The organism is Ignatzschineria sp. PL_is040 (genome assembly GCF_055813795.1).
On the sequence record NZ_JBVPGU010000001.1, the window covers coordinates 1 to 57,671 of the forward strand.

At 39.3% G+C, this 57,671-nt stretch carries 49 protein-coding genes, 4 tRNA genes, 2 rRNA genes and 1 pseudogene (1 of these 56 running past the window's edge); 45 read left to right on the top strand and 11 right to left on the bottom strand.

The features are described from left to right. Both AC0SAP_RS00005 and rrf read left to right on the top strand, forming a co-directional pair. A 23S ribosomal RNA gene (locus tag AC0SAP_RS00005) occupies nt 1–82 on the top strand; the annotation flags it as partial. A gap of 181 nt (nt 83–263) precedes the next feature. Next, nucleotides 264–378, top strand: a 5S ribosomal RNA gene (rrf, locus tag AC0SAP_RS00010). A 191-nt stretch (nt 379–569) separates the two neighbouring features. Here rrf and AC0SAP_RS00015 read toward each other — a convergent pair. Continuing rightward, complete coding sequence (locus AC0SAP_RS00015) at nt 570–836, bottom strand: hypothetical protein (protein ID WP_473382265.1); 267 nt, start codon at nt 834–836, stop codon at nt 570–572. Between the two features lie 30 nt (nt 837–866). Between AC0SAP_RS00015 and AC0SAP_RS00020 the strand changes: the two genes are divergently transcribed. From AC0SAP_RS00020 to AC0SAP_RS00030, 3 genes are all read left to right on the top strand, one after another. Next, nucleotides 867–1,013, top strand: a complete 147-nt coding sequence (locus tag AC0SAP_RS00020) for a hypothetical protein (protein ID WP_473382266.1) — start codon at nt 867–869, stop codon at nt 1,011–1,013. Nucleotides 1,014–1,253: 240 nt separating this feature from the next. Beyond that, the gene (locus tag AC0SAP_RS00025; protein WP_473382267.1) at nt 1,254–1,481 is read left to right on the top strand and encodes a hypothetical protein; all 228 of its coding nucleotides are present in this window, start codon (nt 1,254–1,256) and stop codon (nt 1,479–1,481) included. A 69-nt stretch (nt 1,482–1,550) separates the two neighbouring features. Further along, nucleotides 1,551–2,942 (top strand): sodium:solute symporter family transporter, encoded by a 1,392-nt coding sequence (locus AC0SAP_RS00030; protein WP_473382268.1) that lies wholly within the window; start codon nt 1,551–1,553, stop codon nt 2,940–2,942. Here the strand turns inward: AC0SAP_RS00030 and AC0SAP_RS00035 are convergent. Continuing rightward, on the bottom strand, nt 2,898–4,244 hold the full coding sequence (locus tag AC0SAP_RS00035) for an aminotransferase-like domain-containing protein (protein WP_473382270.1): 1,347 nt from the start codon (nt 4,242–4,244) through the stop codon (nt 2,898–2,900). The genes AC0SAP_RS00030 and AC0SAP_RS00035 overlap by 45 nt on opposite strands. Before the next feature lie 505 nt (nt 4,245–4,749). Here AC0SAP_RS00035 and pdxS point away from each other — a divergent pair. The 5 genes from pdxS (at nt 4,750) to AC0SAP_RS00060 (ending at nt 11,818) form a co-directional block, all read left to right on the top strand. After that, nucleotides 4,750–5,601, top strand: coding sequence for a pyridoxal 5'-phosphate synthase lyase subunit PdxS (gene pdxS / locus AC0SAP_RS00040; protein WP_473382271.1), 852 nt, complete (start codon nt 4,750–4,752; stop codon nt 5,599–5,601). Nucleotides 5,602–5,879: 278 nt separating this feature from the next. Then, complete coding sequence (locus AC0SAP_RS00045; RefSeq protein WP_473382272.1) at nt 5,880–7,334, top strand: TolC family protein; 1,455 nt, start codon at nt 5,880–5,882, stop codon at nt 7,332–7,334. Between the two features lie 371 nt (nt 7,335–7,705). Then, complete coding sequence (locus tag AC0SAP_RS00050; protein ID WP_286478808.1) at nt 7,706–9,889, top strand: type I secretion system permease/ATPase; 2,184 nt, start codon at nt 7,706–7,708, stop codon at nt 9,887–9,889. A gap of 126 nt (nt 9,890–10,015) precedes the next feature. Further along, on the top strand, nt 10,016–11,239 hold the full coding sequence (locus AC0SAP_RS00055) for a beta-barrel domain-containing protein (protein WP_473382273.1): 1,224 nt from the start codon (nt 10,016–10,018) through the stop codon (nt 11,237–11,239). Nucleotides 11,240–11,344: 105 nt separating this feature from the next. After that, nucleotides 11,345–11,818, top strand: coding sequence for a DIP1984 family protein (locus AC0SAP_RS00060; protein ID WP_473382274.1), 474 nt, complete (start codon nt 11,345–11,347; stop codon nt 11,816–11,818). Nucleotides 11,819–12,076: 258 nt separating this feature from the next. On the opposite strand, the gene AC0SAP_RS00065 is transcribed toward AC0SAP_RS00060, so the two are convergent. Continuing rightward, the gene (locus AC0SAP_RS00065; RefSeq protein WP_473382275.1) at nt 12,077–12,277 is read right to left on the bottom strand and encodes a hypothetical protein; all 201 of its coding nucleotides are present in this window, start codon (nt 12,275–12,277) and stop codon (nt 12,077–12,079) included. A gap of 751 nt (nt 12,278–13,028) precedes the next feature. Here AC0SAP_RS00065 and AC0SAP_RS00070 point away from each other — a divergent pair. From AC0SAP_RS00070 to AC0SAP_RS00125, 12 genes and pseudogenes are all read left to right on the top strand, one after another. Continuing rightward, entirely contained in the window at nt 13,029–14,657 is a 1,629-nt protein-coding gene (locus tag AC0SAP_RS00070) for an ABC transporter substrate-binding protein (RefSeq protein WP_473382276.1), read from the top strand. Between the two features lie 372 nt (nt 14,658–15,029). Continuing rightward, a pseudogene (locus tag AC0SAP_RS00075) lies at nt 15,030–16,679 on the top strand (ABC transporter substrate-binding protein); the annotation flags it as partial. Between the two features lie 382 nt (nt 16,680–17,061). Beyond that, complete coding sequence (locus AC0SAP_RS00080) at nt 17,062–17,709, top strand: hypothetical protein (RefSeq protein WP_473382277.1); 648 nt, start codon at nt 17,062–17,064, stop codon at nt 17,707–17,709. A gap of 8 nt (nt 17,710–17,717) precedes the next feature. After that, the gene (locus tag AC0SAP_RS00085) at nt 17,718–18,854 is read left to right on the top strand and encodes a hypothetical protein (protein WP_473382278.1); all 1,137 of its coding nucleotides are present in this window, start codon (nt 17,718–17,720) and stop codon (nt 18,852–18,854) included. 72 nt (nt 18,855–18,926) lie between these two features. After that, nucleotides 18,927–20,396 carry a type IV pilus secretin PilQ gene (pilQ, locus tag AC0SAP_RS00090; protein WP_473382279.1) on the top strand — a complete coding sequence of 490 codons (1,470 nt, stop codon included), beginning with the start codon at nt 18,927–18,929 and terminating at the stop codon, nt 20,394–20,396. Nucleotides 20,397–20,531: 135 nt separating this feature from the next. Then, nucleotides 20,532–21,122 carry a shikimate kinase AroK gene (aroK, locus tag AC0SAP_RS00095; protein WP_268245755.1) on the top strand — a complete coding sequence of 197 codons (591 nt, stop codon included), beginning with the start codon at nt 20,532–20,534 and terminating at the stop codon, nt 21,120–21,122. After that, nucleotides 21,119–22,195, top strand: a complete 1,077-nt coding sequence (aroB, locus tag AC0SAP_RS00100) for a 3-dehydroquinate synthase (protein WP_473382281.1) — start codon at nt 21,119–21,121, stop codon at nt 22,193–22,195. Before aroK ends, aroB begins: the two co-directional genes overlap by 4 nt. Before the next feature lie 18 nt (nt 22,196–22,213). Further along, a complete protein-coding gene (locus AC0SAP_RS00105) occupies nt 22,214–23,170 on the top strand; it encodes a P-loop NTPase family protein (RefSeq protein WP_473382282.1) in 957 nt (318 codons plus the stop codon). Nucleotides 23,171–23,254: 84 nt separating this feature from the next. Next, a complete protein-coding gene (locus AC0SAP_RS00110) occupies nt 23,255–25,189 on the top strand; it encodes an ATP-binding cassette domain-containing protein (RefSeq protein ID WP_473382283.1) in 1,935 nt (644 codons plus the stop codon). Nucleotides 25,190–25,245: 56 nt separating this feature from the next. Next, entirely contained in the window at nt 25,246–25,584 is a 339-nt protein-coding gene (locus AC0SAP_RS00115) for an outer membrane protein assembly factor BamE (RefSeq protein WP_286478835.1), read from the top strand. Nucleotides 25,585–25,714: 130 nt separating this feature from the next. Further along, nucleotides 25,715–26,347, top strand: coding sequence for a Maf family protein (locus AC0SAP_RS00120; protein ID WP_286478838.1), 633 nt, complete (start codon nt 25,715–25,717; stop codon nt 26,345–26,347). Nucleotides 26,348–26,536: 189 nt separating this feature from the next. Next, nucleotides 26,537–27,898 carry a tetratricopeptide repeat protein gene (locus AC0SAP_RS00125; protein ID WP_473382285.1) on the top strand — a complete coding sequence of 454 codons (1,362 nt, stop codon included), beginning with the start codon at nt 26,537–26,539 and terminating at the stop codon, nt 27,896–27,898. Nucleotides 27,899–28,098: 200 nt separating this feature from the next. Here AC0SAP_RS00125 and ftsY read toward each other — a convergent pair whose 3' ends face one another. Beyond that, nucleotides 28,099–29,667 carry a signal recognition particle-docking protein FtsY gene (ftsY, locus tag AC0SAP_RS00130; RefSeq protein ID WP_473382286.1) on the bottom strand — a complete coding sequence of 523 codons (1,569 nt, stop codon included), beginning with the start codon at nt 29,665–29,667 and terminating at the stop codon, nt 28,099–28,101. A 242-nt stretch (nt 29,668–29,909) separates the two neighbouring features. On the opposite strand from ftsY, the gene AC0SAP_RS00135 reads away from it, so the two are divergent. Together AC0SAP_RS00135 and AC0SAP_RS00140 are read left to right on the top strand one after the other, a co-directional pair. Beyond that, nucleotides 29,910–29,986 (top strand) — tRNA-Val (locus AC0SAP_RS00135). Between the two features lie 9 nt (nt 29,987–29,995). Continuing rightward, a tRNA-Ile gene (locus tag AC0SAP_RS00140) sits at nt 29,996–30,072 on the top strand. A 130-nt stretch (nt 30,073–30,202) separates the two neighbouring features. Here the strand turns inward: AC0SAP_RS00140 and AC0SAP_RS00145 are convergent. Together AC0SAP_RS00145 and AC0SAP_RS00150 are read right to left on the bottom strand one after the other, a co-directional pair. After that, nucleotides 30,203–30,694 (bottom strand): hypothetical protein, encoded by a 492-nt coding sequence (locus AC0SAP_RS00145; RefSeq protein WP_473382287.1) that lies wholly within the window; start codon nt 30,692–30,694, stop codon nt 30,203–30,205. Nucleotides 30,695–30,801: 107 nt separating this feature from the next. Next, nucleotides 30,802–32,781: an FUSC family protein gene (locus AC0SAP_RS00150; RefSeq protein WP_473382288.1), complete on the bottom strand. Its 1,980-nt coding sequence runs from the start codon at nt 32,779–32,781 to the stop codon at nt 30,802–30,804. Nucleotides 32,782–33,289: 508 nt separating this feature from the next. Between AC0SAP_RS00150 and xpt the strand changes: the two genes are divergently transcribed. After that, nucleotides 33,290–33,862 carry a xanthine phosphoribosyltransferase gene (gene xpt, locus AC0SAP_RS00155; RefSeq protein WP_109235282.1) on the top strand — a complete coding sequence of 191 codons (573 nt, stop codon included), beginning with the start codon at nt 33,290–33,292 and terminating at the stop codon, nt 33,860–33,862. Nucleotides 33,863–33,916: 54 nt separating this feature from the next. Continuing rightward, entirely contained in the window at nt 33,917–35,494 is a 1,578-nt protein-coding gene (locus AC0SAP_RS00160) for a B12-binding domain-containing radical SAM protein (RefSeq protein ID WP_473382290.1), read from the top strand. 236 nt (nt 35,495–35,730) lie between these two features. Here the strand turns inward: AC0SAP_RS00160 and ispE are convergent, their stop codons facing one another. Continuing rightward, a complete protein-coding gene (gene ispE, locus AC0SAP_RS00165; protein ID WP_473382291.1) occupies nt 35,731–36,612 on the bottom strand; it encodes a 4-(cytidine 5'-diphospho)-2-C-methyl-D-erythritol kinase in 882 nt (293 codons plus the stop codon). 8 nt (nt 36,613–36,620) lie between these two features. Then, nucleotides 36,621–37,178 carry a lipoprotein insertase outer membrane protein LolB gene (gene lolB, locus AC0SAP_RS00170; protein WP_473382292.1) on the bottom strand — a complete coding sequence of 186 codons (558 nt, stop codon included), beginning with the start codon at nt 37,176–37,178 and terminating at the stop codon, nt 36,621–36,623. Nucleotides 37,179–37,363: 185 nt separating this feature from the next. On the opposite strand from lolB, the gene AC0SAP_RS00175 reads away from it, so the two are divergent. The 13 genes from AC0SAP_RS00175 to AC0SAP_RS00235 all read left to right on the top strand — a co-directional run bounded on the left by AC0SAP_RS00175 (nt 37,364) and on the right by AC0SAP_RS00235 (nt 47,814). Beyond that, nucleotides 37,364–37,438: transfer RNA gene (locus tag AC0SAP_RS00175), tRNA-Gln, on the top strand. A 124-nt stretch (nt 37,439–37,562) separates the two neighbouring features. After that, on the top strand, nt 37,563–38,522 hold the full coding sequence (locus AC0SAP_RS00180) for a ribose-phosphate pyrophosphokinase (RefSeq protein ID WP_109235285.1): 960 nt from the start codon (nt 37,563–37,565) through the stop codon (nt 38,520–38,522). Between the two features lie 7 nt (nt 38,523–38,529). Further along, a tRNA-Gln gene (locus tag AC0SAP_RS00185) sits at nt 38,530–38,604 on the top strand. Nucleotides 38,605–38,789: 185 nt separating this feature from the next. Continuing rightward, nucleotides 38,790–39,056 (top strand): oxidative damage protection protein, encoded by a 267-nt coding sequence (locus tag AC0SAP_RS00190; RefSeq protein WP_094568254.1) that lies wholly within the window; start codon nt 38,790–38,792, stop codon nt 39,054–39,056. A 432-nt stretch (nt 39,057–39,488) separates the two neighbouring features. After that, entirely contained in the window at nt 39,489–39,623 is a 135-nt protein-coding gene (locus AC0SAP_RS00195; protein ID WP_473382294.1) for a hypothetical protein, read from the top strand. A 175-nt stretch (nt 39,624–39,798) separates the two neighbouring features. Beyond that, nucleotides 39,799–41,481: a 2-isopropylmalate synthase gene (leuA, locus tag AC0SAP_RS00200; protein ID WP_473382295.1), complete on the top strand. Its 1,683-nt coding sequence runs from the start codon at nt 39,799–39,801 to the stop codon at nt 41,479–41,481. 580 nt (nt 41,482–42,061) lie between these two features. Next, nucleotides 42,062–43,273, top strand: a complete 1,212-nt coding sequence (gene metK / locus AC0SAP_RS00205) for a methionine adenosyltransferase (RefSeq protein WP_473382296.1) — start codon at nt 42,062–42,064, stop codon at nt 43,271–43,273. A gap of 166 nt (nt 43,274–43,439) precedes the next feature. Then, nucleotides 43,440–43,574: a 50S ribosomal protein L34 gene (gene rpmH / locus AC0SAP_RS00210; RefSeq protein WP_026878661.1), complete on the top strand. Its 135-nt coding sequence runs from the start codon at nt 43,440–43,442 to the stop codon at nt 43,572–43,574. Between the two features lie 117 nt (nt 43,575–43,691). Beyond that, a complete protein-coding gene (gene rnpA, locus AC0SAP_RS00215) occupies nt 43,692–44,087 on the top strand; it encodes a ribonuclease P protein component (protein WP_109236145.1) in 396 nt (131 codons plus the stop codon). Then, a complete protein-coding gene (yidD, locus tag AC0SAP_RS00220; protein ID WP_094568251.1) occupies nt 44,072–44,281 on the top strand; it encodes a membrane protein insertion efficiency factor YidD in 210 nt (69 codons plus the stop codon). Before rnpA ends, yidD begins: the two co-directional genes overlap by 16 nt. A gap of 42 nt (nt 44,282–44,323) precedes the next feature. Beyond that, nucleotides 44,324–46,069, top strand: coding sequence for a membrane protein insertase YidC (gene yidC, locus AC0SAP_RS00225; protein WP_473382298.1), 1,746 nt, complete (start codon nt 44,324–44,326; stop codon nt 46,067–46,069). 68 nt (nt 46,070–46,137) lie between these two features. Further along, a complete protein-coding gene (gene mnmE, locus AC0SAP_RS00230; protein ID WP_473382300.1) occupies nt 46,138–47,466 on the top strand; it encodes a tRNA uridine-5-carboxymethylaminomethyl(34) synthesis GTPase MnmE in 1,329 nt (442 codons plus the stop codon). A 120-nt stretch (nt 47,467–47,586) separates the two neighbouring features. Beyond that, nucleotides 47,587–47,814, top strand: coding sequence for a DUF3820 family protein (locus tag AC0SAP_RS00235; RefSeq protein ID WP_473382301.1), 228 nt, complete (start codon nt 47,587–47,589; stop codon nt 47,812–47,814). A 385-nt stretch (nt 47,815–48,199) separates the two neighbouring features. On the opposite strand, the gene AC0SAP_RS00240 is transcribed toward AC0SAP_RS00235, so the two are convergent. Continuing rightward, the gene (locus AC0SAP_RS00240) at nt 48,200–48,961 is read right to left on the bottom strand and encodes a hypothetical protein (protein WP_473382302.1); all 762 of its coding nucleotides are present in this window, start codon (nt 48,959–48,961) and stop codon (nt 48,200–48,202) included. A gap of 402 nt (nt 48,962–49,363) precedes the next feature. After that, nucleotides 49,364–51,274: a Na/Pi cotransporter family protein gene (locus tag AC0SAP_RS00245; RefSeq protein WP_473382303.1), complete on the bottom strand. Its 1,911-nt coding sequence runs from the start codon at nt 51,272–51,274 to the stop codon at nt 49,364–49,366. A gap of 307 nt (nt 51,275–51,581) precedes the next feature. On the opposite strand from AC0SAP_RS00245, the gene xerD reads away from it, so the two are divergent. Continuing rightward, nucleotides 51,582–52,481, top strand: coding sequence for a site-specific tyrosine recombinase XerD (gene xerD, locus AC0SAP_RS00250; protein WP_473382304.1), 900 nt, complete (start codon nt 51,582–51,584; stop codon nt 52,479–52,481). Between the two features lie 205 nt (nt 52,482–52,686). Next, the gene (locus tag AC0SAP_RS00255) at nt 52,687–53,415 is read left to right on the top strand and encodes a thioredoxin fold domain-containing protein (protein ID WP_286478903.1); all 729 of its coding nucleotides are present in this window, start codon (nt 52,687–52,689) and stop codon (nt 53,413–53,415) included. Between the two features lie 169 nt (nt 53,416–53,584). Here the strand turns inward: AC0SAP_RS00255 and yhbY are convergent, their stop codons facing one another. Continuing rightward, nucleotides 53,585–53,893, bottom strand: coding sequence for a ribosome assembly RNA-binding protein YhbY (gene yhbY / locus AC0SAP_RS00260; RefSeq protein WP_094568243.1), 309 nt, complete (start codon nt 53,891–53,893; stop codon nt 53,585–53,587). Between yhbY and AC0SAP_RS00265 the strand changes: the two genes are divergently transcribed. The 4 genes from AC0SAP_RS00265 to ttcA form a co-directional block, all read left to right on the top strand. Continuing rightward, nucleotides 53,892–54,233 carry a hypothetical protein gene (locus tag AC0SAP_RS00265; protein WP_473382306.1) on the top strand — a complete coding sequence of 114 codons (342 nt, stop codon included), beginning with the start codon at nt 53,892–53,894 and terminating at the stop codon, nt 54,231–54,233. The genes yhbY and AC0SAP_RS00265 overlap by 2 nt on opposite strands. Before the next feature lie 296 nt (nt 54,234–54,529). Beyond that, a complete protein-coding gene (gene rlmE / locus AC0SAP_RS00270) occupies nt 54,530–55,168 on the top strand; it encodes a 23S rRNA (uridine(2552)-2'-O)-methyltransferase RlmE (RefSeq protein WP_094568241.1) in 639 nt (212 codons plus the stop codon). A 286-nt stretch (nt 55,169–55,454) separates the two neighbouring features. Further along, nucleotides 55,455–57,338 (top strand): ATP-dependent zinc metalloprotease FtsH, encoded by a 1,884-nt coding sequence (gene ftsH, locus AC0SAP_RS00275; RefSeq protein ID WP_286478910.1) that lies wholly within the window; start codon nt 55,455–55,457, stop codon nt 57,336–57,338. A 247-nt stretch (nt 57,339–57,585) separates the two neighbouring features. Then, on the top strand, nt 57,586–57,671 hold the 5' end (the start) of the coding sequence (gene ttcA / locus AC0SAP_RS00280) for a tRNA 2-thiocytidine(32) synthetase TtcA (RefSeq protein ID WP_473382308.1). Its footprint extends 802 nt past the window's final position; the window shows 86 of its 888 coding nt (coding positions 1–86); the start codon lies at nt 57,586–57,588; its stop codon lies beyond the right edge, outside the window.

The following is a 57,671-nucleotide window of genomic DNA, read 5'->3' on the forward strand; positions in this document are numbered from 1 at the left end:
ACTACGACGTTGATAGGTTGGGTGTGTAAGTGCAGTAATGCATTGAGCTTACCAATACTAATTGACCGTGAGGCTTGACCATATAATAGGTCTTAGACAATTTTGATACGAGACATGATCGTTTCCAAAGTTGACGCGAATACAACAACTTAAGCAATTCAATCTGACATTGCTGTTACAATACCAACTAATCAAATTTATTCGTGAGTGGAGTGCAAAATAAAATGCAAAATGCATCGGCACTTCAAGCACAAGCCAGTTTTCCTGGGGAAAATAGCGCTATGGAACCACCTGATCCCATCCCGAACTCAGAAGTGAAACGTAGCAGCGCCGATGGTAGTGTGGGAGATCCCATGTGAGAGTAGGTCAACCCCAGGGCTTCATTAAGAGCTCCTAGCTAATTAGCTAGGAGCTTTTTCTTTGTCTGGATTTTTTAAGTATTTTTTAAGTGATTTCTCTTTATTCAATAGAATCAATAGAAAGAAGGATGATGAGTTGCTACTAACAATCCTGGATGTTTTCTCCTTAAGAAGATTCATGGAGCTGCGGGAACCGACTATTTCGTTCTTTTAACCGATGCATGCCCGCAGTTTGGGTATTTTGATGCCCTTTGCCGGCACGAAGTTTTTGAAAGAACGGGATAGTGAAGACCGGCAACTCATCAGCTTCTGTTGTTTCAATGAATCATTTTGATGATTCTTAAGAAGATCTGTGGATCGGCGGGAGCCGACTGTATCGTTATTTTTGCCGGTGTATGCCCGCCAGTTGGTATCTTCGATGCCCATTGCCGGCATGAGATTGATGGAAAAATGGGATGGTGAGTTCCGGCAATTCATCAGCTTCTATTGTTTCAATGAATCATTTTTATGATTCTTAAGAAGATCTGTGGATCGGTGGGAACCGACTATTTCATTCTTTTAGCCAGTGCATGCTTGCAGTTTGGGCATTTTCAATGCCCATTGCCGGCACGCGATTTCTGGAAAAATGCGATGGTGAGCCGGGCAACTCAGTAGCTTCTATTTGTTTTAAGATTGGGACTTATAAAAATATCAGAGGAAAAGTTTGAAATAATAACTTTATTGGTATTGTTAGAGGAGGTCTGTAGTAGATGCTCTCTTAAAATTAGGGCTAATTTCCAGTAGAGTTAAGATGATTTTGGAGTTCGAAGATTGATACAATGGTACATATTTTATATCTCAGCTCTAATATTTTATGTAGACCTCAATAATTCCTTTTATGTTATGACGTTTTAAATGAAACAATATCGAATTTTATTAGCATTTCTTGCCCTTTTTCCAATGATTATCTATTACATTGGTCTCTCCTTTTGGCCACAATTTATGGCAACTCATTTTATATGGGGCGTCCCTTATTCTATTTTAGGCGGTGTGGTAGTGATGTTATGGGGGGCTTTTATTGCTCTTTTTTATGCGTTACTCTATTTTTTAAATAGAGATTTGCAAATAAAGGATGATCGATAATAGTGCTCCCTTAATGAGTATGAGATAGGAAGTTGATGAATAAAGTTTATAGAACTACAGGGAATAATGATGCATCAAAGTAGAAGTGTGACCCGCTATTTTTTAGCTGATCGATCGATAGGTGTATTGCAAAACTCATTTGCGCTGGCTGGAGATTATCTCTCTGCAGCAGCTTTTTTGGGCTCGATAGCAATGTATTTTACCCAGGGAATGGATTCTCTCTTCTATGCAGTGGCAACACTACTAGGATGGGTTTTATTACTCCTCTTCTTTTCCGATAAATTAAGGGCTACTGGTGCCTTTACTTTCTCTGATGTAATTAATACCTCATTTAATAGTCGAAGATTAAAAGTTTTAAGTGGAGTGACAAGTCTTCTCATATCGATATTTTATCTGTTAGTACAATTGGTGGGGGCTAGCGCATTACTTACTCTACTACTAGATTTAACCTTTGTAAGCGCATTATTAGTTATATCTCTTTTAACACTTTTTATTGTTTTAGTGGGGGGCATGAGAGCAACAACGTTTATTCAAAGTATTAAAGCGCTATTACTATTTCTATTTGCCTTTACATTGCTCTTTTTAGTTTTGAAGAGAGTGAATTTCTCATTTGAAGAATTATTTCTGCGTGTTGCGGCCGTTACCTCTTTTGATTACTTGATGCCAAGTAGCGCTATTAGCTCAGGAATTGAGCAAATCTCATTAATATTAGGATTATTATTAGGTTTATTAGGCTTGCCCCATATTTTAATGCGCTTTTTTACAGTTAAAGATCAATCTGTTGCGCTCTTTTCAGCGGCAGGAACAACGCTACTGATCGCAATCTTTTTTATTCTTAATCTCATCATTGGATTTGGTGCTGTAGTTTTATTAGAAGGAGAGCAGTTAACAGGAGGGGCAAATATGACGCTACTTCATTTAGCTTCTCTATTAGGTGGAGGTCTCTTTCAAACGATTTTAGCAATATTGGTTCTTATTACAGTATTAGCAGTTATCTCTGGTATTGTCATGGCTGCTAGTGCGACGGTGACTCATGATCTATTACCATTATTAAAAACCGAGCAGCAGTTAAGTGAGGTTTGGCAGCTGATCATTGCTCGTTTAGCCGTATTAATGATCTTTATTTTTGGTGCGATACTTGCTTATTTTTTTAGAGAGATGAATCTTGCTTTTCTTTTTGGACTTGCATTTTCATGGGTAGCAAGTGCCCACTTTCCGGTGATGTTAGGGCGATTTTATCTAAAAGGCTATAGTGAAAAAGGAGCATTTTATGCACTTTTAGTAGGTACATTGGGTGTTTTGCTCTTTCTGATTTTTAGTGATACTGTCTGGGTTGATATCTTCTCTTTTCATTCTCTTTATAGTTATCGTAGCCCCACGCTTTTTATCTTGCCATTAACACTCGTAGTCTTGTGGTTATTCCGAGAGCAAGAAGTGGGGGAAAGAGAAGCGATAAGCTAAGCCTTCGCCGCCAAAGTAACTATCTTGAATCCCTTTTATTTTGAGTTCTGATAATCTTTTTTCTACCAGTTTTTGTGAGCTTTTCGATTTTAGTGTTGCATAGAGGTGAAATCCTCCTTGAGGGATCTGATAAGTTATAAGATCAGTTAAGTTTTTATCGAGCCAATTGACAAGGCGATCTGCTCTTATTTTTAGAGCTTGCTGTAATTTTAACTCATGCTGATTTGCATAATGTTCAAGATAATACTCTGCCATATATTGTGGAAGGGAGCTTAAGCCTGAATCAAGCTGTTGCCGGATATTGGCTAAGTTTTCGATGATAGAACGGGGCGCAACCATCCAACCTATACGAATTGATTTTCCTAGATACTTTGAGAGAGAGCCTAAATAAAATATATCATGATTTTTATCTGTCATTTTTAGCGGTCGATTATCGATATAGTTGTAGAATGTTAATTGACCATAAGCGTCATCTTCGACAATCGGTAGCTGTTTTCGATGACAATAAGCTATTAATGCTTCTCTTCTTTGAGACGATATGACTCGACCTGTAGGATTATGAAAAATAGGATTGATGAAGATCATTTTGATTCTATGTTTATAGAGTAATTGATCAAGCTTTGAAATGATGACACCTTCTTGGTCCATGGGGATCCCATATATTCGAATACCTAAAGCTTGAAAGATGGAGAGCGAGTAGAAATAGGATGGATTTTCAATAGCGATAGAATCTCCACTTTTTAAGAGTCCAAGCGCTATAAGTGAGAGCGCTTGCTGTGTGCCTGAGGTAATCATAATCTCCTCAATAGGCACTTCCCATTGGTGGCTTCTTTTAAGATAACGTTGAACTGCAGATCTTAAGTCTCTTGTACCGAGCCGCATCGATTCTTGCTCTCGCTCGGCATTTAATAGCAATTGCCAATCAATTTCAGGTAGCTGAAGAGAAGGGTAGAGTTCTATTGGAAGATCGCCATTTGTGAGATCATATTTCACTTTTGGTTGGAAGATCTCTCTATTAAATGGGCCATTCCACTGTAATCTCGGTTTTGAAAATTGACCCCACTTCTGTGGATTAATATAGGTGCCGGAGCCTACTTTTCGGATAATAAGGCGACGTTCATGAAGTTCTTCCATTGCTCTTACAACAGTCGATCGATTGACAGAAAAGAATTGGCTAAGTTCTCTTTCGGAAGGGAGTTTCTCTCCCGGTAATATTTTTCCTGCTATTAAGGCTTCTTCGATAGATTCGATGATTTGTTGATAGAGAGGTTTTTTGCTATTTCTTTTGATGTCAAAATGCATGGGGCAATTGTTCTTTGAGTTATTTGACAATTAAATTGTCATTGAGGGAGAGGCGAGAGGGGGATCTCTTCTTATTTTGGAGATCATTTATTAAAAATAATCTCCTTCTTTACTGTTTAATTTACCAGAGATTATATCGGCTTTAAATGGATGGGTATAAACTCATCCAAATGGCTCTTTTATAGATTGAAAAAGTTCTATATCGTAGGGATTGTTTGATAAAAGTGGCGAATAAGTGTGGCTATTACTACTCATATAGACCATCTAATATTCCATCTATATCCCACTTATAACTATCTTATTGGCTGTTGGATAGCTATTGAATGGCTATTTAACAGCGATGTTAATTTATGAATAATGTTATCAATAAACAATAGTTGTCAAGAAACAATATTTTCAATTATTAATAAATATATAAAAATCATATATCAGATAGTAATTGGCAGTCATGTGATAACAACTACTTAAAGCTATTTAATATAATATCTACTATGAAGGAGAGAAAATGAGTCAATTTATCGAAATGCCTAAACGTGGCGTGATTATGGATGTTGTGAATGTTGAAGAGGCTAAAGTTGCAGAAGCTGCAGGGGCTTGTGCAGTGATGGCATTAGAGCGAGTACCTTCTGATATTCGTAAAGAGGGGGGAGTTGCAAGAACAACAGATCCAGCATTGATTGAGTCAATTCAAAATGCAGTATCAATTCCTGTGATGGCAAAGGTTCGTATAGGTCATATTGCTGAAGCTAGAATCTTAGAAGCGATGAATATTGATTATATTGATGAGAGTGAGGTGTTAACGCCGGCAGATGATGTTTACCATCTTTTAAAAAGTGATTACCGAGTTCCTTTTGTTTGTGGGTGCCGCAATCTTGGTGAAGCATTACGTCGTTTAGGTGAGGGTGCAAAAATGCTTAGAACTAAGGGTGAGCCCGGGACAGGAAATATTGTTGAAGCTGTACGTCATATGCGTGAAGTGAATGCTGAAATTCGTCAGTTAGTGAATATGGCTGATGATGAGCTAATGGTTTTTGCACGAGATCATCAAGCACCTTATGAATTAGTGAAAGAGGTGAAACGATTAGGACGGTTACCGGTTGTTAACTATGCGGCAGGAGGCGTTGCAACACCTGCTGATGCTGTATTAATGATGCTTTTAGGTGCTGATGGAGTATTTGTAGGATCCGGTATCTTTAAATCTGAAAATCCTGAGAAGTTTGCATCTGCTATTGTGCAAGCGACTAAAAATTATGAGGATTTTGAGCTCTTAGTACAACTTTCTAAAAATTTAGGGACCCCAATGAGTGGCCTTGAAATCTCAAAAATCCCAACTGATGAGATTATGGCAGGTCGATAATCTTGGTAAAAATCATATAGTCATATCGATAAATGACTTTAGACGGGCTAGATAGAGAATCATCTATCTAGCTTTTTTATGTGAGTAGTAAACTCTATTCTATTTGTTTGTATCTATTGGGATTAATGGGGGGATAATTTTACTATATCTTTTTACTATATCTTTCTATAATAAGCTATAATCTTCGATCTAAGAGATTTTGATTTATAACAGAATCTATAGGGAGCAATTGATTGAAAGAGCCTTATAGATTCAAGTTTCAATTTTAATGGATTCCAATGAAAAGTATGCCTTTTGTTAAAAGAATAACTATTATCCTCGGAAGTATAATATTAGCTTCTTGTGCCAACAGTAATAGCCCTTCGCTTAATCCTCAAGAGATTGAGATAAAAGAGGTTGATAGTGCAGAAGCGCAAAAATTATTAGCTTTATCGAAACAACTAGAGCAGAAAGTTCAAAAATCGAATCAGCTAAAGCTAGATGAGAAGAATGAGAAGGCGAATCATAAGAAGAGAGGCAGTAGCATTACTCTTGTTGATGCTGCTCAAGAAATCATTCTATTTCACCCTCGTGTAGCTCAAGCGAAAGGAGAAGAGCGTACCGAAGAGGAGTTAATTGCAGTTGCGGAATCGAAATATTACCCTCAAATTAATGGGGGGATTGGAATGCGCAGGGATAGTAATCGTTCAGATCGTTATGATCGTGAGTTTTTACAAGATATCAATCTTGAAATAGAGCAAGTTCTCTATGATTTTGGTAAAAGATCAAGTGCAGTTAAGAGTGCAGAGTATAGTTATTTGACGGCAAAAGCTTATACATCAATGACGAATGAAGAGCTAATGCATATCGCCGCATTGACAGTTGTTGCTGTAGATCGTTATAAAAAGTTGATGCAGTTATCTCAAGATCAAGTACAAAGAATTGCGGCATTAGGAAAACTAGTTGAAGAGAGATATGAGAAGGGTGCTAGTAATCTTTCTGATGTTTATCAAGCAAAGTCACGTTTAGATGATGTTCTATCTGAAGAGCTAGATGTTGCAACCCAGCATCAAACAGTTTTGAGAACATTAGGGATTATTATCGGTCAACCTCAATTGAGTGATGCAACGATTGGATCGCTTCCTGCCGGCCTCTCTTTAGCATGTGACGTTGAACCTAATTGGAGTGCTATTCCCGCATATCAAGTAGCAGAGTTGGAGGCTGAACGGGCGCTTGCCGAGCTTGAAAGGGCAAAAGCAGATGAGCTACCAACTATTTTATTAAGAGGAAATGCATCAAGAGCACTCAATGCTACGCCTCGTTATGGTTCGCGCATTGATTCTACCATGAGTCTTAATGTGACGATGCCGGTATATCAAGGTGGGGGATTGTCAGCTAGTAAGCGAGCAGCTGCGAATCGAGTACAGTCCGCTGACGCTAGAAAAGCTGAGGTTCAATTAGATGTGAGTCAAAAATTGAGCGATACTCAAGTCAATTTAGAAAACCTCCATAAGCGGAAAAATCTCTTGATGCAACGCGTTGATAATCTTAAACATACTAAAGAGTTGTATAAGAAACAATATTTAGAGTTAGGGACTAGAACGTTAGTTGATTTATTAAATTCTGAGCGAGAATATCATCAAGCTCAGGTTGATGTTGTTAATAATCAACTCGATATCATTCAAGCGCAATTAGATTGTGCATTTTATCAAGGTCAATTAGGTAAAAGCTTAGGCATTAATCAATATCGCTGATAAATGGTGCTGATGATTAAGTTTTTATCAGTGATTAATTGATATATAGTTGATATGTAATTGATATGTAATTAATACATTAATTAATATATATATTATATATAAACATATTATTATAATCTGTCAATCTTTAATGAAATTGACAGATTTTTCTTTTTAAATGTAGAACAAATATCTTTGTTATTTTCATTGTTATCATTATTTTAATTATTGATATTATTTTTCTTTATAGCAAAAAGAGATGAATTATTGATGATCTTGAATAAATTGTATATTGATATTCATCAAAATAGTATAATAAAAAATAAAATTGACTGTGTTTAGATCTGTTCTATCACTCGGAATTAATTATTAATATTGGAAGTAAATTTGTGAACAAGAACGAAAATATTGAAGCAGTAACGGAAGAAGTCACAGAAGAAGTAGTGGAAACAGTTAGTGAACCAGATAATCGAGATTATGGTTCATGGATTGAAGCCATTTTAATGGTGGCTAAGCATTATCGTATAGAGTGTTCGAAAGAGAATATCTTATTGACAAGCCACTGGCTTAGCGATAGGCCGATTAGTGATGTATTGCGAAGTATTGCTCGTCAGGCGGGTTTGAGTTTTAGTGTTATAAAATTAGAGGACTCTGAACTGTCTGTCTGGCGTTTACCCCTAGTTGTTCAACTAAAAGAGGGTCAGATCGGTGTTATTGATGCGATCGATAAAGATGGTGACCTTGGTATTACTTATAGTGGTGATGGGGGTCTGAAGAGTCGAATTAGTCGAAAAGACCTTTTAGAAAATGCCACATTAGCCGTTGTTTTAAGACCAACACATACCGTTAGAGATGCAAGGGTTGATGAGTATGTTAAGCCTCATGACCGCAGTTGGTTTAGAAAGATTGTAATAAAAGATTGGAAGCCCTATAGCCATATCTTTATTGCTTCTTTCGTTGTGAACGTATTGGCATTAGCGGGGATTCTCTTTACTCGACAAGTTTATGATAGGGTTATTCCTGCTGAATCTTATCCCACGCTTTATGTTCTCTTTAGTGGTGTTTTAGTTGCCATTATTTTTGGCTTTATTATGCGAAAATTGCGGACGAGAGTAACCGATCTTTTAGGGAAAAGGGCAGATATGCGCATTTCAGATCGTGTATTTGGTCATGTGTTGCGTATCAATAATATGCATCGACCTAAATCTACCGGGACATTTATCTCTCAAGTGAGGGAATTAGATAGTGTTCGTGAGTTGTTAACATCGACCACTGTCACAGCATTTGCTGATATGCCTTTCTTCTTTCTCTTCTGCTTTGTCTTCTGGTATATCGCTGGATCTTTAGTATGGATTCCTATTGGTGCTGTGATCTTGATGGTTCTACCTGGAATTTTAGCCCAAAAGAAATTACGCGCTTTTGCCAATCAGGCAATGAGGGAGTCAGCGCTTAGAAATGCAATGCTAGTAGAAGCGATACAGGGCAATGAGGATATTAAGACGTTGCAAGCGGAACATCGTTTTCAGACACAATGGAATAACTATAATGCTGTTTCAGCTGATGTTAATCTTCAACTGCGCTCCTTGATTAGTACCCTCAATAGTTGGACGCAAAGTATACAAACATCGGCCTTCGCTGTGATTGTATTATTTGGTGCACCTATGGTAATGGAGGGGGATTTAACAACGGGTTCACTCATTGCTGCCTCTATTTTAGGCGGAAGAATGATCGCACCTATGGCGGGAATTACGCAAGTTTTAAATCGCTGGCAACAGGCAAAAGTCGCTTTAGCAGGGATTAATCAACTAATGGAGCTTCCTGTGGATCATCCGCCTGGAGAGAAACGAGTCCATAAGAGTGCAATCGCCGGCCATTATCAGATTAAAAATGCACAGTTCTTCTATCATGCAGAGAGTCAAGAGCCATCATTAACCATCGAGAACTTAGAGATTAAGCCGGGAGAGAAAATTGCAGTTTTAGGTCGCAATGGTGCCGGAAAATCAACCCTTTTACAGGTCCTTTCAGGATTGTTAACTCCTAAGGGGGGCGTGGTCACGCTCGATGGGGTAAGCTTATCCCATATAGATCCTGCCGATGTGCGTCGGGACGTGGGATTGATGAGTCAAAACTCTCGATTATTTCATGGGACAATTCGAGAAAATCTGCTTTTTGGTGCTCCTTTAGCAACTGATGAGAGTCTACTTCATGCACTGAATATGACCGGAGCAGCAAGCTTTATCAGTCAACTACCAACAGGTTTAGATTACGTTATTGCGGAAGGTGGACATGGTCTATCTGGAGGACAAAAGCAATCCCTGTTATTGGCAAGACTCTTTATTCGTAACCCCCATATTGCACTCTTAGATGAACCAACTTCAGCGCTTGATGATGTAACAGAGAAGAGCTTTATCTCGGCATTAGAGGGTTGGAGTATTGGAAAAACTCTGATTGTAGCGACACATAAGATGAGCGTTGTAAATCTTATGGATCGTATTGTTGTGATTAACAATGGTCGAATTGTATTAGATGGATCTAAAGAGAAAGTGCTAGCACAATTATCGGGGAAGAAGTAGGTCTTGAGTAGAGAAACCGATCATACTAAATAGATAGTTTTAGTGATAATTATGGAATGATTAGTGCTATCAGAATGATAGAAACTAATCTTCTCTACGAGTATTAGAAGAATTTAAGAGGTTTATATGAGTAAAACCGATGAAAAACGTGATCTTTTATTATTAGATTATGAAGAAGATCAGAGACGTTATAAAGATCATATTGGGGAGTCTGAAATAGTAAAATCTTCCCGTATTATTTGGGCTTTTTTACTGCTACTAGTAGCACTAATAGTGTGGGCTTATTTTGCTGAAATTGTAGAGGTTTCAACTGGGTCTGGAAAAGTTGTTCCCACCTCTCGTGAGCAGGTTATTCAATCCTTGGAAGGGGGGATTATCTCTGAGCTTTATGTGCGTGAAGGGGATATTGTTGATAAAGGGCAGGTTTTAGCGCAACTCGATTTAACTAAAACTGAAGCCACTGTTGAGGAGAGTGCGTCGAAGTATCGTGCTGCGCTTGCCAGTATTGCACGTCTTGAGGCAGAAGTGGATCATAGTGAGTTAGATTTTCCAGATGAACTTGATGCTTTTCCTGAGTTGATCCAAGCAGAGACTCGTCTTTATGAAACTAGAAGAAAAGCGTTGGAAGAATCTGTTCGTGGTTTAGAGCAGTCACTTGCATTGGTAAAATCTGAGCTCCAATTGACCCAAGCTTTAGCGCAACAGGGAGCTGCGAGTAATGTTGATGTTTTAAAATTACAAAGACAAGTAGTCGATTTAGAGTCTCAAATTACTGATAAACTCTCTGAGTATATGGTACAAGCTCGGGAAGGGCTGAGTAAAGTTCAGGCAGAAGCGGAGTCGTTGGAGTCTGTCGTCAGGGGGCGAGAGGATTCACTTTCCCGTTTAACGTTACGCTCTCCTGTTCGGGGTGTTGTTAAGGATGTCATATTGACTACTCGCGGGGGAGTTGTACCACCTAATGGAGAGTTAATGCAAATTGTTCCATTAGATGATCAGCTTTTAATTGAGGCGCGTATCTCTCCGCGAGATATCGCTTATATTCACCCAGGTCAAGAAGCTAAAGTGAAAATTACAGCCTATGATTACTCTATCTTTGGTGGATTAGATGGAAAAGTAACCGTTATCTCTCCTGATACAATTCAAGATGAGACAAAACCAGATGTCTTTTATTACCGTGTTTTTATTAGAACAGAGACAGATTCTTTGGTTGATAAAAAGAGCGGTAAAGAGTTTCCCATCGTGCCGGGGATGATTGCTACAGTTGATATTAAAACGGGCGATAAAACTGTGTTTGATTATCTTATGAAACCTTTTGGTCGTGTGAAAGAAGCCTTAAGAGAGCGTTAAGCAATAACGGAAGGTTGTAAGATACAAAATAGAGTATTTCTCATTAGCCTTCTTTTAGAAGGTTGATAAGATGGCAAGATAGACAAGATAGATAAGTGAGAAAGAATGAGAGAAACTGGAGCTATAACATTAGGAGAAGCACTCAATAATCGTGCCGATCTACAGACAAGAATCGCACAATTAACAACGCGTCTAGGCGATAATATTAAGGTCCAAGAAGGTGATGAGCCAGCGCTCTCACCTAATAGCTTGAAAAAGGAGCTCTTTACGGCAATAGATGCATTAGGTGTTCTGATCGAGCGAATTAATAAAACCAATCTTGTAACGGATTTTGATAAGGATAAGAAGTTGTCGGAAGCACTCATTGAGCGAGAAAATTTGATGAAAAAGCGTCAGGTTGTGCAACAGATGATCGATAAAGCTTCAGAAAATAGTAATCGTTATAGTATGTCTGAAATTAAGTTTATCTCTGTCGTGAATGTTGAGTTGCTTAGTAAAGAATATGATCAGCTCTCTAAAGCATGGCGTGAGCTTGATAATCAGATACAAGCAATTAATTGGCGTACAGAACTACTTTAGAGGTACAATTAGACTATGGCAATATAGAGAAGGCGAGTATAAAACTGATAACTGTCATAGCATTAACCATGCATCCTTTAACAATTAACGTTAAGAACAGTTAACTCCGTGGCAAAGCCACAGAACAAGTAACACTTGACTATTGACTACCATATACTGATTCTCTATATGGGTGGGAGCGGGGTATCCCTAGCTTTTAAGATTCTATTGTAGAGTTTTAGAGGCTAGGGATTTTTTATGCCGATCTATTTATGCTATCTATTTATTACTTTCGTCTTTTCCTTCTAAAGTGGAGAGCTCACAGTTATTGTTTTGATTGCCATCAATGACACACTTTTCTAATCGTTTAGCTGCATCAACGCCTTGAGCACATGCGCTTAAAAGAAGAGCGGTTGCAATAGTTGTAATAAGGAGTCGACCTTTTTTCATGGGGGTTAGATTCATGTTAATCTTCATCATCAGTTCCTTTTATCTGAATTTATTGTCTCTATTTAATAGAGTTTTGCAATCTTGCAATCCTACAATCCTGTCATTCTGTTTCTTAAGTTTAAGTCTCTTTAAGTCTCTTTAAGTCTCTTTAAGTCTCTTTAAGTCTCTTTAAGTCTCTTTAAGTAGTATAAGACAGTATGATAAAACAGTATAAATTAGTATAAAGATTTGAACCGAGATTTACCTTGGTTCAAACTATCATCTGTTTTTATTAAAGCAGGTTAGAGAGGGTAGTTAGAGTTGTTAGCACTATTGATTGAAAATTTCGAACGATTTTTACTGCATAACGATTTTGCTCTTATTAATTGTGATTTATTGATCTAATCTCTGAAGTTTGCGTCTTATTTGTTCACTCTTTTGAAGTGGAATACTTTTATCTTTTTTATCCCGTGCTATAGTGAAAATGTTAAAAATTAAATATAAAAGTGGTGAAATAGAATTGGATTAGATTATCGTTTAATCAGATTTTTATAGGAAACTCTTATTTGGCAATTCTTATTGGGGATTGATAATAGTTGATGATCAAGTCTCTCTATATCAGTTGTGTCTAATAAGTGAGGTCTAATTAAGTTAACTTTATTTAATCTATCTTATTTAATCTATCGTATTTAATCTATCGTATTTAATCTTATTAAAACTTACTAAATCTTATATGAGTCTGATCTTATAGATTCTGATGGATTTTAAGCCCCCCGCTTTTATCACTATGTTAGGAGAGATTATGAAAAAAGGATTTGCAAAGAGTCTATTGGCGTCGGCATTAATTGCGACAATGGCAGTAAGTGGTGCCGTTGCGGCAGAGGTGCCGGAAGGTACTAAACTCCATAAAGAGCAGAAACTGATACGAAATAATGGTGCAGAGCCGCAATCACTTGATCCTCATAAAATTGAAGGGGTGCCGGAGGCAAACTTAGCACGTGATCAATTTGAAGGCCTTGTCAATATCGACCTCAATGGTGAGATCCGTCCTGGAGTTGCTGAATCTTGGGAGAGTGATGATTATCGTGTTTGGCGCTTTAATCTGCGCAAAGATGCGAAATGGTCTAATGGTGATCCAGTCACTGCGGAAGATTTTGTCTACTCATGGAAACGTTTAGTTGATCCAAACACCGCATCTCCTTATGCAAGTTATCTTCAATATGCCCATGTTGAAAATGTCGATGATATTGTCAATGGTAAAGCAGATCCTGATACATTAGGTGTCCGTGCTCTAGATGACCATACATTTGAAATTACGTTAAGTGAGCCGATCCCCTATATTGATAAATTGGTAGGGCATACATCAACTGTTCCTGTTCATCGCGCAACTGTTGAGAAGTATGGTAATCAATGGACTTCACCGAAGAATTTTGTCAGCAATGGTGCTTATAAATTAAAAGATTGGGTTGTGAATGAGCGTATTGTTCTTGAGCGCAACGATCAGTATTGGGATAACGATAAGACTGTGATCGATGAAGTAACGTTCCTCGCGATCCCTTCAGAGGTTACCGATGTGAATCGTTATCGTAGTGGCGAAGTGGATATGACCAATAATGCAATCCCCGTAGATCTCTTCTCGAGATTGCAACGTGATATCCCAGATGAGGTGAAGATTTCTCCATCACTCTGTACTTACTATTATGAAATTAATAATGAGCAAGCACCTTTTGATGATGCACGGGTAAGAGCGGCTGTTAAGTTGGCGCTTGATCGTGATATTATTGCAAATAAAGTCATGGGACAAGGACAGACGCCGGCCTTCGGTTTTACTCCGCCTTCAACAGTTGATATGGAAGCGATTGAGCCAGAGTGGTTCCAGCTTACACAGAAGGAGCGTAATGAGAAGGCAAAACAACTCTTAGCAGATGCAGGATATGGTCCTGGTAATCCGCTCTCATTTACACTACTCTATAATACTTCTGAGGCGCATAGAAAGGTGGCAATCGCCGCGGCATCGATCTTAAAACAGAATGCCGGCATTGAAGTAAAGCTTGAGAATCAAGAGTGGAAAACATTCTTAGATAGTCGTCATCAAGGGAATTATGAAGTGGCGAGAGCAGGTTGGTGTGCTGATTATAATGAGCCATCAAGTTTCTTAAATATTATGCTCTCTACTAGTAGTAATAATACCTCTCACTATAAGAGTGATGAATTTGATGCCGCAATGCGTAAAAGTATTACCGCAGCGACAGAAGATGATCGCGTAAAAGCATATCAAGAAGCTGAGAGAATTCTTGATGAAGATAGTGCATTAGTTCCTATCTACTACTATGTCTCTCCTCGTTTAGTAAAACCCTATGTGGGCGGTTATAGCGTTAACAATCCGCTAGGTTATGCTTATACGAAAGATATGTATATTATTGAGCATTAATTACTAATCGTTAATCGCTAATCATATTGCGCTAATCATCTTGTTTTGTCGATATCGGTATATCTCTATATTGATCTATCGATCTATTCATTACATGGTTTTTACGATGAGCAAGTAGAAAAGCAGCTGAATGGAGTCTTCCATTTTGGCTGCTTTTTTTAATAGTATTAAAAATAATGTTAATGCTATTAGCATAGGGTGTTGTACACCTAGTATTGGCGCATAATATTGAAAGTATGATAGAAAAGAAGAGAGAAGAGAGAAGAATCGAGGAAGAGGGAATTAGTTATAAAGAGTAAGTTATCAAGGTCTTAAGGATATTTCAGAGAGAATTTAGAGAGATTTAAAAAAGTCTTAAAAGGAGATATGACGATGGAGCAGAAAAATCGTTTTTATAAAGGGCGTTTGGCATTACTGCCGCTTGCTGTAGGATTTGCGCTTTGGGGAGCTTCAGTTGAGTTAGCCTCTTCTGCAATTGTTCCTGAGGGAGTTAAGTTGGCAGATCAACAGCGTCTAGTTCGCAATAATGGTACTGAGCCTCAATCATTGGATCCACACAAAATTGAAGGCGTTGCCGAGTCTCACCTATCTCGAGATCTCTTTGAAGGACTTGTGATTATCAATGATGATGGGGAGATGGAACCTCGAGTGGCAAAGTCCTGGGAGAATGAGGACTTTATCGTTTGGCGTTTCAAGTTAAAACCAGATCTTAAGTGGTCTAATGGAGATCCTATTACGGCATCAGATTTTGAGTATTCATGGAAACGATTAGCAGATCCGGCAACGGGTTCCCCTTATGCCAGTTATCTGCAATATGCACACATTGAGAATATTGACGATGTTATTTTAGGAGAGAAGCCGGCAGATGATCTTGGTGTTAAAGCGCTAGATGATGAGACATTAGAGGTGAGATTATCAACTGCTGTCCCCTATTTTCCGCAACTTTTAGCACATACGGCGATGTCGCCTGTTCCTCAAAAAGTGATAGAAAAATATGGTGATCAATGGACCAATGTTGGACATTTTGTAGGAAATGGCGCGTATCAATTGGCGCAGTGGCAAGTAAATGAATTTATTAAACTAAAAAGAAATCAAGCATATTGGGATAATGATAATACGGTGATTGATGAGGTGCTATTTTTACCGATTACCTCAGAAGTGACAGAAGCACAGCGTTATCGTGCCGGAGAGATCGATATTACTGCCAATATTCCTATCGATTTTTTTCAGAAGTTACAGGCAGAGATTCCAAATGAGATTAAGGTAAGTCCTTATCTTTGCACCTATTATTATGGGATTAATAATAGCCGGGAGCCTTTTACTGATATTAGAGTAAGGGAGGCGTTAAAGTTAGCGCTTGATCAAGAATTATTAACAAATCGGGTAAAAGCACAAGGTGATCTACCCGCTTATAGTTTTACCCCTCCTTATATTGCCGGCATTGAGGAATTGACGATTCCAGAATGGTTTAATCAGCCGATGGAAGAGCGTAGTGCACGAGCAAAAGCGCTCTTAAAAGAGGCAGGCTATGATGAATCTAATCCCTTAAAAATTAAACTGCTCTATAACACCTCTGATCTTCACAAAAAGATGGGCGTTGCCGCAGCTTCACTTCTTAAGCAGAATGCGGGTGTAGAGATGACACTAGATAATCGGGAGTGGAAGACTTATGCAGATAGTCGTCGTGCTGGAAATTATGATGTTGTCCGAGCTTCGTGGTGTGCTGATTACAATGAGCCATCGAGCTTTTTAAATATGATGATAGGGGATAGTAGTGTTAATACCGTTCATTATAAGAGCGATGAATTTGATCAGTTGATGAGGCAGACCTTAACAGCGAAAGATGATCAAGAGCGAGCTCATTTCTATCAAGTTGCAGAAGAGAAGTTAGATCAGGATTCTGTGATTATTCCAATCTTCTATTTTGCAAATCTGCGTTTAGTTAAGCCTCATGTTGGCGGATATACTGGGAAGAATCAGTTAGGATATTACTACACGAAGGACCTCTATATTATGGATCATGATGATAGTAATCAGAGAAATGATCTCTCTTCTCACCGTTCTCTTAGTGAGAGTAAAGCGAAGTAATAGCGAGTTAACTGCGAGATAATTATGAAGAGATTCTCTATTGATTGAAAGGTTCAAGAGAATCCTCTTTTGATGTTGCTTTAGCGCCTTGAAACCTTTCATCTCTAATCCCCTTAAACCACTCTATTTTCCCAGTGATGCGAAATAGAAACTAAGTTTTAACTTATTGAGGCTGATCTATATAAGGCTATCCTAGCTCTTTAGATCAATAAGCCAATAAATTAAGTTAGTTAAGTCAAATATCAGTGGGAATTTAAGGGCATTATGCAATTGCTTCAGTAATGAGTTGCATAATGATAGAGGAAGAAGTTGTAAGGTGAAGATTATAATTACTGAGCTCTCCGACTCGGATATTAAGGCGCAAAAGAAACAGACCAATAAGCATCAATATACAAGGTCTCAAAGAGGGATTTTAAGTAGATGTTTATTGGGTTTCTCTTCTTTGTTTACAAAGTTAAGATTATTATGGCAAAAGCGTCCTATTTTAATTGAGCTATTAGGGGCTATTTTGCTCCTTTTTCTGATTGTTTTATTGTCCCTTGTAATGCGTTATCTTTTGATTGTTCCGCTTAGATTGAGTCATCAAGCGTTGGAAAAAGATCTTAGAGCAACTCAATTAGAGATCAAAAGAGCAGATCAATCTCTCGAGCTACTCTATCGATGGCGAGATCTCCATCTTCTTCAACAAAAGAGTAGCGTGATCTCATTGATCATGCTTTTAGCGCAAATAGAGCAACACTACTCACAAAAAATTTACCTCACTGATCTGTGGCAAGAGAAGAGGGGCGCTCCTTTAGTATTGCAAGGGCGAGTTATTTCATTTGATTTAATGCGGGAGATCGAAGCGCTCTTTGTTCAAAATGGCTGGAAAATAACTACCCAAATGAGTGCTGATCAGGAGTCATTTCGATTATTTACACTCTCTTTAGAACCTCATCTTTTATATGAAGCAGGTGGAGAATGAGGAGATCATTGTTAGAATTAGCTCAATTCTTTAAGCGAGATCTTCGGGAGTTTCACTGGCACGATTATTGCCGGCTCTCCTCTAAAAGTCGCTGGATACTGCTATCGGTTCTTTTACTGTTATTAAGTTTTCTTCTTCTAAAATGGACTCCCTTAGGGTTTGATTTTTCAGAGAGAAGAGAGCTGCAACAGTTAGAAGAGCGATATCAACGGCAACAATCACTATTAACCCTTGTAAGAGAGGAGCAGGAGGCATTACTAAATTCTCCTCAGTTCAAGGAAGTGAGAGCGATGATTCAGCAACAATTGACAAAATGGGGGTCGGTTGATGATTTTGCGGAGAGAGTTTATCGCTCTTTCATCGATAATGGATTAATCCTTTCACTATTTACTCCTATTTCTGATGCGTCTCATCGAGGAAGTCTCACTCTTAAGTTACGGTTATGTGGTGATACATCACAACTTTTAAAGAGTCTCTATTCACTCGCGGAGCAGTATCCTAGATATCTTGTGGAGATTGAAAGTTGGGCGAAGATATCAAGTAATGCCCTTTGTGATACTACGATAGAAGAGAGAGCAGAGCAGGTGCCAGGGAAGATGTTTAAGGTACAACTAAAGTTTTATGATCTTTTTATACTTTTAGAGGAGGTTGAGCATCCAATTTCCTCTCTACCTGATCTCCCGGCAACAAAGGCTAGTGATATCTACCAAGAGCTTTTAACCCATCAATTATCATTGAGTGATTGGCAAGCGTGGATTGCTCAAAATTTTATCTCAAAAAATTTATCTTCCGATTCAGGATTATTTCATCTCCCTTTCTCTTCTACGAGGCTAGATCACAATGATCATTACTCTGCAATAGAAGGCACGCTCAAGAGACATGAAGAACCGTTATTTCATTGGCAGTTGGGAGAGGTATTTCAAGGAATTCGTTTTTTAGGAGTGATTAAGAGAGAGGCGTTATCGCTATCCCCCTTCGATCATCGTGGAAGAGCACTATTTTCCTATAATAATGGGGAGATAATAGCTGTTGATCTCTCTATTTTAGAGCGACAATCTGTAGAGATCGATTTTTATAGAGATCAGCTTCTGCTCTTTAATCGGGAGTTTATAGACTATCTTCAAGAAGAAACCTTAATAGAGTGACTGCTAGATAAGGCATAGGGGGGTAGATGCTATTTGGAAGTAGAGTAGGAACAGGGGGAAAGTAGGGTAGTAATGCAGTTAGGATTAAAATTGGAGCAGATAAGATATTTAGCAGAGAAACAGAAGGCTGTGACAGCAAGAAGATCAATTGTGATAGCTATTTTTTTCATACTATTATTGGGGATTATATTGCAACCTATCAGTTTCGGAAGTGATCAGATCGATAGCCTATCGAAGGAGGAGTTCTCAGATCATATGGGCTCACTCCCTTCTGTTATCGCGACAACTGATGGGGTACCGGATGTGCAGAAATCACAGAGCTCCCAAAATGGAGAGCCTCTCTACTCTTTCTCGCTAAATGGCGTTAGCCTCTCTTACTTTGTGAATCTATTGGCGAAGGAGTCAGGGAGAAATATTATTGTTGATCCCACTGTTGATCAGAACATTACACTCCATCTTAATCAGATGAGTTTTTCAGAGATATTAGAGCTTCTCCTTCTCTATACGGGGTTAAGTTCAATGGAGGTAAATGGTGTCATCATGATTGCAAGCCATAATACTTTTGCAAGAATGAATCAAGAGAAAATCATTACTGAGGTTGTCACACTCCATTATGCAGAAGCAAAGGAGATTGCTGAGATTTTGCGAGGAAAGGCATCAGGAGGATCAGGTGAATTACGAGGAGGTGGTAATGGATCAACTTTCACTCTCGGTGTCGATCATCGTCTCAATCAGGTAGTGATAACCGCATCTGTATCTGAAATGAGGGAGTTGAAACGCCTTATTGATCAGTTAGATCAGCCGGCACAACAGGTGGAGATCTCCGCTTACATTGTGGCTGCTTTTGATGATTTTGCTAAAGAGCTTGGGGTCAATTGGGGACTCAATTATCAACAGGGAGCTTATGAGCTTTCAGGGACGATTCCTAACGAGCAAGCAGGTGCAGGTCATTTTGGAGGTCAATTAGGAAGTTTAACCTCATTAGGGGTCTCTCTTCCCGATTTTTCTATGGGCTATATGATTTTAGGCAAAGGGTTAAATTTAGGTCTAGAGATCTCGGCAATGCAATCAGAGGGGAGAGGTGAGATGCTCTCTAATCCTACGATCTTAACGACAAGCCGTCGAGCCGCCTATATCAAGCAAGGAACTGAAGTATCCTATTCAACAAGCTCTAATGAGGGGACAAATACAGAATTTAAAGATGCGGTTATGGAGCTTAATGTCGTACCGCAAATCACCCCAAAGGGGAAGATTTTGATCGATATCTTAATCTCTAAAGATGAGATCTCAGGATATGATCCAAAAGGTGAGCCTATTATTTCGAAAAAAGAGCTTAAAACGCAGGCATTAGTTAATCATGGTGAGACAATCGTTTTAGGCGGTATCTATGAGTATGATACCGCAACAACTGTTTCAGAAGTTCCTTTTTTGAGTCGACTTCCCTTTTTAGGGAGACTCTTTAAGCGAGAGGGAAATAAGCAGAAAAAGGCAGAGTTGTTAATATTTATTAGGCCAAGAATAGTTGATACACTGAGTCCTTAATCGAAGTGAAATCAAAGTGAAATCGAAGCGAAAATAGAAGCAGAGATTAAAGAGAAAATTAAAATAGAGTTTAGCAATAGATAAGAAGTTAGTAGGGTTATTGTCAAGATAGATTCTGTAGGAGCGGGGAATTTGGTGAAGAGTAATACTGAGAATAGTACTGAGAGAAATATTGAGAGAAATATCTACTTAGTAGGGCCGATGGGGGCTGGTAAATCCACGGTAGGGCGTCTATTGGCGGAAGCATTAAATCTCACTTTTTTTGATAGTGATCACTACATTGAGGAGATAACAGGTGTTACGATACCTTACATCTTTGAGTTAGAAGGAGAATCAGGATTTAGAGAGCGAGAAAAACGAGCGATAGAGGCTTTAACGGCAAAAGAGGGGATTATTCTTTCCACAGGAGGTGGTGCTATTTTGGCAGAAGAGAATCGTCGACAACTATCTGATAATGGTATTGTTATCTATCTTAATGTTTCGCCGGAAGTGCAGTATGAACGAGTTCGGTTTGATAACCAGCGGCCTCTATTGCAGCAGGATGACCCGCAAGCGGTTCTTGAAGCACTCTACCTGATCCGTGATCCTCTCTATCGAGAGGTTGCGGCATATACTGCTTTTTCAGACAATATCCCCCCGAAGGTGGTTGTTAGTGGTATCATAGAGAGTATTGTTCAAAATCGATCGCCTCTCCCGGAGTGGCTTATAGGAAGTGATAATAGATGAAGACTTTAACTGTAGATTTAGCCGATCGCTCATATGATATTGAGATTGATAAGAACCTATTAGCAACGAAGCGTTTTGTAGATGAGTTTCCCTATACTCAGCGGCTTGTGTTAACAAATAATACGATATACGCCCTCCATTCAGATCGAATTTTATCTCTAGTTGATGGTGATCGGGATCATGTAGTTATTATTGAAGATGGGGAGCAGTATAAGAATTTAAGCTCTTTTGCTGAGGTTCATACCCGTCTTTTAGAGTTAGAATTTAATCGTAAAAGTCTTCTGATAGCCTTTGGTGGTGGTGTGATTGGTGATCTTGCCGGGTTTGTTGCAAGTACCTATCAAAGAGGTATCGATTTTGTTCAGATTCCTACAACACTTTTAGCGCAAGTCGATAGTTCAGTCGGCGGAAAAACTGCGGTCAATCATCCATTAGGGAAGAATATGATCGGAACTTTCTATCAGCCTAAACGTGTTTTAATTGATCTCTCATTGCTCGAAACATTGCCACAGCGTGAATATATTAGTGGTCTTGCAGAGGTCTTAAAATATGGATTTATTCAAGATGCCCCATTTTTAGAGTGGATGCGACTCAATTATGAAGCTATCTTGGCGAAAGATCCTGAAGTGATTTCAGAGATGATCTATCACTCATGTGTTTGTAAGAAGAGTATTGTTGATCAAGATGAGCGCGAATCAGGTATTAGAGCGACACTTAACCTTGGTCATACTTTTGGGCATGCGATTGAGAAATTGATGAAGTATCAAGGAATCCTCCATGGAGAAGCTGTTGCAATTGGTATTAATATGGCCGGCTATCTCTCATGTCGAATGGGGTACATTAGTAAAAAGGATCAGCTCTATATCACCTCTCTGCTCGATCTTTTTGGATTGCCTTGTATTGCTCCTGAAGCATTCTCTATTCCTGCATTCTTAAATGCGATGCGATTAGATAAGAAGAATGTGACACAAAAGATTCGTTTTGTACTTTTAGAGACGATAGGTAAGGCAATCATAACGGATGAGGTTCCTGAAGAGTTTATTATCGAAGCAATTGAATTTGGAACACCTTAGATGCACAGAGATGAACTTATGCATAAATTACCTTGGTTATCCTTAGGGCCTATCGAAGAGGTGATGCGACGGGTAGAGCAACATATTAGTATGGGGCTCGGGGATTTCTACTCTATCTATGGCCCTTCAGGGTGTGGTAAATCTCGCTTTATGATGGAGCTGAGCCGTAGATTAAATGAGTATGGGCACATTGTTGCGCGTGAAGTGATTGCCGGCAAGGGTTCTATTTTTACCAAGATAGCCACTCTTTTAGAGTGTGAGGCGAATGAAGAGGCGATTATTACACGTCTTAAGGAGATTCCGCCAACAGGGTTAAAGATGGTGTTGCTAGTGGATGATGCAGATCAGCTCACTACTGAGGAGCTCTCTTTTATCTATCGTACAAAAGAGGCGATCAATAAGAAAGGGCTTCGAAGAGGGCAAGAAGAGATCCATGTGGTCGTAGTTCTCTTTATGGATCTTAATAACCAAGATATCTACTCAAAGGAGCTTCTACTTCACTCTAAGAGTTTTACAATTGGTCCGATTAATCACATGCAGATCAAGGAGCTTGTTTGGCATATCTATAAGTATCATGGCAAGACAGCAGATTGCTCCTCTCGGGATCTTAATCGTTTACACGCATTCTCATATGGTTATCCCGGTCGGATTGTTCGTCTTGTAACCGCAGAATTGCAGCCGGCATTTACCCTCAATAAAGCATTAGTCTCTTGGATTCTACTCCTCTTTATCATCGTTTTCGGCATGATCTATGCTGCGTTTAATTATGAGAAGAGTTTAGAACTTCTTGGATTTGGTGGTGATAATCCCGTAGAGGAGGCTCAACTCTATCCTGAGATGTTGATCCCTTCAAAAATGGCAAAGCCTTACTTTGAGGGGGTTAAGAAGATGATTGTAGAAGCTGAAAAAAGAGTGATAGCTGCTCCCCTAGGGATAGTGATTATTCAAGGAGAGCCTTCTTCTACCGATGAGTAGAAGTTAAGAGAGAGAATACAAACAGCACAAACAATATCGAATCTATTTTTTTAGGCTATTTTTAGGCTATTTTTTAGGAGTTTTATGGTACTACTACGTTTACAAGATGTCTCTTTAGCTTATGGGGCAAAACCGCTTCTAAAGGATGTGACATTTGCTATTTCAAAGGGTGAGAGAGTCTGTTTAGTAGGCCGTAATGGAGAGGGGAAATCTTCACTCTTGAAGGTTGTTTCGCAAGAGATTATGCCAGATGGTGGCGAGGTCGTTTTTAGTGATGATCTGAAGATTGCAAAATTAGATCAAGAGATTCCCACTGATTTAGAGCAGAGTGTCTATGAAGTTGTGACAAGTGGTTTAAGCCAGGTGGGTGAGAAGCTACAACAGTATCACTCAATGATTGATGCTGGCGATAATGTTGATTTAGCAAAATTAGGTGATCTTCAGAGTGAGCTTGATCGTTTAAATGCTTGGACTCTCGATTCAAGAGTGGCAGAAATCTTAACAAGATTGGAGCTCGATGGTCAAAAACGGATGAATGAGCTCTCTGGCGGTTGGATTCGTCGGGTTCTATTAGCTCGAGTTTTAGTGAGTGATCCTGATCTTATCTTGTTAGATGAGCCGACAAACCATCTCGATATTGAGATGATTGAGTGGTTAGAGAAGACATTGATCGATCTCTACCGTGGTGCGCTTCTCTTTGTTTCTCATGATCGCCAGTTTTTAGATAATGTTGCCACTAAAATTATTGAGTTAGATCGTGGAAATTTAACAGAATATCCCGGATCATTCTCTGATTATCAGCGGTTTAAAGAGATCGAACTTCATAATGAGGCGCAAGAGAATGCACTCTTTGATAAACGATTAGCAGAGGAAGAGGTCTGGATTCGACAAGGCATCAAAGCAAGAAGAACCCGAAATGAGGGGCGCGTTCGAGCCTTAAAAGCGATGCGTCAAGAGCGAAAAGAACGTTTAGAGCGTCAGGGAAAAGCTGTTTTACATCATGAAGAGGCACAAAAATCGGGTAAGCGGGTGCTTTATGCCGATGATATCTCCTATTCAGTTGCAGGTAAAAACTTGATTAAAGACTTTACTTTCACCTTGATGCGTGGCGATAAGGTGGGGATTATCGGTCCTAATGGGGTTGGAAAATCTACTTTAGTGAAGTTATTAATGGGGGATTTAGAGCCAGATAGTGGTCATATTGAGCGGGGAACGCAGTTAGAAATTGCTTATTTTGATCAGCTTCGAACAAAACTCGATCTTAATGCAACCGTTAGTGATAATGTTGCAGATGGAAGTGACTTTATCGACATTAAGGGTAAAAAGCGACATGTTATTAGCTGGCTACAAGATTTCATGTTTACCCCTGAAAGGGCTAGAAGTCCTGTAAACTCACTCTCTGGGGGGGAGCGAAATCGTCTACTTTTAGCAAAGCTCTTTACAAAACCCTTTAACTTTTTAGTTATGGATGAACCAACGAATGATCTCGATATCGAAACCTTAGAGTTATTAGAGGAGCTGGTTGCTAATTATGAGGGAACTCTACTGTTAATCTCTCATGATCGTGCTTTTCTAGATAGTGTCGTCACCTCTGTTTTAGTCTTTGAAGGTGAGGGAAAGATCGGGGAATATATCGGTGGCTATAGCGATTGGCAAGAACGTTTAGCTGCAAAGAATGCAGAAATGCAGACAGCTGAGCGCAAGAGAGAGAAGAGCGTGGTGAAAGAATCCCAAGCTGATGATAAGAAAGTATCTTCTAATTTAGATAAAAAGCGTGGGGAGAATGAGAATAAGCCGAGAAAGCTAACATTTAAAGAGACTCATGAGTTAGCACAACTTCCTGAAATTATTGCGCAATTAGAGAGCGATATTGAAGCTTTAGAGACGCTGGTGCAATCGGCACAATTTTATCAGGAGAGCCATCTTTATCAGACGGATAAGTTAACAGAGCTTGCTGAGAAGAGTGCATTATTAGAAGAGAAGTACGAACGTTGGTTAGAACTTGAAAACATTCAATAGAAATTTTGAGAAAAAAGGGTATGATTTATAACGACTCTTTTAGGAGAATAGTGAAGATGAAAATGATAAAACCTCTCGTTATATTGGGTGTAAGCCTCCTCTTTGTTGGTTGCTCAATGCATCGCGTTGATGTTGTTCAAGGTAATTATATTGAAGAGACGCGTATAGAGAATTTAAAGCCGGGAATGAGTAAGCATGAGGTACAGATGTTATTAGGGACGCCACTGGTAACGGATGTTTATGAGCCTGATGTTTGGTACTATGTTTTTCAACATTCCACATCAAGTGGTGAAGTGAAAAAAGCACGTACTGTTAAAGTTCACTTCGATCAGCAAGGTCGTTATCTCTATTTAGAAGGAGATAATGAGCCACAATTAGTAGATGATGCTGAATAGTCAGAAGATGAGTGTAAAAGAGAGATAGAGTCACTCGCCGGTGTAGATAAGATTTATCCTATGGGGTAAATCTTATTTTATATGATGGCTATCTAATCAATGATTAATGATTATTGAAGGGAGTTACTTGATGAGTCAATATGAAATTTTATTAGCGTCTCGCTCACCAAGACGGCAAGAGCTGTTACAACAATTGCAAATTCAATATCAAACAGTGGATGTTGAGGTTGATGAGCGTGTAAAGGGAGCTATTATGCCGGAGTTTTATGTTAAAAGTATGGCAGAAGCTAAGGCACTGGCGGCACTTTCAAAATATCGGGATCAGATTAATCATCAAAGACTTCTTCTAACGGCTGATACGGCGATTAGTTACGGTGGTAAGATCATTGGTAAGCCGGAGAGTGAAGCTCATTTTTTTGATATCATGCGCACTCTTTCTAATAAGCATCATACTGTTTTTACGGCAATTACTTTAGTGGGAGCAGGTTGCAAAATTGATGCAGAAGGGGCTCGAACTCAAGAGAAATTTGTGACAATGTTAAGTGAAAGTCGCGTAAAATTCTCTATCTTGCCGGAAGACTTTATTCATCATTATTGGCAAAGTGGTGAGCCGCAAGATAAAGCTGGGGGTTATGCAATTCAAGGGGTAATGGCGGGGTATATTGAGTCGATCGAGGGAAGTTATTCCGGCATTATGGGATTACCGCTATTTGAACTTCGAAAAGCATTAGAAGAGTTTGGTTGTTATCTGATGGATGCTTAATCATGCATCGATCTAGTATCGATCTGTAGTGTAGGTCTGGTGAAAACCTGACCTCAGTCTCTGTTGGAGTTGTAGGAAGTGAGTTATCAGTAGAGTGTTATCAAGAAGATACTGATAATAAATTTTGCATTAGCACTGTTATAGAGAGTATTTTAAGAATTAATATCGACATTAATATCGGTTTGAAAGATGAATTCAGTTAAGAGAGAAGAAGAGAAGAGAGCGGTGACTCAGAAGCAAGAGGCGGAATTATCACCTACAGATGTTCAGGTGCAGGGTAAGGTGAAAGGGGAGGGTTCTCCAAAAGCGGAGAAGTCGGGCCTCTATAATGATGTTGCAGTTGAGGCTTCTCATGCCGAGTTGTTACGTGAGCCATTAGAATTTACTGTTAAAGAGTATGATGAAGCACCATCAGATGTTAATGAGAACGTTGAGTCGAATAATAAGTTAACGCATCTCAAAGCCCCTTCATTTGTGGCTGATCGCTCTACTCCAGAGCTCTTTGATGCCACTCTAGAGAGTAGCGTGTCTTCAGAGATGAACTCTGAAAATAGAAGCGCTTATTTAGGAGATGGACGATTAGAGCCCGTGATTTCTGATCAGAGTGATGCAAAGGTAGAATCTTTCAGTGCGATCGACTCTATCGTGGCAGAAAATATTGAGGAGATCGAGGAGAGAGCGGCACAGATAGAAAGCGGTGAATCGATTAATAGGGATGAAGATGTCAATGTTAATCCTCCAAAAAAACGACGCGGGAGTCAATTAGGTATGGGATGGTTTCAAGGATTTAGTCTATTTATATTTAGCTTGCTCTTCGTAGGGTTAGCTGCGTTTGCCTACTTTATGTTTGGAGAGGAGTCTCTCTATAGTGGAAAAGAGGTGAAATATGTGGCAGTTCCTAATGAGGAATCGGGGGCAATGGCGGCGTTAAATCCAGCTATTCCGGAAGAGGAGCGGCAGCGTTATATCTATGTTCCTAAAGAGCCTCGTGAAGTCGTTGAAGTAGTAGAGGTTGAAGTGCCAGTATTAGAGGGTACAGAAGCACAGAAGTTTACTCAGGTGGAGATTGTAAGTCATAATGATGCAACGGGTGATGATGAGATATCTGTTGAGACTACGGTTGAAGAATCGCCTGCTTTAACGCTTCTATCTCTCGATGATTCGGTAGGAGATCTCTCACAAGAAGATCAATCTTTAATCGATAGTTATCTTCTTCAGGCTGATATCGCCTATACACAAGGAAATTATGTGGGGGTCGACCAAAACGATGCTTACTACTATTATCAAGAGATCTTAAAATTAGATCCAGAAAATAGTGCTGCGCAACAGGGTTTACTCAATATTGCCGATATCTACTATCGCAGTGCTTATGATGCTTATAATTATGGACAGTTAGATATTGCAGAGCAGTATGTCGCAATAGGTTTAGTTGTTCAGCCAAATCATAGTGCGCTTTATCAGCTTAAATCGATCATTGATCAGAAGCGAGCAGAATCGCAATTTGATATCCCCGCTTTTAATCAAGGTGTACAAGGCTTTCAGTTTGAATAGAGAGAGAAACGCTTAGAATTATTATAAGTTATGACTATTCAATTTATGACTATTCAAGTTATGACAATTCAACTTAAGTGAATGTATAGAATTGAATAGATAAGCAGAGACAAAAAAGTATAGAACAGAGCATAGAAAAAGGCCCTAGAGATTTTAGATCTTTAGGGCCTTCTACTTAAGAGCGATCTACTACTACTCTACTACTCGCTCTTTTCGATTTCACTCTCTTCAGTTGTGATTAAAGCATCTACAAACTCATTTGAGTTGAACGGACGGAGATCATCGATTGTTTCGCCGACACCAATAAAGCGAATGGGAATCTCAAGCTCTTCCGCAATGGCAAAGAGGATTCCCCCTTTCGCTGTTCCATCGAGTTTGGTAAATGTCATGCCGGTAATCGGTACAGTCTCATTAAATTGACGTGCTTGATTAAGCGCATTTTGACCCGTAGAGGCATCAACTACTAACATTACCTCGTGAGGAGCGCTCTCATCATGTCGTTTAATCACTCGATTAATTTTGGCAAGCTCCTGCATTAAGCCTGAGTCCGTATGGAGTCTGCCGGCAGTATCGGCAATTAAGATATCAATTTTCCGCGCTTTTGCTGATTCCATCGCATCAAAGATGACAGAAGCCGGATCAGCGCCCTCTTTTTGTGAGATGACAGGGATCTTATTTCTTTCACCCCAAACTTGTAATTGTTCTACAGCAGCGGCTCTAAAGGTATCGCCGGCGGCTAACATTACAGAGCGACCTTCTGCTTGGAATTTTTTCGCTAATTTACCAATAGTTGTCGTCTTACCCACGCCATTTACACCAATCATCAAGATCACATAAGGTGTATGCTCTTTATCGATCACTAATGGTTTTGATACGGGCTCTAAAATCTCCTTCATCTCTACCTTTAATGCCGCAAAGAGTTCATCCACATTAGAGAGTGATTTACGGGAAACAGAGTCGCGGATTGAGGTGAGAAGTTGCTCAGTAACATTGATTCCCACATCAGCCATTAAAAGGCGCGTTTCTAGCTCTTCTAAGATCTCTTCATTAATCTCTTTTTTACCAAGGAAAAGATCTGCAATTCCTTCAGTAATACTATTGCGCGTCTTACTTAGGCGACTTGTTAGGCGGGCAAAGAATCCCTTCTTCTGTTTTGGCTTCTCTTGAGTGACCTCGACATATTCTTCAGCTTGCTCATTAATCTGTCCATCAGCAATCTGCTTATCGGCTTCTTCGTCGACAGAAGTTGATTGTGAGTCGCTGATTGTCGTTTGCTCAACTTCAATCTTTTCAACTTCAGTTTCTTCAATTTCAGTAACTATTTCAGTTGCTTCCTCTTTGGAGTCCTCAATAGGGGAGGGATCAAGCGGCATCTCACTCTCTGTAACATGCTCTTCTGAGACTTTCTCATCTTGAAGATGACTCTGTTCATTAGATGCTTCAAGAATCTCCTCTTTGGCATCAGAGGCAATCTCTTCTAAAAACTGATGTTGTGCCGGTAATTCTTCTGCAGAATCGGATTGACCCTGAGGTTTAATATTCTCTTTAATCTCATCTGCAATATCGTGAGCAATCTCCTCAACAATATGCTCTACAGTGGAAAGAGGGGCACTCTTTTTTTGAGAGGGGATCTCTTTATCATCTTCAGCAGGGGATTTAACTGCTTGAACGGAAGATTTTTCCTCAAGCGGAGTCTCTTGAGAGACAGCCTTGTCCTCTTTTTTGCCACCAAATAATCTACTAAACCAACCTTTTTTCTTTTCAGCCATAATCTCTACTTCTTATTCTTTATTCTGTTTTAGAATTTATAAATAGGGGGTTAAATTTTAAGGGTTATTCTATCAGTTAATCACTGAGTTTGCTCTTTTCTCTACTTGTGGTATTATTCTAGATCTTAATTAGGCTCTGTTAGCAAATAGCGATATAGAGATAGGTTTGACTAATTATTAGCTAATTAAGAAATAAGGCTTGTCAAACTCTAAAATATATTGCATTATATGCATCTTGCTTCAGGCGTATAGCTCAGTTGGTTAGAGCGCCACCTTGACATGGTGGAGGTCGTTGGTTCGAATCCAATTACGCCTACCAAATTTATAAGGGCCTTTAGCTCAGTTGGTTAGAGCTCTCGACTCATAATCGAGCGGTCGCTGGTTCGAGCCCAGCAAGGCCCACCAACTAAAGGCCCAAACCCCGTATCAATGATACGGGGTTTTTTTATTGCTATCAAGGATAAATCTAGCAACGACGGTATTTTAACTGATGTATATAAATCAGTTTTATTAACTGAATCTAATCGACACCAAACTACCGATAATCATTATAAGTACCTATCCCAAAGTCATAATATTTTTCAACAAGTTGAAATATCATTGCTTCCTCTTTAAGAGAGATTGTGTGAGGTTTAAGTAGGGCGCCATATTGCTCGAGCGTTTGTAGATACAGATCGAGCATCTCTTTTGACTCTTGATTTGTGATAAATAGTAGTAGCGAGTGTTGCGCCTTTTGGTATTCGGCTACATCATTTATTTCGTTAGGATAATCAATAAGCGAAATTTGGTAGGGTGTTTTAATCTCTTGTTCTTCTGAAAACTCCTCTATTGTAATTGTGTTATCTAAATAGCTTGCTCGATGCTCCTGATTGAGGTTTTGAAATTGTTTATTAAGAAGGTTTGTAAACATTTCTGTTAGCTGTTCAGTTGAGCGATCACCTTCAGTTAATCTCTCTGTTAATTTGTCAGCCATCATTGCGCTACGGATAAGATAAGAGAGGAGTGGCTGAAAAGAGGTGTTTTGCATAACTTTCCTTTTAGTCTATTACAGAAAATATCGTAAAAATTAATATAACAGCTATTACAAATAACTTATTTCAATGGGAATTTTTTCAGCACTCCTTCTTTTGATAGTTATTGGCTTGCAAAAGCTTGTTGCAGGGTATCGATTTCGCGCTGAATACTATCAAAACCTTCTATTTCAGGGATTGGCTTGATCTTTTCTGCTTCTGAATATTGAGCAGCATTCGCGAGAGTTTCAAATAGAAAGAGCAGAGATGCTAGATCTTTCTCTTTTAGAATGGGACGGGATGGTTTCTCAGCTGCACTCTCGAGAAGGAAGGCAAGTTTCTCCATTGAGTAGATAATCGGCCAGTAGTATTCTAACAACTCTCTCTTTTTAGGGATCTCTCCGATAGCTGCATTATAGAGTGCCATAAGATTATTTAAGTTAGTTTTCATCTTTATTAGTCGAGCTTGAATCTGCCTTTCAGTACTCGCTTTCTCTCGAGAGAAGAGTAGAAGAATCATTTGAGACTGGTTTCGTAATGTGCGCATTAAAATTCGTGGGATACGTACTGAAGCAGATCGTTTTCCCATTAGAAGAACACCGATAATACCGATCGCACTTCCGATAACGACATCGATCATTCTTGCGCTAGAGAAGTGGAAGAATGAAAATTCTCCGCCGGTGATTGTTTCGGCTAAGAGAAGCGCATTGGGGGTAATAAAGATTACTGCCAAACCGTAGTTACGGATAATGAAAAGCTCGATTGTCGCTGTAAAGAAGAGGATAAAGAGTGCGATGGGATAGCCAGAAGGTTTAAAGTAGAGAATTGAGCTGGCAATGATAATTCCGATAAAAGTACCAATTGAGCGTTGAATGGCGCGATGTAGTGTTGCGATCATCGATTCACCAGACATTACAGCGACACAGGAGAGTGGTATCCAGTAAGAGCGAGTGAAGTCGAAGCTATAGGCGATAAGCGCAGCCATTGTAGTGACAACACTAAAACGGATAGCTGTTAAAAAGACAAGCGAGTTACGATCGAAGGCATTCACTAGGAGATCTTTAACAGATGTTTTGCTCTCTAATGTAACAGGTTCCAATTCTGCAAGAGGTGCATGTAAGGCTTGCTCCATTTTTTTGAGCTGTTGCGTAATAATCGCCATTGATGGAGAGAGTGTCGGCAATTTGGGGGTATCGATATCTGCGGTAGTACTACTATTATCCTTTTTCGAGCGATTATGGAGAAGGATATTTCTATTTTTTCTATTGAGAAATTGATGATCAATATCAGATTCGATTTTTTGTAAGGAGCGTTGCAGATAGAGCGCTAGTTCGGGGTCAATAGCTGTGTTATCAGCGGAGCAATTATTGAGGATTGTTAAAAAGTACTCATTTCCTTCAATGGCAAGATGCAGGAGGCGACGATATGTTTCGGAGGGTTGCCAAGGGAGTTCGCCGGCAATTAAGGTGTCAAAGCTCTCCTTGAAGACCCCCATTGTTTTATACTTCTCCTCCTGAAATTGATCTGTCCCGATACTCTCTGTAAATGTGGTTAATTGTTGATAGGCTCTACGGATCGCTCTAATTTCAGGGCGATGAGGATTGAGGAGAAAGCCACTCATTGCAATAATCCAAGAGAGCAACGCTCCGATAGCCACTAATCCCGCGCGTGTTAGAGCGCCGATAAGGTCTGTTTCAGCCATATCTGCTGTTAAAGCAAAAATTAAGACAAAAAATATTGCCGAAGGACCGATAAAACGTAGTGCATTAAAAATAAAGAGACTAATCCCGGCAATTAGACCCATCACAATAGCAACAGCGAACGGATAAGGGGATAATATTGAGCCGAGAAAAGAGCAGGTTACAATAGTTATAGCAACAAATAGTAGACGCTTTGAGAGTTGGGCATAAGGGATAGGAAAGGCATAGAGATAGGTAAAGCCCCCTAATCCTGCAATAAGCCCATACTGTAACTGATCTAGCCAAATTCCAATTAAGATAGGAAGTGTCATGGCGATTCCGGCACCGATTGCTCTCTCCCAGGGCCAGGGTCGATTATTAACAGCAATGGCTTCTTTGAGAAGATCAGTGACTTTTTTCATCATAATGCTTTAAATCTCCTTTATAATTATTTTTGTGCTACGCCATCAATGGGGTGCTATCAAACTGGTAATGTACTTTGATAGCAATTTTGACAGTAATTTCGATAGTAACCTATTTGTGCACGCATATATTTAACGCATACATTTATATATACACATGCTACATGCCTCATATATACAGATGCACAGATATACAAATGTACAGATGGACACACAGATATGTACAACCATATGAATGGATGCGGAATATTATTATAGGCAACCTGTGTAATAGGGGTATCGTAAATAGAGAAGCCCATGAGATGGGAATAAAGTAGGGCATATTCCCTCGATTTAGGCTACAATATTGCACAAATTTTTTTTGATATTCCTCACTATATTAGCACTTAACAATAAGTGTGATGGTAATCATTATCGATTATTCTTATCGATTATTCGATCTCTAATGAATGATGTGGGATATCATGTAATCTGTTCACCGCTGGTGCTCTATTAGAAACAAAAGGTATTTATGAAACTGCTTCACGAAAGAATTGTCCAAGATGGTTTAGCATTTGATGATGGGACCTTAAAGGTTGATAGCTTTATTAACCACCAAATGGATCCGATCTTAATGAAATCGATTGCGGTAGAGTTTGTTCGCCGTTTTGCAACGCTCCCGATCAATAAAATTATTACGATTGAAGCAAGCGGTATCGCGCCAGCGATTATGTTAGGCTACCTATTAGAGCTTCCAGTTGTGTTTGTGAAGAAGAAAACACCAAAAACAATGGAAAAAATGTACCTTTCAACAGTTTACTCGTTCACTAAGGATCGTACATACAATGTTTGTGTCAGTGAAGAGTATCTCTCTAAAGAGGATAATGTTCTCTTCATTGATGACTTCTTGGCAAATGGTAATGCGGCGTTAGGTGTGAAATCATTAATTGATCAAGCTGGAGCAACGCTTTCTGGTATGGGCTTTATTATTGAGAAGAGTTTCCAAGAAGGACGTGCAAGGTTAGAAAAAGAGGGAATTAATGTTCAATCTCTCGCGCGTGTTGCCTCACTTGCCGGTGGTAAAGTTTCATTTATTGAAGAGTAGTTGTTAGGAGTATTGTTGTTAGGAATATTAATTTAGATTTAGAGAAAGATTCCAATGACAAGAGAGTCGATACAAGGACAGATGGATATTTTATTAATTACATTAAATGCGCGTTATTCCCATGCCTCACTGGGGCTTCGTTACCTAAAGGCGAATCTTTATGAGCTAGAAGAACGGGCAGAGATCCTTGAGTTTACGATTCAACAAAATAGGGAGGCGATGTTAGAGGAGATCTATCATCGTCAACCTAAAATCGTCTCTTTTGGAATCTATATCTGGAATTTTAGGGAGACGACACTACTTATTCGAGATCTTCGTGCACTAATGCCGGATCTGATTATTACAATCGGCGGCCCTGAAGTCTCTTATGAGTATGAAGAGATTGAGATATTTCCTCTGATTGATTATCTGATTACTGGGTGGGGTGATATCAGTTTTTATCAACTGGCAAAATCACTTCTGATTGAGAATCAGCCTTGGGAAAGTAAAGTTATAAAGGGGATAGAACCGCCATTATCGGAGATTAAATTGCCCTATTACCTCTATACAGAAGAGGATATTAAATATCGAACGGTCTATATCGAGGCTTCTCGAGGCTGTCCTTTTAAATGTGAATTTTGCCTTTCAAGTCTAGATAAAACTGCATGGCGTTTTCCTCTAGAGCCTTTTTTAGAAGCGATGGATGATCTCTATCGTCGAGGGTTGCGTCAATATAAGTTTGTCGATCGAACTTTTAACTTAAAGAAAGATTTTACATTAGCGATTTTAGATTTTTTTCTACAGAAAATTGCCGAGAATCCCGATGATCCCCTCTTTCTTCATTTTGAGTTAGTGCCTGATTATCTTTCTGATGAATTAAAAGCAAAGATCTTAGAGTTTCCAGATGGCTCATTGCAATTTGAGATAGGTATTCAGACACTCAATAGCACAACTCAACATCTTATTTCACGACGTACTAATCTTCCGGTTGCGAAAGAGAATATCTCTTGGCTCTCAAAAAATACCGATGTCCATCTCCATGTCGATCTTATTGTGGGATTGCCTGATGAGGATTTGGAGAGTTTTGCTGTAGGGTTTAATGAGCTCTGGTCATGGGAGCCTCAAGAGATTCAGGTCGGTATTTTGAAACGACTTAAAGGAGTGCCGATTATTCGTCATACCAATGAATTTCAATATCGATTTAGCCAAGAGCCTCCCTATTCAATCTTACAAAATCGAGAGCTACCATTTCCTGAAGTAATGGAGATGGAACGCTTTGCAAAGTTTTGGGACCTTATCGCAAACTCAGGCCGTTATCGTGAAACGTTACCGCTTATTCTTGCTGATAAACCTTTTGAGGAGTTTAGGGCGTTAGCTCGCGCACTCTATCAAAGTTTCGGTCGAGCATATGCTATTGCTTTAGATCGACTCTTTAAAGCGATCTATCTCTATCTAGTGGAGGAGAGAGGATATAGCGTTGAGCGGGTTCGAGAAGTGATGCGGCAGGATTTTTTACGCACAGGAATTAAAGGATGGCCGAAGTATCTCGGTGAAAGACCTGATGAGTTACTCTTTGAAAGAGATCGGAAGGCGAATAAAGAGGAGCGACTCCATGAGGCGTTGCCGCAACGACAAAGGCAACATCGAGTCTAAATTGATTAGATAAGATTCAATTTCTTCAATATCTATCGCTCTCCCCACTCAAACACCATTGAAATGAGATCTCACTCAATGGTGTTTTTTATGCAATGACATTTTATAAGTCTCAATTTGCGCCAGATTTAATCTAAACTCACTCCGGAAACCCATTCCAGAAACCAATTCTAGAAACCAATTCTAGAAACCAGTTTCTGAGACCTATTTCATAAGCTCATTTCATGAGCTGACTTCTAATCTATCCTTTCTTCATAAGGTTTTAGTTGAGGGTAAGCGCTATAAAGAGGTGAAATATTGCAGCTTTGGAAGGGGATGAGCTGCCATTGATGCTGTGTGGCAAGTTCTCTGATTTGTTGATACTTAGTCTCTCCATCGCTCTCTTTGGCGGGCTCTTTAATATAGAGACATGAACCTGTACCGGTAATATAAGGATCAAAATCGAGCGCTATGAGCCTTTTCATGATCTGCTCCATCTCAGGATAGTGGTGATATATTGCCGGCAAGCAATCATTAAGCGCACGAGATTGATCGAAATAATACTCATTCATCATCGCTGAGTTTCGGGGTAGAAAAGGGCTCTTAAAGATCACTTTAGTACTGATGTGAATGCCGGGATTGATCATTAAGAAGCGTTCTTCAGGGAGATCGAGGGGCGTTAGTTTTTCACCTATTCCCTCTCCCCATGCACTTCTTCCATAGATAAAGATAGGGACATCCGCTCCTAATTGACTCCCGATATCGATCAGTTGCTCCTTTGTGAGATTGAGTTCCCATAGTTTATTCAATACGATTAGGGTTGTTGCTGCATTGGAGCTGCCACCCCCGATGCCGGCACCCATTGGAAGATTTTTGACAAGATCAATCATCACCCCTTTGGTGCATTGGGTCGCATCTTTGAGTGCCATAATGGCGCGATAGATAAGATCTTCTTCCTTCGGGAAATTGATATGAGGGTAGTGGAAGGTGATCTCAGGATGATCGGTAATTTGATAGCCGATCTCATCATAGAGATCGGTGAATTGAAAAACCGTTTGTAGATAGTGGTAACCATTAGCTTCGCGTCGAATGACTCGAAGCATACGATTGATTTTGGCAGGGGAAGGGTAATATTGCATTGTTTACCTTATCGAATAATCCAATTGTCAATTAAGAAACGTAAGCGAATATCGTTGTCACGGGTGATTGTCATCTTTAAGGGGAGTTCTACCCCACTCTTAGTGGTCCACTCCTGGTAACTAATATTCCAACCATCTTCATTGAAACGCTCTATCTTTCCATCTTTATCGTAAGTGATGTGAGTATCGGGGTGGTAGGGTTTTCCTTTAATCCAATTTTGAGTGCCTGACACAGGCCATTCGATGCCGGTAAGGTTATAAAAGAGTTGATCGGGACCTCGATCCTTAAAGGTCTGTTCATCGATTGTAATGGTTGTTTCATTGTCGGCGATCTCGATATCTGCACGACCTTGGGCAAAAGGTCCTTGAATGATAATATTGATCGCACTATTTTTGGCCTGTTCGATAGCAAAGCTCACTTGCCCGCTCTGTGTCGGATGCTTGATTGCAGTTCTGCCAAAAACTTTATAGTAGTCAGATTCCTCTAATGACCCATAATTAGGGGTTGTACAGGCGGTGACTGCTAAAGTAAAAAAAATAAAAGGGATAATTTTTGATCTTTTCATGGTTTTTTAAAAAAAGTTTGATAGAATTGTTTCCGTCGTTACACAGCGCAGAAAGAAATCTCTTAAAAGAGAATGACATTCTACACTTTGAAGCGACTTATAAACAGAAGTTAAGTTGGTCGAAAATAAGACATAAATAAAGCTAGACTTCAAATTATAAATGTTTATAATAGTTGTTCTTCTGATGGGCTATAGCCAAGCGGTAAGGCAGCGGGTTTTGATCCCGCCATTCCCAGGTTCGAATCCTGGTAGCCCAGCCATATTATGAAAGGTATTGCACTGTAATTGAGTTGATTATGTCAAGAGGTAAATTACAAATAGTTGCAATACCTTTTTCTATTTTAATTTTCGAAAATTTTCTTTATTGATAGAGGATTCTTTGTAATGAGTAGCAAAGACCAGATGATGGTGTTTACCGGCAACGCCAATCCAGAGTTAGCTAAAAAGGTAGTTGAACATTTAGGGCTTGAGTTAGGAGATGCGACAGTAGGGCGCTTCTCAGATGGGGAAGTGATGATCTCTATCAATGAAAATGTTCGTGGTAAAGATGTCTTTTTTATTCAGCCAACTTGTTATCCAACTAATGATAATTTAATGGAACTTCTGGTAGCATGTGATGCGCTTCGTAGAGCGTCAGCAGGTAGAATTACGGCGGTAATTCCTTACTATGGCTACTCAAGACAGGATCGTCGTCCTCGTTCAGCTCGTGTACCTATCTCTGCAAAAGTTGTTGCAAATATGATTACAAGTGTAGGTTGTGATCGTGTATTGACTATCGATCTTCATGCTGATCAAATTCAAGGGTTCTTCGAAATTCCTGTGGATAATATCTATGCATCATCAGTTATCCAAAATGATATCATTGCTCAGGGTGCTGAAGATATCACTGTCGTCTCTCCTGATGTCGGTGGCGTACTTCGTGCTCGTTCTGTTGCAAAACAGATTCCAGGCGCAGATTTAGTGATTATTGATAAACGTCGCCCAGCGCCAAATGTTGCTGAAGTAATGAACATTATTGGTGAGGTTGAGGGTCGTAACTGTATCATTGTTGATGATATTGTTGATACAGCGGGTACATTAGCGTCAGCTGCGAAAGTTTTAAAATCTCGTGGTGCGAAGACTGTTAGAGCATATTGTACGCATCCGATCTTCTCTGGAAAAGCAATTGAAAATATTGAGGGTTCAGGGCTTGACGAAATGATTGTAACTGATACAATACCTCTCCGTGAAGAAGCTAGAAACTGTGAAAAGATTCGAGTTCTTTCAATTGCAGATGTGATTGCTAATACTATCAGTCGCATCCATGAAGAGGAATCAGTGAGTACACTCTTCTCAATGGAATAAAATTTATTGGGCTATAGCCAAGCGGTAAGGCAGCGGGTTTTGATCCCGCCATTCCCAGGTTCGAATCCTGGTAGCCCAGCCATATAAAAAGATGAAAAGGTATTACTCGTTAGAGTGATACCTTTTTTCTTGTCTGATCTTCTAACGATAAGGAGATTCTTCAGCAATCTATCGGGGCATTCTATATAATGGAGAATCGAAATTAGAGATCAAATCAATTGAGATCAGTTTAACTGAGATCAGATGAATTAACTTGAGGAGAAGTTTATGTCACGTAAAGTTTTTTGTGTCAAATTGCAAAAAGAAGCAGAAGGTATGCCAAGACAGATGTATCCTGGGGAGCTAGGAAAGCAAATTTTTGAAAATGTCTCTAATGAAGCATGGCAACAATGGTTAAGAGCGCAAACAATTTTAATTAATGAGTATCGTATTAACCCACTTGATCCTAAATCGAGAGAGTTTTTAGAAAAACAGATGCACGATTTCTTTTTTGGTGATGGTGCGGATATGCCGGATGCATTTAAGCCTCAATAGTTGCTTAATAATGAATGTAGAGATGGTGGTGAGGAGAATAATTGGAAATTACAAATTACCTTACCATTAAGAGGATGTGAGCTTTAGAGCCACATCCTTTTTTTTGTGATGACCTATTGTTTTAAATGACTTTCTAAAGCGTGATACTATCGTTTTATGTTATCTCTTCGCCACTTCTCTTTTTCTTCTCTTCTACTCACTTGCTCTTGAGTTCTATTCATCAAGAAAATTACTGAATAGTGATTGATTGAAAATCATTCATTTAAAATAAAGCTTGAACTCTTTTTTAAAAGAGGGTAAGGTTTTTCTTATGAAAACTAAAAACATCACACTTCTACCACTACGACTTATTCTGCTGTAACCGCAATGGTTGCAGCCTAAATCTGCTTATTTTAAAGATTTTAGAAGTCCGTAGTTCTCTTTGGTGTGATTATGAATCCCTTAGTTTCTTTCTCAGATAAAAATACCTTAATCAATATCACAACACGAAATGATCATTTCGTCCGTTGGCATGTCTTAACCTATAGTTTACAACTACTCTTTAGCTTTTTTGATTGGGAAGAGTAGAATCTTGTCGGTCATCTATCTCTCTTGTGATCGATGATTGAGGTACTCACTTTCGGCAATTGCTACCTTTCCTTTTTGTTTCCCCCCTTTTTTTTGATTCATCGATTTATTGATAATAAGCGCATATTGAGTGCGCAGAAATAGCATACTAATAAAAGTAGAGGAGAATTTAATTATGGTCCCTAATCCTGAACAGAAATATCAACGCTTTGAAGTTCCTAACTATACAAACCGTACTTGGCCTAATAAAGAGATTACTAAAGTGCCACGTTGGTTAAGTTCAGATTTACGTGATGGTAACCAATCACTGATTGAACCAATGAGTGTTGAGAAGAAGATTCGGATGTTTGATCTTTTGATTGAGTGTGGCTTTAAAGAGATTGAGGTAGGATTTCCATCAGCTTCCGATACAGAATTTAGTTTTGTACGTAAATTGATTGAGGAGAATCGTATTCCAGATGATGTGACGATTCAGGTATTAACACAATCGCGCCAAGATCTTATCACAAAGACATTTGAAGCATTAAAAGGGGTTAAGAAAGCAATTATTCATTACTATAATGCTGTCTCTCCCACTTTTAGGCGTGTTGTCTTTAAGATGGAGAAGCCGGAGATTAAAGCATTAGCCGTAAAAGGTGGTGAGATGATTTTAACTGAATCATTAAAGTATCCTGAAACGGAATGGCATTTTGAATACTCTCCTGAAATCTTCTCCGATGCAGAATTGCCATTTTCACTCGAGGTTTGTGAAGCTGTCTGTGAGGTCTTTAAGCCAACACCAGAGAATAAGTTAATTTTAAACTTACCGGCAACTGTTGAGATGTCAACACCTAATGTTTATGCAGATCAGATTGAGTGGTTCTGTGATCATATTAGTTGTCGTGATTCTGTTGTCATCAGTGCTCACGTCCATAATGACCGTGGTTGTGCTGTTGCGGCGACAGAGCTTGCTTTAATGGCCGGCGCTGATCGTGTAGAGGGGTGTCTTTTTGGGCATGGTGAGCGAACAGGGAATGTGGATTTAGTCACAGTTGCGCTCAACATGTATTCTCAAGGACTTCATCCTGGTTTAGATTTTAGTAAGATCAACACGGTTGTTAGAGAGGTGGAGTATTGTACTGATTTACCAGTTCATCCTCGTCACCCTTATGCTGGTGAGCTTGTCTTTACAGCCTTCTCAGGATCACATCAAGATGCGATTAGAAAAGGATTGTCTGATATGAAAGAGAATCCTGAGCAACATTGGAGAGTGCCTTACTTGCCGATTGATCCATTTGATTTAGGTCGCTCTTATGAGGCTGTGATCCGAGTGAATAGTCAATCAGGTAAAGGGGGAGTTACTTATCTTCTTGAAGAAGATCATGGTATTGAGCTTCCTAGACGATTACAGATCGAATTTAGTAAAGTTGCACAAGAGGTTGCTGATGGTGAAGGGGTAGAGCTTACCTCAAATCATCTTTATGAGATCTTTGAAAGAGAGTACTTCAATATTGATCCTCTATTAGAGATCAAGATACCAATCGATATTGAAGAGGATGCGGAAGGCAATACTTCTATGATGTTAACCTTGAAGACTCCGACGGGAGAGAAAGTATTAAAAGCAACAGGGAATGGACCTATAGCGGCTTTAGTGAATGGGGTGAATGAGCTTTTTGCTTGGGATGTAGATGTCGTAGATTATAGCGAACACGCCAGAAGTAAGGGCTCATCAGCGCATGCTGTCTCCTATGTGGAGATGCAGATCGGTAACCGTACGCTCTTTGGTGCAGCAACACATGCTAATACATCACGATCTTCATTGAAGGCTGTTATCTCGGCATTAAATAGAGCATTAGCAAAAGATTATCTTTCCTTTTAAGTAGATCCTTTAGAGGGGCTTTTAGGGATCTTTAAGGATGGTATCAACAATATTAATACTATTAATTTTATATGGAATCTTGATCAGCAACGGTGATCAGTAGCAGCAATCAGCTACGGAGACTATTAATAGAGTATATGTGGTACCATCCTTTTTTATTGTCTTCTATCACTCCTCTTCTTTATCAGCCTCATCATTCTTATTAGACTTGTCAGTTTTTCCGGTTTTTTATGAAATTGATTCTATCTTGTATCATTATCTTGGTGGGGCTTATTCTCTTTGGTAACTAATTGAATTATATTTTAGTTGTTTGGAGAGAGTGGTGATATGGGGAAGCGAGAGGGAAGGAGTATGAAAGAAATAGCTCAATCCCCATTTTGTTGAAAGATATTTTATTCGGCACATAATGGGAGAAAATGGTAGAATTACCGGAGCTAATTGAATCCTTTTTAAACTTTTTCAAGCTGATATAAGCCCCTCATACAGATCTAAAGCGTAGGTCTAATGAGTAAGACTGAAGGGTAAAACTAAAGAGCTTGGGAGCAGTTTTTTTACTATTGAACATTAAAAGAAGAGAAGTATGACATATTTATTTACCTCTGAATCAGTATCGGAAGGCCATCCAGATAAGGTGGCAGATCAGATCTCTGATGCTGTCCTTGATGCTCTTATTAAGGAAGACAAGGGTGCGCGAGTCGCGTGTGAGACGCTTGTTAAAACAGGTGTTGCGATCGTTGCTGGTGAAGTAACTACAAATGCTTGGGTAGATCTTGAAGATCTCGTCAGACGTGTAATTACAGATATTGGTTATGATTCTTCAAAAGTAGGCTTTGATGGTAAAACTTGTGGTGTCTTAAATATCATCGGTAAACAGAGTAGCGAGATCGCTCAAGGTGTAGACCGTAAATTGCCAGAAGAGCAAGGAGCGGGGGATCAAGGCTTGATGTTTGGTTATGCATCGAATGAGACCGATGTCTTAATGCCGGCACCTATTACATTTGCACACCGATTAATGGAGTGTCAGTCAGAAGCACGTAAAAGTCGTCAGCTTTCATGGCTTCGTCCTGATGCTAAGAGTCAGGTGACTTTTGCCTACAATAATGATGGTTCCATTTCTCACGTTGATGCTGTTGTTCTTTCAACGCAACATGATGAGGAAGTCAAAGCGAAAGATTTGGAAGAAGCTGTGATGGAGCTGATCATTAAAAAGACACTTCCTGCAGAGTGGTTAACAAAAGAGACAAAATATCATATCAACCCGACAGGTAGCTTCACAATTGGTGGGCCAGTGGGAGATTGTGGCTTAACAGGACGTAAGATTATTGTTGATACATATGGTGGTATGGCGCGCCATGGTGGGGGTGCTTTCTCTGGAAAAGATCCTTCTAAAGTGGATCGATCAGCTGCATATGCAGGACGTTATGTTGCAAAGAATATTGTAGCTGCCGGATTAGCCGATAAGTGTGAGATTCAGGTCTCTTATGCTATTGGTGTTGCAGAGCCAACCTCTATTTCGATCACTACGTTTGGAACGAATAAGATTCCTGAAGCAGAGATTGAAGCATTAGTGCGTAAACATTTTGATCTTCGCCCTTATGGCATTATTACGATGTTAGATCTCTTGCATCCTATCTATCTTCCAACTGCTAGTTATGGTCACTTTGGTCGCCACCCTTATGAGGTCGAATATGAGGTTGCAGATGGAACTACAACTACGGCAACAGCTTTCAGTTGGGAGAAGACAGATAAGGCTGATATCCTCAGAGAAGACGCGGGTCTTAAAGAGTCTTAATTGGCAAAGATAAATGGTTATTCTCTCTCCATCTTGATGCAATTATTCTTGACATTGCAGTGGAAAAAGCTAGAATATTCCGTTGTCTTAGTATGAATTTGATACTCGTAGTGCTAACAGTAACCGCTACGAGTATTGTCACTTATATAAATAAAGGGATTTAGGTATGAAACGTACATTTCAACCAAGCTTAATCAAAAGAAAACGTAACCACGGTTTCCGTGCGCGTATGGCTACAAAAAATGGTCGTAAAGTGATCAATCGTCGCCGTGCTCGTGGACGTGCTCGTTTATCAGCATAATTAAATAGAATCAATTTCTAAAGATTCAAGGCGCTTGTTATCGTTGAATAATAGGCGCCTTTTTGTTTTGCAATGTGCTCTATTGCGTTAGTATCTATTGAGATCAGATATATCGATATGAATAATTTTCAATTTGGAAGAGAGAAGAGGTTATTAACCGCACAAGATTATAGTGCGGTGTTTAAAGATAACCGTAGTTTTAAAGATCGCTCTTTCCTTATATTAGTTAAACTAGTAAAGCGATCTGACTCAAAAGAGCAGGAGAATACTTTAGATTTGAGAGTGCCGAGATTAGGTCTGGCGATTTCAAAAAAGAACTTTAAAAGAGCAGTAGATCGAAATCTTGTAAAGCGAGTGGTTCGAGAGTCATTTCGAAGACATCAAGCACTTTTAAAGGGGCTTGATATTGTTGTGATGAGTCGAGCAACGACAGATGTGCATAATTCATTAGCATTACACGCTTCACTTGAAAAACATTGGGAACAGATCAATAAAATATGCGTACAATCTTGATATGGCTTATTAAGTTTTATAAATATTTTTTGAGCCCACTAGTGGGGAATCAATGTCGCTTTGAGCCGACTTGTTCAACTTATGCTTTAGAAGCAATTACGCGATATGGTGCAATCAAAGGAAGTTGGTTGACAATTAAACGGCTTGTTCGTTGTCAGCCACTTTGTAAAGGTGGGGAAGATCCTGTACCTTAGGAGCTTCTCAATTTGTTTTAACATTTATTAAAGAAATTATTTATGCAGAATAATCAGCAGCGTCTTTTTCTCTTATTGATTTTAGCTGTCATCATCTATTTTCTCTACACGAAGTGGGTGGATTACAACGATCCTAAGCCACTTACGCCAGTAGAGCAGGTTGTGCCAGGTACAACTGGAAGTCTAAATAGTGATGGACAGGTCCCGATGATTGGTTCCTCAGATCAAGGAGTACAAACTGCGGTTGCTCTTGATGAGTATATTACTGTCGTTACAGATGTGTACTCGGTCAATATTGCAAAGCAGGGTGGTGATATTATTGAGGTAGGGCTTCTTAAATATCCTGAAAGCTTAGAGGAGAAGGATAAACCCTTTAAGGTGATGGATAATAGTAGCGAGCGTTACCAAGTCACTCGTTCTGGATTATCGAGCCAGACTCATGAAGGGACGCCCAATCATACGAACGCTATCTTTAGCAGTCAAAAAGATCATTATGAGTTACAACCTGGTGATGAGAGCATCATTGTTCCTCTAACCTATGTTGATCCTGAGAGCGGATTAACTGTTAATAAGATTTATGAGTTCAAGCGTGGACTCTACACTATTGGTTATACTCAAGAGTTGCAGAACAATTCTGACCAAGTTTGGGTCGGTGGAGAGTATCGTGAGATTGCCACTAAGAAACCGCAGACCCCTAAAGGGAGTGCTATTGGCGCATCAAGTTTCGATGGTAGCGTCTTCTCTCTTCCTAACAATGATTATAAGTATGAGAAATTAGCTTATAGCAAAATGACAACTACTGAGCGAGGCTTCAATGCTGAAGGGCATGAGGTTGTGCAGCATCGTCCTAAAGAGTTTAGAGGTGAAGGTGGTTGGGTTGCAATGATTGAGCAATACTTTGTCGCTGCTTCTATTCCTGGTAAAGATAAAGAAGCCACAAAGCAGACTCAAAATGTCATTCAGACGTTGCAGTATGGTAACTTTAAAGATGAATCACAAAATACTTATGTGATTCGGATGATGGACCAAGCCCCTATTACTGTAAAGCCAGGTGAAGCTCATAGTTTTGAAGGTCGTTATTTTATCGGTCCTAAGCTTAAAGAGCAGCTAGAAGAGACTGCAGAATATCTTGATTTAACACTCGACTTTGGTTGGTTTAGCCCAATTTCAGAATTGATGTTATGGATCTTGAAGTTCTATCATTCATTCTTAGGTAACTGGGGTTGGTCTATCATTCTTTTAACAGTTACTGTTAAGATTGCGCTCTTCTATTTTGCGAATAAGGGTTATACCTCAATGGCAAGAATGCGTAAGGTTGGACCTAAGCTTGCCCTAATTCGTGAAGAATATGCCGATAATCGTCAAAAACAATCGGAAGAGATGATGAAGCTCTATCGTAAAGAGAAGATCAATCCTTTAGGTGGTTGTTGGCCGATTATTATTCAGATTCCTGTTTTTATTGCGCTCTTCTGGATGTTGATGGAGAGTGTTGAGTTGCGTCAAGCACCATGGATCTTATGGATTAAAGATCTATCGAAGATGGATCCTTACTTTATTTTACCGATCATTATGGGAATCACGATGTTCTTCCAACAACGTTTAAACCCAGCACCAACAGATCCAATGCAGGCGAAGATTATGAAGTGGATTCCAGTTGTCTTCACCTTCATGTTCATGTGGTTCGCAGCAGGGATCGTTCTCTACTGGATTACAAACAACCTCTTAACAATCCTTCAACAGACTATTATTATGAAGCGTGTTGAGCGGGACTCGAAAAAACATAGTTAAAATCACTATTAACGATAACAATTTACAATCCCCTATATGGGGATTGTTTTTTATGAGGAAGTATAAGAGTGTTAAAAGATCAAACAATTGCAGCTATTGCAACAAGTACCGCGATAGGGGGGATTGGCATTGTCCGAATTTCGGGAAGTGAAGCGTTAGAGATTGTTAAAAAGATGACAACTCTTGAAGATCTTAAGCCGAGACATGCCTATTTTTCTCCATTTTTAGATCATGATGGCGTTACAATTGATGAGGGTGTTGTGCTCTTCTATAAAGGACCTAACTCTTTTACAGGGGAGGATGTCGTTGAGCTTCAAGGGCATGGAGGCGTGATTGTACTCAATAGAGTCTTGAATCGTGTTTTGGAGCTAGGGGCAACCATGGCACGCAGAGGAGAATTTTCTGAGCGAGCTTTTTTAAATGGAAAACTCGATCTAGTCCAAGCAGAGGCCATTCATGATCTTATTGTTAGTCAGAGTGAAGCGCAGGCAAAAGCGGCCATGAGCTCTTTGACAGGTAATTTTTCTAAACGTGTAAATGAGCTCTTAGAATCCCTTATTATGATGCGGGTCTATATTGAGGCAGCGATCGATTTTAGTGAAGAAGATATTGATTTTATTTCAGATGGTAATGTTGTTAAAGGCTTAAAAGAGTTAAATGATCAAGTCTCTCAATTATTAAAATCTGCTGGCAATGGGAAAGTTTTAACCGATGGTATTCGTGTTGTTATTGCCGGAAGACCTAATGCTGGAAAATCGAGTCTTCTGAATGCATTATCTGGCGAAGAGACAGCTATTGTGACCGACATTGAAGGTACAACAAGAGATGTATTGCGTGAACAGATTATTTTGGATGGAATGCCCCTCTATGTTATCGATACAGCAGGTCTTCGAGAGACGACAGATCAGATTGAAGCTGAGGGGATTAAGCGTGCAAAACAGGAAGCGGCAACTGCAGATTTAGTGCTCTGGATGCATGATGATCGCACTCCTTTTGAGGGCATTGATGCCGATATAGCAGCACTCAATATTCCTACAATTATTATTCATAATAAGGCGGATCTATCGGGGAGAACAATTGGTGCACATGAGAAATATATTGCAATTAGTGCTAAAGATGGTCAAGGGTTAGAGGCACTGAAGAATGCGATCTTAAAGCAGGTCGGCTTTGAGGCACAAGAAGGACTCTTTAGTGCGAGAGAGCGTCATTTGCAAGCACTTCGTTCTGTTTTAGAACATTTTGCAACGGCATTATCATTGATTGAAGATGAAGTTGCGATTGAACTTGTAGCGGAGGAGTTGCGACTGGCTCAGATTGCTTTAGGAGAGATTACAGGGGAGTTTAGTTCTGATGCCCTTTTAGGGGAGATCTTTTCTAACTTCTGTATCGGTAAGTAGTATCGCTAAGTAGTATTAGAAAGAGATAATAGGGAAGAAGTATTAGGAAGAACACTAGGAAGAAGTAGTTATTAAGTGCTAACTTAGTGATCATCTATCAAGGATGAGGAGTTTAATCGTATGGAGAGCTTTCTAACGGAAGAAAATCTATTAAAACTGACGACAATCAAGATGCCTTTTGGCCGTTATGCCGGAAGAATCTTGATAGATCTCCCTGAGGAGTATCTTTTATGGTTTAATCGTGCTGATAAGGGCTTTCCAAAAGGTGAGTTAGGGCAGTTGATGCAATTGGCTTTAATGTTAAAGATCGACGGGACAGATGGATTAGTCAGGCGATTAAAGGTCTAAAGTTTGAAAGCTCCTTTGAGGAAGGTTCTCCCATTCTCCGTTCCCATCTCTTTTTCTTTGCGATATATTCTTCAGAGATGGTGTAAGTATCTTTTAGGTCCTTTTGGGTATATTGGTGGGTATATTTGTAAGATATCTTACAAATACTTCAAAAAATCAAAACATTTAAAAGATCAAAAATTCTTAAAGAGATCATCTTAAAATAGTAAAAGCCATCGCTCTTAATGGGGTTCACTTCAAAAGTTGTGTCGAACTTTTGGGGTGGAGTTCATTAAGAGGATGGCTTTTTATTGTTTTTTTGTTCTCTAGTTCTCTAGTTCTCTAGTTTTATTTAGAATCCTTGTGGATTCTCTAAAGAGATCTAAGTTTTAGAGCTAAGCTCTATCTATTTTACAAGATCACCTACAGACTTTTTAGTCTCTTCAACGGTCTTGTTCATAGCATCTTCAGCTGCTTTTTTCATCTCTTCTGCAATTTCAGCAGCTGCTTCTTCAGCGGCCTTTTTAGCTTCTTCGATCTTATCCATATTGTCGCCAGCTTTTTTCGCAGCATCTGCAGCAGCTTTCTCTGTTGTTTCAACGGACTTTTCTACCGCTTTTGCTGCAGCTTCTTCTGCTTTTTCAGCTTGTTCTGCGACTTTATCAGTTGCTTCACGCTTTAACTCCGCTGCTTTATCAACTGCTTTTTCACTCTCTTTCGCGGCTTTTTCTGCAACTTCTTCAGCTTTTTTTGCTGCTTTCTCTTCAGCTTCAGCTAACTTCTCTTTTGCTTCATCAACTTTCTCTTCAGCACTATTTGTTGCTGTTTTTTTAGCTTCTTCAGCAGCCTTTTTCTCAGCTTCAGCTTTCTCAATAGCCGCTTTTTCTACTTTTTTAGCCTCGTCTTCAGCCGCTTTTCTTGTCTCTTCAGCCTGCTCTATGGTCTTTTTCTCAGTCTCTTTTGCAGCCTTTTCAGTTGCTTCTTTCTCTTTTTTAGCTTGTTCAACAACTTCTTTCTCTGCTTTTTTTACCTCTTTCTCCGCTTTTTTAGCAATCTCTTCAGTCTGTTTGACTGCAGCCGCTTTGGGATCTTTTGCTTCATCTGAGCATGCAACAAGACCTGCAAAAGCGATTGAGCTGATTAAGAGTAATTTTGTAATATTTTTCATATAGTCAAATATCCTTATTGTAGAGTGAATATATTATTTAAAAAACAAGTAAATAATAAGTGATTATTTGTGATTAAGTAATATCGAAATGAATGCCGAAATGAATATTGAAATGATATTCAATACTTAAATAGTTTATCTCTCCGATTATACGGTATTTACCTTATAAAAAAAACTATAGAGAGCAATGATTAACTAATTTTTCTAAATTTGTTTAATTTTATTTGACTTCGTTTGATTTTATTTAAATTTCCACCATCTTAATTCGTTATTTTAGCGTAGAAGTCGCAGTAAAAAGCAATAAAATCATAAAAAAGAGCTATTTGTTCATCAAATAGCTCTAGGTTAGAGCCTCTATTGAAAGAGGGTAAGGCAACTTTAGAGAGAGATTACCAATGATTGCTAAAGATCATTTTCTTCCATTGTTAAGATATCATCAATCTTTTCTAGAAAAGGTTGATCTTGTAGCGAGATGATCTTGAGGATATTGAATAGACTTTCAACGATCTGTGTGGAGTAGTTCAAATCATTTAAGATAGAACTGGTGGTAAATCCATCAATTGAGCCGCTCTTGAGTGCTGAGTAGACATCTGAGCGAAATTGACTCTCAAATTTACGTGAGTACTCTATCAATTCCGCAAGGGGAATCTCTTGTAGTTGTGGGTAGAGAAGAGATGCTTGATTCTTTAATTCCTCCTTCATCTCTGCGCTGGAGAGATGAGAAGAGGATTCATCTTCATTGTAGACATGTAGTGAGTAGACGGTCCGTAAATTACTGACAATATACTCTCTCAAACGGATATAGAAGTTTTGGGCCACACTTGGATCTCGTGAGAGGTAATATTTGAGATTTTTTTGCAGATGATGACTATTTTTAACGGCAGAGACCAACTTAAAGGCGATAATTTGGCAAGTTGAAAGAACGCTCTGATACTTCTCCTCATTCTTGTTATATTCAATCTTACTGATAAAGGTAAGGAGCTCACTATAGAGATTTTTAATATGCTTTCGATAGAGTAGATCTGCATCAACAGGATCAAAATCATCATATTGGGTAATAGATTCTGGAGTTACCTCTTTAGCCGATAGTATCTCTCTTTTTAAAAAGAGGATGTGGCAGATCACCTCTAGGCTTACTTTAGAGAGATAGGTGAGCTCTTGAAGTACAGCTTGGGTGGCTGTTTGTGTTGAAGAGAGCGCTGTATCGAGAAGATATTTAGGCGGAGTATATTGAACCTCTACCTCTGTCTCACTATAGTCGCCACTAAAATCGACAATCTGTTTTGGCTCGGGAATGTTAGGAATCATTTTTTCTAAAAAGAGCGCTAATCTCCCTTTCAGCGGCCAAAAAAGCAGAAGACCTACAATATTAAAGAGGGTATAGAAAGCTGCAATTTGGATAAGGGGATCTAATGCTAATTTTATTGCGAAGAGATCGAGTAGCGTAATGATCGGTTTGAGTAGGATTAGAATGACAATTGCTGTTCCTGTATTGTAGATAACATGCGATCCGGCAACTCTCATGCCGGCACGATCTCCGCCTAAAAAGCCTAAAATACCTGTAGATAAGGCACTTCCTACGATTGCTCCAACCGTTAAAGCATAGCCTTGAGGTGCATCGATTTGGGCAAGAGCAAGCATTGTCAAGATCAACATTATTGTTGCATGGCTTGATTGAAGCACTATGGTTAATGCGGTTCCTACAAAGACAAGAATTAAGATCCCCATCCATCCTTCTAGTTGATAGCTTAAGATATCAAAATCTTCTGTAAAACTAGAGAAACCACTCTTAATGAGATCAATCGCCAATAGAATAAATGCGACACCAATTAAGACACGTCCGGCAGCTTTAGCTGTTTTCCCGGCAAAGGAGGCGAGGATTCCCATCACAACCATCGGATAAGCAAAAGGACCTAAGCTCACATTTTGTCCTGCAAGCGCTAAAAGCCAGATACCACCACTTGAACCAATGTTGGCTCCAATAATAATACCAATACCGGCCGTTAAAGTGATAAGGCCAGTACTGATAAAGGCAATAATAAGCAAGGCAACAACAGTGGTAGATTGTAAAATTAAGGTTGAGCTTATTCCAAAGAGAAGGCTTTTAAAAGGCGTTTCCGTTCTCTTCGCTAAAATTCGTTCTAATCTACCACCGGCAAGTTTTTCTAGTCCATCTTGTATGCTCTGCATTCCAAAGAGGAAGAAGGCAAGACCAGCACACAACTCAAGCCAATCACCATTGAGATAGAATGAGTAGAGCAGAAGGATAGTAATGACAATGATGCCGATATTTTTAAGTAGTTTTTTGACCACATTGCCTCGCTTAAATTATCTAGATCAATTAAATTAGATAGCGTAAATTTATATAGTTGCGGATAATCGATTGTATCTAATAACTACATCTGCTTGCTGCAGACATTAGATGCAGAAAGAATTGAGTGAAAGAGGTTATTATAGGTAGTGTTGACCTATTGCTCAAATTATTAGAGCGCTTTGAGCAAGTATCGGGTCGGGGATGCTCAAAAGAGAGAGTGGGAAGAGAGTGACACTGAGTCATAACGCTTAATCATAACTTAGAGTAAAGATAGGTAGAGTAAAGATAGGAGCATTAAAGCAAAAAATGGAGTGGTTAGATGATGCAGTTGCGATCGAGCGATTTCGTGACTCATTAATATTTGAGAAGGGTGCGAGTGATCAAACAGATGATTCTTACATTAGAGATCTTGGTAAATTGAGTCGTTATCTACAAGAGCGTGAGCTTAATTTGGTCTCAATTAGCGCAGAAGATCTTAATAATTTTTTTCAAGATCTGATTGAGGCAGATGCAAATCCGCGAAGTCTTGCACGTTATCTCTCTTGCTATAAGCATTTTTATACCTTTTTGCAGCTTGAGAAAGTCAATGAGGGGAATCCTGCAGAGAAAATTAAGCTGCCTAAGTTTCATAAACCGCTTCCGGTATCTATTTCGCAAGAGGAGGTTGTTGCGCTTCTCAACGCACCGGATCGATCAACGCCAATAGGTTTAAGAGATTATGCAATGTTGGAGATTCTCTATTCCTGTGGTTTCCGTGTGACAGAGTTAATCTCTTTGCAATATAGTCAAATTAATTTTGAAGTGGGGTATGTGCGTGTTGTTGGGAAAGGGGATAAAGAGCGTTTAGTTCCTATTGGTGAGGTCGCTTTAGAGGCTGTAAAAAGCTATATCGATCGATCAAGACCGCTGCTTCTTAAGGATCGCGCGAGTAATACCCTCTTTGTGAGTAATCGGGGGACGGCAATGTCTCGGCAGGCTTTCTGGTATGTCATAAAGAAATATGTCCAAGAAGTCGGTATTCAAGGAGAGGTTTCGCCCCACACCTTACGCCATGCATTTGCAACTCACTTAGTTAACAATGGTGCTGATCTGCGGGTAGTGCAACTCTTATTAGGTCATAGTAGTCTCTCTACCACACAAATTTATACTCATGTTGCTAAAGAGCGACTAAAACAGTTACATGCTTTAAATCACCCAAGAGGGTAATGACAGGTGCGTTGACTGGAAAAGAGTGCTGATAAAAAGTGTTTGATCTTTACGATATTCTATTTACATTGTAAGTGAATACGATACACTCTCTACATTATTGTGAAAAAGTGTCCTGTAAAAGTGAACGAGCAGGTAAGCGAGAAATTGAGCAGACACTGATCATAAAAGAAGACAATTATTAAAATATCCATAGAGGCAATTCATGAAAAAATTACTCCTGGTTTCGGCCACTCTATTAGGCTTATCAGCAGTTGCAAATGCAGATGCAAACTTGAAGCACTTTAATAACTTAATTCAAGGGGTCACTGTTGAAGAGGTCCAGCCATCAGTAATTGATGGTTTGTATGAGGTCTTTGTAAAAGAGAGCCCTTATCCTATCTTTCTCTCTAAGGATGGAAAGTATATGTTAGAGGGAAATGCGATTGATCTCGTCAAAGGGGTCAATATGAGTGAAAACTATGCCAATCGACAAAATAAAGAGAAGATTGCTAAATTAGATCCTGCTGATATGGTGGTCTATCAATCACCGAAAGAGGAGCATGTTGTTACTGTATTTACAACAACAGATTGTCCATTTTGTCGTATGCTTCATTCACAGATTGATGATTATTTAGCAGAAGGGATTACGATCCGCTATGTAGGATTCCCTTACCGTGGACTTAACTCAGAAGGGTATCAAGAGATGGTATCTGTTTGGTGTGCTGATGATCGCAATAAAGCACTAGATGAGGCTGTTGCTTTTGCTGATAATCGAGGTGGAGCAAAACCTAAGCCCGCGAGTTGCAAAAATCCTATAGCGGAGCAGTATCAGCTTGCTTTAGAGATGGGGGTGCAGGGAACGCCGGCAATTATTTTAGAAGATGGTGCTATTTTACCAGGATATCTTCCTCCTAAAGAGTTACGTAAACGTATCGATGCAAGGGAATTATAGGTTTATAGCGCTTGTTGGATTTTTATCTCTTGAATAGATAAAAGAAAGGTCATCTTAAAAGATAGGATGACCTTTTGTTCTCTTCTAATTTAAATTTTTAGCTTATTAATGATCGATCAAAGACCGAATTACCGAATTAAAGATCGACTAATTTGATTAATTTGTTAATTTATTTGAAGTTGAAGAAGATTTTAGGTGCTTCGTGATTACGTCTAAAGAGAATAATCATTGCGCCTATTTTCTGGATGAGAGTTGCATTGAGTGCAGTAACGATCTCTTCTGTGATAGACTCTCTCTCTTCACGATCACGACCTGCGAGTTTAATCTTAATAAGCTCGTGATGTGCAAGCGCTTTGTCAGCCTCTTTGATGAAGCTTTCTGTAACGCCTTTATCACCTAAAATAAGCACCGGATCAAGATGATGGGCTTTACCTTTAAGAAATTTGATATGTTCAATTGTGAGTTTAATTTGTGTCATGAGTAATGAAAATAGTTCTCGAAATAAAGAGATTAGCGTATCACATCAAGCGCAGCTTCGTCATCTTTTTAAAAATTTGAAGGTGTTAGCGGTGAGTCTACTACTTGCCGGTATTATTTTGTTAGTTGCAATTCAATTTATGAATTTCACTCCAGCGGTAGAGCTAGGATTGTTACTCTTTTTTGGTCTTTGTGGCGCGCTCTATCTTGTAGGGCGAGGGCGATCTTTTCTCCTTCAGTATCATGCGATAGAGGCGAAGATTGAAGCAGAAAATGAGGATAAAAAGAAGAAGGCTGAGAGATCGACACAAATAGGAGAGACACCAGATCAAGATTCATAGTGCATATACCTAATAGGATATCTTAAGGATGCATAGAGATGGAGAGCTCAGTAGTTAATTAGCTAATCAACTAATTAATCAATTATTAATCAATTATTAATCAATTATTAATCAATTAAATAGTTAAACAGTAGCATTGGATATGGATTGTTCTCTTTGAGTGGTGCTATTAGATGATGAAAAAATGGTAAAAACAGCACTATAACAATAGTAATGTAACAGCTTAAAAATAAAAGCAAAAAGCAAAAATCAAAAATTAAAAAGCAAAAATTAAAAGTAATAAAAGAGTAAAAATTATGGCAAAGAAGAGAAGCGCAAGTAGTACAAGATGGCTTAAAGAGCATATGGACGATGAGTATGTATTGCGATCAAAGCGAGAAGGGTGGCGTTCTCGGGCAATCTATAAACTTCAAGAGATTGATGAGAAAGATCGTCTGTTTCGATCAGGAATGACTGTGGTAGATCTCGGTGCAGCCCCAGGTAGTTGGTCTCAATATGCGATGCATCGCGTAGGGGATCATGGTGTTGTCATTGGTCTAGATCTGCTACCTATAGATCCACTTGCCGGCGTTCACTTTATTCAGGGGGATTTCCGGGAAGATGAGGTGCTTGATGAGTTGCTGGAAGTATTAGATGGACGTTTAGTGGATGTTGTTCTTTCTGATATGGCGCCTAATATGAGTGGTATTAAAGGGGTTGATCAACCTAAAACGATGTATCTGCTCGAATTAGCATTAGATTTTGTAAAGGGTAATCTTAAGCCGGGTGGCGATTTTCTTTTGAAGATCTTCCAAGGGGAGGGATTTCAGGAGTATTACAAGGATTTACAGAAGAACTTTACAAAAGTAGTGACAAGAAAACCGAAGGCTTCTCGTGCGAGAAGTGCTGAGATCTATCTCTTAGCAAAAGGTTTTAAGGGAAGAGATGAGGATTGAAAGTATTGATTTCATCCCCATCATCTTAGGATAAGGGCGGGGATGCGTAAATCAATCTCGCTATTAATCGTAAATGATATTTCAAAAAGCATTTAGAGGTCGCTTGAAATGAGAAAAAAAGGCCTCAGATTATGAGGAATTACTCTCAAAGCGTGATAGACTTCTATATTGCTTTTTGGTAAAAATGAGTAGGCAAATCTAAGTGCAATCATCGAATCTGACGTAGTAAAGTAGAATTGTTTACATATTATCAATTGATTTCAACTATAAAATCGAGGTTAGTCTTTTGAAGTACAAGGGAAGAGATATAGCTTTATGGCTTGGAATAGGTATTTTTGTATTTATGCTATTTCAAGGCTTTGGCGGCAGTGGGGGTCGAGAAATCCCCTATTCAGAATTTTTAAAGCAGGTAGAAAATGGACAAGTGCGAGAAGTTAGCATGAGCGGTCCTGCGAGCGCGAATATTGAAGGGGTAACCTCAGATAACGTTCGATTTTCAACCTACAATCCTGAAACAAATAATGGCCCTCTGATTCAGAGTTTAATTGATCATGGTGTTCGCTTTACAGGTAAATCATTAAGAACTCAAGGATTGTTTCTCTCAATCTTCTTGAATCTGTTACCGATACTCCTACTCTTAGGATTCTTCCTCTTTATGATGCGCCAATCGGGTGGTGGCGGTAAAGGTGGACCGATGAGCTTTGGTAAGTCGAAAGCGAAGATGTTAACGCAAGATCAGATTAAGACGACCTTTGCGGATGTAGCGGGTGCTGATGAGGCGAAACAGGAAGTGGGTGAAATTGTTGATTTCTTAAGAAACCCAGGACGATTCCAAAAATTGGGCGGAAAGATTCCCCGTGGTATTTTGATGGTGGGCTCTCCAGGTACGGGTAAGACATTATTGGCAAAAGCGATTGCCGGTGAGGCAAAAGTACCATTCTTTACCATCTCTGGTTCTGACTTTATGGAGATGTTTGTAGGGGTTGGCGCTTCACGTGTTCGAGATATGTTTGAGCAGGCGAAAAAACATGCCCCCTGTATTATCTTTATTGATGAGATCGATGCGGTTGGTCGTCATCGTGGATCAGGAATGGGTGGTGGACATGATGAACGTGAGCAGACCTTGAATCAGCTTCTTGTTGAGATGGATGGATTTGCAGATAACCAAGGGGTTATCATTATTGCCGCAACAAACCGACCTGATGTTTTAGACCCAGCGTTATTACGCCCGGGTCGTTTCGATCGACAAGTTGTTGTTCCGCTTCCTGATGTGAAGGGGCGTATAGCGATTCTTAAAGTGCATCTTCGTAATGTTCCTGCAAGTAGTGATGTGGATATTGAGCAGATTGCACGCGGTACGCCAGGCTTCTCAGGAGCAGATCTTGCTAACTTAGTCAATGAGGCGGCACTCTTTGCTGCGCGTAAAAATCAGGATCAAGTTACACTTTATGATCTTGAAGAAGCAAAAGATAAGATCATGATGGGAGCAGCAAGAAGCTCGATGCAGATGACTGATGATGATAAAAAGCTCACTGCCTATCATGAAGCAGGGCATGCTATTATTGGTTATCGTTTAAAGTCAGATCCTGTCTATAAAGTAACGATTATTCCAAGAGGTCGAGCTTTAGGGGTCACAATGACACTTCCCGAGCGTGATCATGTAAGTGTTCCGAGAATGTGGTTAGAAAATAAATTAGCGATGGTCTTTGGTGGTCGCATAGCAGAAGAGTTGATCTTTGGTTATGATGCCGTAACAACCGGGGCAGCAAGTGATATTCAGCATGCGACGAATCTTGCTAAGAAGATGGTAACAGAGTGGGGTTTATCTGAAAAAATGGGCTTTATCTCTTACTCTGAAGGAAATGAATCCTACTTAGGGGGACATTCAGGCCATGCTTCTGGAGTTTCTGATGAGACAGCGCGTCAAATTGATCTTGAGGTCAGAGCGATTATTGATCGAAACTATGCTCGTGCAGTAGAAGTTTTAGAGAGCGATATCGATAAGCTTCATAAGATGGCAGAAGTATTGTTAGAGATCGAGACAATCGATGCCGATCAAGTTGAAGATATTATGGAAGGACGTCCTGTTCGCGGTTTAGATAAGAAGCATGATGAGGATCCGGCTTCCTTAGATATCAGTGGACCACCTAAAGTAGATATTGTCTCTTAATAGTCACTCTGACTTTAAGTTTAAAGGAGATTTGAAGAGAGCTATCCTCGAAAGAGGGTAGCTCTTTTATTTTGGCTCAAACGCTATTTTCATTAGATTACTTTTCCTTTAGAATAGATCACTATTTATAGATCATTGCTTGATGGGATCTAATTTTGAAATATAAAATTTGAAATACGAAATACGAAATACGAAATACGAAATACGAAATACGAAATACGAAATACGAAATGGGGTAGTGAAAACGATGAGTCAGCAGTTTAAAAATATTGGGATTATTACAGAGTTAGCATCAAAAGAGCCTCCGGTAGTACAACAACCTTCAGAAGCTAA

What these genes read in the sequence shown, in the direction of transcription:
- AC0SAP_RS00015 (WP_473382265.1), bottom strand. Translation starts at nt 836, where the DNA reads ATGAATTGCCGGAACTCACCATCCCATTTTTCCATCAATCTCATGCCG.
- AC0SAP_RS00020 (WP_473382266.1), top strand. Translation starts at nt 867, where the DNA reads ATGATTCTTAAGAAGATCTGTGGATCGGTGGGAACCGACTATTTCATT.
- AC0SAP_RS00025 (WP_473382267.1), top strand. Translation starts at nt 1,254, where the DNA reads ATGAAACAATATCGAATTTTATTAGCATTTCTTGCCCTTTTTCCAATG.
- AC0SAP_RS00030 (WP_473382268.1), top strand. Translation starts at nt 1,551, where the DNA reads ATGCATCAAAGTAGAAGTGTGACCCGCTATTTTTTAGCTGATCGATCG.
- AC0SAP_RS00035 (WP_473382270.1), bottom strand. Translation starts at nt 4,244, where the DNA reads ATGCATTTTGACATCAAAAGAAATAGCAAAAAACCTCTCTATCAACAA.
- pdxS (WP_473382271.1), top strand. Translation starts at nt 4,750, where the DNA reads ATGAGTCAATTTATCGAAATGCCTAAACGTGGCGTGATTATGGATGTT.
- AC0SAP_RS00045 (WP_473382272.1), top strand. Translation starts at nt 5,880, where the DNA reads ATGAAAAGTATGCCTTTTGTTAAAAGAATAACTATTATCCTCGGAAGT.
- AC0SAP_RS00055 (WP_473382273.1), top strand. Translation starts at nt 10,016, where the DNA reads ATGAGTAAAACCGATGAAAAACGTGATCTTTTATTATTAGATTATGAA.
- AC0SAP_RS00060 (WP_473382274.1), top strand. Translation starts at nt 11,345, where the DNA reads ATGAGAGAAACTGGAGCTATAACATTAGGAGAAGCACTCAATAATCGT.
- AC0SAP_RS00065 (WP_473382275.1), bottom strand. Translation starts at nt 12,277, where the DNA reads ATGATGAAGATTAACATGAATCTAACCCCCATGAAAAAAGGTCGACTC.
- AC0SAP_RS00070 (WP_473382276.1), top strand. Translation starts at nt 13,029, where the DNA reads ATGAAAAAAGGATTTGCAAAGAGTCTATTGGCGTCGGCATTAATTGCG.
- pilQ (WP_473382279.1), top strand. Translation starts at nt 18,927, where the DNA reads ATGCAGTTAGGATTAAAATTGGAGCAGATAAGATATTTAGCAGAGAAA.
- aroB (WP_473382281.1), top strand. Translation starts at nt 21,119, where the DNA reads ATGAAGACTTTAACTGTAGATTTAGCCGATCGCTCATATGATATTGAG.
- AC0SAP_RS00105 (WP_473382282.1), top strand. Translation starts at nt 22,214, where the DNA reads ATGCATAAATTACCTTGGTTATCCTTAGGGCCTATCGAAGAGGTGATG.
- AC0SAP_RS00110 (WP_473382283.1), top strand. Translation starts at nt 23,255, where the DNA reads ATGGTACTACTACGTTTACAAGATGTCTCTTTAGCTTATGGGGCAAAA.
- AC0SAP_RS00115 (WP_286478835.1), top strand. Translation starts at nt 25,246, where the DNA reads ATGAAAATGATAAAACCTCTCGTTATATTGGGTGTAAGCCTCCTCTTT.
- AC0SAP_RS00120 (WP_286478838.1), top strand. Translation starts at nt 25,715, where the DNA reads ATGAGTCAATATGAAATTTTATTAGCGTCTCGCTCACCAAGACGGCAA.
- AC0SAP_RS00125 (WP_473382285.1), top strand. Translation starts at nt 26,537, where the DNA reads ATGAATTCAGTTAAGAGAGAAGAAGAGAAGAGAGCGGTGACTCAGAAG.
- ftsY (WP_473382286.1), bottom strand. Translation starts at nt 29,667, where the DNA reads ATGGCTGAAAAGAAAAAAGGTTGGTTTAGTAGATTATTTGGTGGCAAA.
- AC0SAP_RS00145 (WP_473382287.1), bottom strand. Translation starts at nt 30,694, where the DNA reads ATGCAAAACACCTCTTTTCAGCCACTCCTCTCTTATCTTATCCGTAGC.
- AC0SAP_RS00150 (WP_473382288.1), bottom strand. Translation starts at nt 32,781, where the DNA reads ATGATGAAAAAAGTCACTGATCTTCTCAAAGAAGCCATTGCTGTTAAT.
- xpt (WP_109235282.1), top strand. Translation starts at nt 33,290, where the DNA reads ATGAAACTGCTTCACGAAAGAATTGTCCAAGATGGTTTAGCATTTGAT.
- AC0SAP_RS00160 (WP_473382290.1), top strand. Translation starts at nt 33,917, where the DNA reads ATGACAAGAGAGTCGATACAAGGACAGATGGATATTTTATTAATTACA.
- ispE (WP_473382291.1), bottom strand. Translation starts at nt 36,612, where the DNA reads ATGCAATATTACCCTTCCCCTGCCAAAATCAATCGTATGCTTCGAGTC.
- lolB (WP_473382292.1), bottom strand. Translation starts at nt 37,178, where the DNA reads ATGAAAAGATCAAAAATTATCCCTTTTATTTTTTTTACTTTAGCAGTC.
- AC0SAP_RS00180 (WP_109235285.1), top strand. Translation starts at nt 37,563, where the DNA reads ATGAGTAGCAAAGACCAGATGATGGTGTTTACCGGCAACGCCAATCCA.
- AC0SAP_RS00190 (WP_094568254.1), top strand. Translation starts at nt 38,790, where the DNA reads ATGTCACGTAAAGTTTTTTGTGTCAAATTGCAAAAAGAAGCAGAAGGT.
- AC0SAP_RS00195 (WP_473382294.1), top strand. Translation starts at nt 39,489, where the DNA reads ATGAATCCCTTAGTTTCTTTCTCAGATAAAAATACCTTAATCAATATC.
- leuA (WP_473382295.1), top strand. Translation starts at nt 39,799, where the DNA reads ATGGTCCCTAATCCTGAACAGAAATATCAACGCTTTGAAGTTCCTAAC.
- metK (WP_473382296.1), top strand. Translation starts at nt 42,062, where the DNA reads ATGACATATTTATTTACCTCTGAATCAGTATCGGAAGGCCATCCAGAT.
- rpmH (WP_026878661.1), top strand. Translation starts at nt 43,440, where the DNA reads ATGAAACGTACATTTCAACCAAGCTTAATCAAAAGAAAACGTAACCAC.
- rnpA (WP_109236145.1), top strand. Translation starts at nt 43,692, where the DNA reads ATGAATAATTTTCAATTTGGAAGAGAGAAGAGGTTATTAACCGCACAA.
- yidD (WP_094568251.1), top strand. Translation starts at nt 44,072, where the DNA reads ATGCGTACAATCTTGATATGGCTTATTAAGTTTTATAAATATTTTTTG.
- yidC (WP_473382298.1), top strand. Translation starts at nt 44,324, where the DNA reads ATGCAGAATAATCAGCAGCGTCTTTTTCTCTTATTGATTTTAGCTGTC.
- AC0SAP_RS00235 (WP_473382301.1), top strand. Translation starts at nt 47,587, where the DNA reads ATGGAGAGCTTTCTAACGGAAGAAAATCTATTAAAACTGACGACAATC.
- AC0SAP_RS00240 (WP_473382302.1), bottom strand. Translation starts at nt 48,961, where the DNA reads ATGAAAAATATTACAAAATTACTCTTAATCAGCTCAATCGCTTTTGCA.
- xerD (WP_473382304.1), top strand. Translation starts at nt 51,582, where the DNA reads ATGGAGTGGTTAGATGATGCAGTTGCGATCGAGCGATTTCGTGACTCA.
- AC0SAP_RS00255 (WP_286478903.1), top strand. Translation starts at nt 52,687, where the DNA reads ATGAAAAAATTACTCCTGGTTTCGGCCACTCTATTAGGCTTATCAGCA.
- AC0SAP_RS00265 (WP_473382306.1), top strand. Translation starts at nt 53,892, where the DNA reads ATGAGTAATGAAAATAGTTCTCGAAATAAAGAGATTAGCGTATCACAT.
- yhbY (WP_094568243.1), bottom strand. Translation starts at nt 53,893, where the DNA reads ATGACACAAATTAAACTCACAATTGAACATATCAAATTTCTTAAAGGT.
- rlmE (WP_094568241.1), top strand. Translation starts at nt 54,530, where the DNA reads ATGGCAAAGAAGAGAAGCGCAAGTAGTACAAGATGGCTTAAAGAGCAT.